The sequence below is a fragment of the Stutzerimonas sp. S1 genome (genome assembly GCF_025966695.1).
Lineage (GTDB): Bacteria > Pseudomonadota > Gammaproteobacteria > Pseudomonadales > Pseudomonadaceae > Stutzerimonas.
This window is the reverse complement of the sequence record NZ_JAOEIY010000002.1, coordinates 173015-229771: the sequence shown is the minus strand read 5'-3', so window position 1 is coordinate 229771 and position 56757 is coordinate 173015. Positions and strand designations below refer to the sequence as shown.

The following is a 56757-nucleotide window of genomic DNA, read 5'->3' as shown; positions in this document are numbered from 1 at the left end:
CCGAGGGTGTCTTCATCGCTGGTGCAATTGATGCGCACACCGTCGTGGGTGAAGCGATACCAGTAGCACATCATCGCCGGGAAGGTAGCCATCAGGCGCTCGGCCACGTCGCGCTGCTGATCGAAGCTGAGCTCCGGCTCCAGGGTGCCGAGTACCGACGAACCGGTACGCATCACGTCCATCGGGTGGGCGCTGGCCGGAATGCGCTCCAGCACTTCCTTGAGCACCTGCGGCAGATCGCGCATGGTCTTCAGGCGAGCCTTGTAGTCTTTCAGTTGCTGGGCGTTCGGCAACTCACCGTAGAACAGCAGGTAGGCAACTTCTTCAAAATCACATTCGGCTGCCAGATCGCGCACGTCGTAACCACGGTAGGTCAGTCCCGCACCGGTCTTGCCAACGGTACACAGGGCCGTCTGCCCGGCAATCTGCCCGCGCAGTCCCGCCCCAGTCAGTACTTTTGCTTCAGCCATTGCTATCTCCTTCTTGGATTTGTTCTGGATACCGCAAATCACGTCGAAAATTGTTCAGGAGAGTTCCGCCAGATACCCGGCGGAACTCGGCTTGCTCAGTTCTTCTTCTGGGCGAACAGCGCATCGAGGTGCTGCTCGAATGCGTGGTAGTTGATGCGATCGTAGAGCTCCATGCGGGTCTGCATGGTATCGATCACGTTCTTCTGCGTACCGTCGCGACGCAGCGCGGTGTAGACATTCTCGGCCGCCTTGTTCATGGCGCGGAAGGCCGACAGCGGATAGAGCACCAGCGAGACGTCGACGCTGGCCAGCTCTTCGGTGGTGTACAGCGGCGTGGCCCCGAACTCGGTGATGTTCGCCAGAATCGGCGCCTTCACCCGATCGGCGAAGGTTTTGTACATCGCAAGCTCGGTGATGGCCTCCGGGAAGATCATGTCGGCGCCGGCCTCGATGCAGGCGGCTGCACGATCCAGCGCAGAGTTCAGACCCTCGACAGCCAGCGCGTCGGTGCGCGCCATGATCACGAAGCTGTCGTCAGTACGCGCATCGACGGCGGCCTTGATGCGGTCGACCATTTCCTGTTGGGAAACGATCTCCTTGTTTGGACGATGGCCACAGCGCTTGGCGCCGACTTGATCCTCGATGTGGATCGCCGCAGCGCCAAATTTGATCATCGACTTGACGGTACGCGCCACGTTGAAGGCCGACGAACCGAAACCGGTGTCGACATCCACCAGCAGCGGCAGGTCGCAGACGTCGGTGATACGACGAACATCGGTCAATACGTCATCCAGACCGGTGATACCGAGGTCCGGCAAACCCAGGGAGCCCGCGGCGACGCCGCCGCCGGAAAGGTAGATGGCCTTGAAACCGGCGCGCTTGGCCAGCAAGGCGTGGTTGGCGTTGATCGCGCCGACTACCTGCAGCGGATGTTCACTGGCCACGGCGTCACGGAAACGCTGACCGGCAGAAGGAAGAGTCATGCCTTACCCCTTTTGTGTGGTGTTTGCTCTTGAGCACCCTTGAAGTGGCGCTCGACGTTGCGCTTGGAAGCAGCGATGTGACGGCGCATCAGCAGCTCCGCCAGCTCGCCATCGCGGTCAGCGATGGCGTCGAGGATTCGGTGATGTTCGGCGAAGGCCTGGTGCGGCCGATTCGGCGTGGTAGAAAACTGAATCCGGTACATGCGCACCAGCTGATAGAGCTCGTCGCAAAGTAATTTGGCCAGCGTGCGATTGCCACTGCCCTGGATGATCCGGTAATGGAAGTCGAAATCGCCTTCCTGCTGGTAATAGCCGACCCCGGCCTGAAAAGCCTCATCACGCTCATGGGTGCCCAGCACGCGGCGCAATTCGTCGATCTCGGCGTCGCTCATGCGTTCGGCAGCCAATCGGCAGGCCATACCCTCCAGCGACTCGCGGATCTCGTACAGTTCGATCAGCTCGGCGTGATCCAGCGAAACCACGCGGGCGCCCACGTGAGGAACGCGCACCAGCAGCTTTTGCCCTTCCAGTCGGTGCATAGCCTCCCGCAGCGGCCCTCGGCTGATGCCGTAGGTGCGCGCCAGTTCAGGTTCGGAGATCTTGCTGCCTGGGGCGATCTCGCCCTTCACGATCGCCGCCTGGATGCGGCGGAAAACGTGCTCCGACAGCGTGCCGCTATCGACCTGAACGGTTGGTGAAGCTTCTAACGAGTCCAGCATATTGTCGACACTTGATGTTTGATTTGTGAAACCTACGCTGCAAAAACCACTCAGTCAACCTGACCAGGAAAGGATTGTCGACAATCGAACTAAAGTCGTAATGGCAGGGACAGCCCAACGCCAATGAGCTGATCGCGTCGCTACCGCCTGTCGCGACCCCTAAACCGCCATGCTAGAATGCCAGCCCTCGCTGCGAGCCGCGGCCACCCTGACCTGCGATCAGGACGCACGGCACGCTCAGCAACTTCGCCTTTCCCAATCTTCTCCTGATTACTTACGCGGATTTATGAGAGCCAAAGCCTACTTCCTCTTGCTCTGCCTGCTTTTTGCTCCCGGCATCGGCCACAGCGCCGAGCAAACCGTCTATGGCCTGAATGAATACGTCGCGATACCGGATTTCGGTCTCGAACTCTCAGCCAAGCTGGATACCGGCGCACAAACGGCCTCACTCAGTGCTCGCGACATCTCCCGTTTCAAGCGCGACGGTGAAACCTGGGTACGCTTCTATCTGGCGGTCGACAGCGAGCATACCCACCCGATCGAACGTCCTCTGGCCCGCATCAGCAAGATCAAGCGCCGCGCTGGCGACTTCGATCCGGAGGAGGACAAAACCTACACCGCACGCCCGGTTATCGAACTCGATCTGTGCATGGGCAAAGCCAAACGCAGCATTGAAGTGAACCTCACCGACCGTAGCGCTTTCCAATATCCACTTTTGATTGGCTCCGACGCGCTTACCCGCTTTGGCGCACTGGTCGATCCAAGCCGTACCTACGTTGCCGGAAAACCCGGCTGCATCAACGAATCCGACGCTGACGAGTAATACCCATGCGCGCTCTGACCCTACATCTGAAAGTCCTGATTTTTGTGCTCGTCGCCCTAGGCATATCCATTACGGCCTACCAGATATTCATCCTCGGCATCCCGGTGACCGAAGACGAAACCGACGACCTCTGGAACATTGATGCCAAGGTCGAGTTCCAGGCCAGCCCGCGCGAGCCGGTCAAGCTGCAGATGTACGTTCCGCCGCTGAACCAGGAATTCGTCAGCCTCAACGAAAGCTTCATTTCCAACAACTACGGCGTCAGCATCAATCGCGCAGAAGGCAACCGCCGCGTCACCTGGTCCGCCCGCCGTGCCAGTGGCAAGCAGACGCTTTATTACCGCCTGGTCCTGACCAAGCGTTACAGCGGCGAGCAGGCCAAGGCTACCGGCCCGATCTTCCGTGACAGCATCCCGGTCGAGGGCGCCGAAAAAATCGCGGCCGAAGCGCTGCTCTCACCGATCCGCCAGCACTCCGCGGATGTCGAAACCTTCATCAGTGAAGCGATCAAGCGCGCCAACAACGTCGAAGACGATAACGTCAAGCTACTCCTCGGCGGTGACGCTTCTACCGCCAATAAGGCCAGCGTCGTCGAACTGCTGCTGTCCATTGCCCACGTACCCATGGAGCGCGTCCATACCGTCCGGCTGGCGGCCGATCAGCCGCAGAGCCCGGAACTCTGGCTGCGCAGTTTCAATGGCGACAAATGGCTGTACTTCAACCCGGAAACCGGCGAGCAGGGCCTGCCCAATGACCGACTGGTCTGGTGGACCGGCGATCAGCCGCTGATCACGCTCGAAGGCGGCCGCAATGCCCAGGTGTCGTTCACGCTGAACAACAGCGAAATGAACGCGATCCGTCTGGCCAAGCTGACCGACGAGAACACCGACGCCGACTTCCTCGAGTATTCGCTCTACGGCCTGCCGCTGCAGACCCAGCAGACCTACCAGGTCATGATCATGATCCCGATCGGCGTGCTGGTGATCCTGATCCTGCGCAATCTCGGCGGTCTGCAGACGCTCGGCACCTTCACTCCAGTGCTGATCGCTCTGGCCTTCCGTGAAACGCAGATTGGTTTTGGCATCATCCTCTTCACCCTGATCACCGCGTTGGGCCTGTCGCTGCGTTCGTATCTGGAACACCTGAAGCTGCAGATGCTGCCGCGCCTGTCGGTGGTGCTGACGTTCGTCGTGGTGCTGATCGCGGTCATCAGCCTACTCAGCCACAAGCTCGGGCTGGAACGCGGCCTCTCGGTATCGCTGTTCCCGATGGTGATTCTGACAATGACCATCGAACGCCTGTCCATCACTTGGGAAGAGCGCGGCGGTGGCCATGCCTTCAAGGTGGCGGTCGGTACCCTGATCGCGGCGAGCCTGGCCTTCATGCTGATGAACATCCAGGCGCTGACCTATTTCATCTTCACCTTCCCGGCGGTGCTGTTGATCATGGTGGGCTTCATGCTGGCGATGGGTCGCTACCGCGGCTACCGCCTGACCGAGCTGTTCCGCTTCAAAGCCTTTCTGAAGGATTGAGCCATGTTCGGTCTGATCAAGACGTGGAAGGCCCTGGAAGCCAAGGGCATCATGGGCATCAACCGCCGCAACGCGGATTACGTGCTCAAGTACAACAAACGCAGCCTGTATCCGATCGTCGATGACAAGATCATCACCAAGCAGCGCGCCATCGAGGCCGGCATTCATGTGCCGGAGATGTACGGCATCATCGAGACCGAGAAGGACATCGACAAACTCAAGGACATCGTCAAGGATCACACCGACTTCGTCGTCAAGCCGGCGCAGGGTGCCGGCGGTGACGGCATCCTCGTGATCGCCGATCGTTTCGAAGGTCGCTACAAGACCGTGTCCGGCAAGATCATGTCCCACGATGAGATCGAGCATCAGATTTCCAACATCCTCACCGGCCTCTACTCCCTCGGCGGTCACCGTGACCGCGCACTGATCGAGTACCGCGTCACGCCCGACCCGATCTTCAAGAGCATCAGCTACGAAGGTGTGCCGGACATCCGCATCATCGTGCTGATGGGCTATCCGGTCATGGCCATGCTGCGCCTGCCGACCCGCCAGTCCGGCGGCAAGGCCAACCTGCACCAGGGCGCCATCGGCGTTGGCGTCGATCTGGCCACCGGTATCACCCTGCGCGGTACCTGGCTGAACAACAAGATCACCAAGCATCCGGACACCGGCAATGCCGTGGACGGCGTGCAGCTACCCAACTGGGACGGTTTCATGAAACTTGCCGCCGGTTGCTACGAGCTGTGCGGGCTTGGCTACATCGGCGTCGACATGGTCCTAGACGTGGACAAGGGACCGTTGATTCTCGAACTGAACGCCCGTCCGGGCCTGAACATTCAGATCGCCAACGACTGCGGCCTTACCCACCGAGCCCAGGCGGTCGAAACGCGAATCGCCGAACTCAAGGAAAAAGGCATTCAGGAAACCCCGGAAGAACGCGTCAGGTTCTCCCAGGAGCTGTTCGGCCACGTCCCGGCTCACAGCTGACTGCCCCGCACCGAGTGGCCGGCCGCAAGGTCGGCCACTCGCCAATGACGACGCCCATGCCGACCTGCACGCTTCAGCCACTCCCCTATCAGCCTGACCCCAGCCTCTGGTTCGAGCGCATCCGCTGCGCGCCCGGTGCGGTCCTGCTGGATTCCGGCCGGCCGGTCGCGCAGCGTGGCCGGTATGACATCCTCAGCGCCTGGCCGTCGACGATGCTGACGACCGAAACAGACGAATCGGCGAGTGCTTTCTTCCAGCGCCTGCGAAAGGCCCTGGCCGCGCTCGGCCCCGCCGAAGCGCCAGAGGGGCACGACCTGCCATTTCTCGGCGGACTGATCGGCATGCTCGCGTATGACTTCGGCAAGCGCCTGGAGAATCTGCCGCACGCCGCAGTGGACGACCTTGCACTGCCTGATGCACGTTTCGGGCTGTACGCCTGGGCATTGATTAGCGATCACCAGCAATGCACCACTCAGCTGGTCTTCCATCCGTCGCTCGCGCGTGCCGAACGCGAACGATTGGTGAACCTGTTCCAGCAAGCGGCTGAACCGGCAAACCAGATGCCGTTCACGCTGCAATCGGCGTTCACTGCTGATCTCGATGCCGAGCGCTATCGCTGCGCGTTCGAACGCATCCAGCATTACATCCAGGCCGGCGATTGCTATCAGGTGAACTTCGCGCAGCGTTTCCGCACCGGTTATCAGGGCGATCCCTGGACTGCCTATCGCGCGCTACGTGCCGCCTGCCCGACGCCCTTCGCCGGCTTCCTTACACTCGACGACGGTGCCATTGCCAGCCTCTCGCCAGAGCGCTTTCTGCGCCTGAGCCAAGGCACAGTGGAAACCCGGCCGATCAAGGGCACGCGACGCCGCCTGCCGGATCCCGCGCAGGACCGAGCACTGGCCGAGGAGCTGCTCGCCAGCGAAAAGGACCGTGCGGAAAATCTGATGATTGTCGACCTGCTGCGCAACGACCTCGGTCGCAGCTGCGAGACCGGCAGCGTGCATGTACCGGAACTGTTCGCGCTGGAAAGCTATCCCAACGTGCATCACCTGGTCAGCTGCGTGCGTGGCACGCTGGCGGCCGGCAAGGACGCATTCGATCTGCTCGCTGGCAGTTTCCCAGGAGGATCGATCACTGGCGCGCCGAAGATCCGCGCAATGCAGATCATCGACGAACTGGAACCAACCTGCCGTGCCATCTACTGTGGCTCGCTGCTGTATGTGGACGTGCGCGGCGAGATGGACAGCTCAATCGCAATCCGCACCCTGCTGCTACGTAACGGACAGGTCAGCTGCTGGGGTGGTGGCGGCATCGTTGCCGACTCGCGCTGGACGGCGGAGTACCAAGAGTCGATCGACAAGGTGAAAGTGCTGCTGGAGACGCTCGAAAGCCTGGGCTAAGAGGCATAGCGCGCCAGCGCACGCTACGCCATCAGGCCAGTTACAGTGCGAGCTTGCGCGAAGAGGCCTTGAGGAATTCCTGCTTCAGATCGTCATAGGTGTGCACCGCCGGGAACTGCGGGAACTCTGCAATCACGTTGTTCGGCGCATGGAACAGGATGCCGGCGTGCGCTTCACTGAGCATGGTGGTGTCGTTGTAGGAGTCACCTGCCGCGATTACACGGTAGTACAGGCTCTTCAGCGCGATGACCGACTGGCGCTTCGGATCCTTCTGCCGCAGCTGATAGTCCACCACACGATCCGTGTCGTCGGTGATCAGGCGATGGCACAGCAGCGTCGGAAAGCCCAGCTGACGCATCAACGGCTGGGAGAACTCGTAGAAGGTGTCCGAGAGGATCACGACCTGGAAGCGTTCGCGCAGCCAGTCGACGAACTCCACCGCGCCCTCCAGCGGCTTGAGCGTAGCGATCACCTGCTGGATATCCGACAGCTTCAGGCCGTGCTCGTCGAGGATGCGCAGACGCTGCTTCATCAGCACGTCGTAGTCGGGAATGTCCCGCGTGGTCGCCCGCAGCGACTCGATTCCAGTGGCCTCGGCAAAGGCGATCCAGATTTCCGGAACCAGTACGCCTTCCAGGTCGAGACAGGCTATTTCCACGGGCCACTCCTCATACAGAAAATGAAAGGCGGCACTCTATCGGCAACGCGGTGGCGAAGCAACGCGGCGCTTATACCTGAAATACTCGATACCTGAGCGCAAAGGTTATTTAGCGACATAAAAAGCGTTTGCTACCATCCGCCGCCACAGAGCGCCCAGCGCCGATCATAAGGAAGCCGCCCGATGAGCCCATCTATCGACGTCGCCGCACTGGCCGCCGCCTACGCCGGTAAATCACCGCAAGACATTCTCAAGCTCGCCTTCGATCTTTTCGGCGATGACCTGTGGATCTCCTTCAGTGGCGCTGAGGACGTAGTGCTGCTGGACATGGCCTGGAAGCTGAACAAGAGCGTCAAGGTATTCACTCTCGACACCGGTCGGTTGCACAGCGAAACCTACCGTTTCATCGAACAGGTACGTGATCACTACGGCATTGCCATCGAAATCATGACACCGGATCCAGCGCTGCTGCAGCCGCTGGTCAAAGAGAAAGGTTTGTTCAGCTTCTATCGCGATGGCCATGGCGAGTGCTGTGGCATCCGCAAGATCGAGCCGCTGCGGCGCAAGCTCGCCGGCGTTCGCGCCTGGGCCACCGGGCAGCGCCGCGACCAGAGCCCTGGCACTCGCAGCCAGGTCGCGGTATTGGAACTCGACAGCGCGTTCTCGACCGCAGAAAACAGCTTGTACAAGTTCAATCCACTCGCACAGATGACCAGCGAGGAAGTCTGGGGCTACATCCGCATGCTCGAGGTGCCCTACAACAGCCTGCATGAGCGCGGCTTCATCAGCATCGGCTGCGAGCCTTGCACCCGACCGGTTCTGCCAAACCAGCATGAGCGCGAGGGCCGCTGGTGGTGGGAAGAAGCAACGCATAAAGAATGCGGGCTACACGCCGGCAATCTGATCGCAAAAAGCTGAAACCAGCCGCCCTATAGGAACCATGGCGAGCCAAAGAGCTCGCCGCGATCTCGGGTTGGGCTTCGGCCTGGCTCCTCAGCACCAGCCCACGCAACCATGTTTAGTAGGTCGGCAACTCGATCTTCTCGAACAGCTCATCCAGTTCCGCCTTGTTGCGACACTGAACGGCCTTGTCGAGCATCGCGCGATCCAGGTGCGGAGCGAACTTCTCAATGAAGTCGCACATGAATCCGCGCAGGAAGGTACCGCGGCGAAAGCCGATCTTGGTGACGCTGGACTCGAACAGTTCGCTGGCATCGAGCACGACCAGATCGGGGTCGAGCTTGGCATCCACCGCCATCCGCGCCACGATCCCTACGCCCAATCCCAGACGCACATACGTCTTGATGACGTCGGCATCCGCTGCGGTGAACACCACCTTGGGCGACAGGCCGCGATGGCTGAAGGCCTCGTCCAGCTTGGAACGCCCGGTAAAGCCGAACACGTAGGTGACAATCGGATGTTCGGCGAGCGCTTCGAGCGTGAGCTTCTCCAGCTTGGCCAATGGGTGCCCCTGGGGAACGATCACGCAGCGGTTCCAGCGATAGCACGGCATCATGATCAGATCACCGAACAGCTCCAGCCCCTCGGTGGCGATAGCGAAATCGACGGTGCCATCGGCGGCCATCTCGGCGATCTGGGTAGGCGAACCCTGATGCATATGTAGCGACACATCGGGGTATTGTTTGATGAAGCTGCTGATCACAGAGGGCAACGCATAACGCGCCTGGGTATGGGTGGTGGCGATGCTCAGGGTGCCCTTCTTCTCGTTGGAGAACTCCTGTGCAATCTGTTTGATGCTTTCGCACTTGCGCAGGATTTCGCCGGCGGTAGTGATGATCCGCTCACCAGCCGGCGTGACACGAGTCAGGTGCTTGCCGCTCCGCGCGAAAACCTCCACGCCGAGCTCGTCTTCGAGTAGGCGAATCTGCTTGCTGATCCCGGGTTGCGAGGTGAACAGGCTTTGCGCTGTTGCCGAGACATTGAGGTCATGGTGCGCCACTTCCCAGATGTAACGCAGTTGTTGAAGCTTCATAAAAAACCCTCAAAAGGCAATGACGCCGCTAAACATGTCGCCATGCTTATAACCTGATGAATGATACAAGCTGCAGCATAGATCGTCTGATCAGGTTTTACTGCGCAACCTTCGTCCCGGATAGACCAGGAAAGAGCACGGCTTCGCTTGAGCTTAGCAGCCACAATCCACGGAGACGGGCCGGCGTAGGCGCCTTTCGCACGCTTACGCACCTGCGACGACAAATGACCTACTGCTCACGACGCGTTACGCGTAAGCGCGGCCCGCCGTAGGCTCAGCGGCTTTGTGTCGCATGGCGAGCGCCGATGAAGCGCAGCGCGCGATACAGAGCCTCTGTTCGCGGCATCCGGCAGCCCGCTTGCTCGGCCGCGGCGAGCGGCGCTGCGTAGATGGCGGCCAGCTCCATCGGCCGCTGATGCGCATGATCGTGATACATGCTCGGCAGATAGTCAGGCAGCTGCGCGGTGCCCTCCAACAGCTTGTCGCCCAGCCCGGCCGGTAGCGCAAACCCGCACGCTGCAGCCGCAGCACACACCTCATCCATAATTGATCGGATTAGCTCTCGAGCATCGGGATCGCCAAGCAGTGCCTCGGTGCCGGCATTCAGCAACACAGAGAGGCCGTTGAAAGGCACATTCCAGACCAGTTTCATCCAGCGCGCCTGCTCCACACTAGGCATGGCGACCGAGTTCACGCCGGCTTCCTTGAGTAGCGCAACACCTTCGTTGAGAACGGCTTGCCGCGCCTCGTCATTCGTCGCCGGGCCGGAGTGATAGCCGAGATTGATGTGGCCCAGGGCCTGATGCTCAACCACACCGGGTGCACTGCGATGTGCGTAGATGGCGCACAGCCCGCCCAGCAGATGTAGCCCTTCTGGCAACAGCGGACGCAATCCATCCTCGATGGCCAGGCCATTCTGCAACAGCACGACTTTCGCCCCCGGGGCCGCTGCTTCCACGATCAACGGCGCCAGATCTTCGTTGTTGGTGCTCTTGGCGGCGACGAACAACCAGTCGCAGGCAGGCATCTCTGCAGCATTGCGATAGGCCTGCACGTTATCAAGCTGCAGCACACCGTGCACAGCACTGTTGACCCGCAGGCCACGCTCGAGCACGGGCGCGTATTCGCTACGCAGCAGAAAGTGCACGTCATGGCCGGAGCGAGCCAGCATCATGCCGTAATAGCCACCAATGGCACCGGTACCGATGATTCCAATACGTATGCGCTGTTCAGACATCGAAGACTCCAGATCGATAAACAGTGGCAGCTCGAAGCAGCCAGTCCCGGCACGATAGCAGCCAGCGCCGCCCCGGCACAGCGAGCTCACCACGTGAACCAGCAGCGCCGGTCTGACGCGCAGCCTCGCTGGCGTCGCGATCAATGAATCTAATTGTCGAGTCTGCTCATTTAGCGATAAGGTTCCGTCTCCCCCGCTGCGCCCCTTGCCCTGCTCCGCCGCACCGGGATGGCTGGCGGGCGGCACCCGAGACCTTACGAGTAACACATGGCTGATTTACCCATCGACGACATTAACGTTGCCTCCAACGTTACCCTGATCACTCCGGAACAACTCAAGCGCGAGCTTCCCCTGACCGACTCGGCATTGCATACCGTCTCGCACGGACGCCAGGTCGTGCGCGACATTCTCGATGGCAAGGACCACCGCCTGTTCCTGGTCATTGGCCCCTGCTCGATCCACGACCTCAAGGCCGCGCACGAGTATGCCGAGCGTCTCAAGGTACTGGCCGAGAAGGTATCCGACAGCCTGTTCCTGATCATGCGGGTGTACTTCGAGAAACCGCGCACAACAGTCGGCTGGAAGGGTCTGATCAACGATCCGTACATGGATGACTCGTTCAAGATTCAGGACGGTCTGCACATCGGCCGCAAGCTACTGCTCGACCTCGCGGAAATGGGCTTGCCGACCGCCACCGAGGCGCTGGATCCGATTTCTCCGCAATATCTGCAGGACCTAATCAGCTGGTCGGCGATCGGAGCGCGTACCACCGAGTCGCAGACTCACCGCGAGATGGCATCCGGCCTGTCGTCCGCAGTTGGCTTCAAGAATGGTACCGACGGCAGCCTGACGGTAGCGATCAACGCGCTGCAGTCCGTATCGAGCCCGCACCGCTTCCTTGGCATCAATCAGGCAGGCGGCGTTTCTATCGTAACCACCAAGGGCAACAATTACGGCCACGTGGTACTGCGTGGCGGTAACGGCAAGCCCAACTACGACTCGGTCAGCGTTGCGGTCTGCGAGCAGGAACTGCGCAAAGCCAACATCCGCCCGAACATCATGATCGATTGCAGCCATGCCAACTCGAACAAAGATCCGGCCTTGCAACCGCTGGTCATGGACAACGTCGCCAACCAGATTCTGGAGGGCAACGATTCGATCGTAGGCCTGATGGTGGAAAGCCACCTAGGCTGGGGCAATCAGTCGATTCCCAAGGACTTGTCGGAACTCAAGTACGGTGTTTCGATCACTGATGCCTGTATCGATTGGGACACTACCGAGAAAGCGGTGCTCAGCATGCACGCCAAGCTACGCGATGTACTGCCGAAACGGCAGCGCAGCTGACGCACCTGCTCGACGAAAAAACGCCGGCCTGCCGGCGTTTTTTATTCCCGACCATCAGGCTGCTCTGCTTGCTGGCTTTTGCGTTCGATGTACCACTCGACATACGAGCATGAGGGGATGACGGCGTAACCCTCCTGCTCGGCGAAATCCAGCGCATGCTGGGCCAGCACTGCCGCAATGCCACGGCCACGCAGCGCATCCGGAACGAAGGTACGGTAAATATCAAGCGTTTGCTTACCCAGGTCCATGTAGGCCAGATAAGCGCAGTGACCGTCTACAGTGACTTCGAATCGGTGCCCGCTGCGATCATGGTGAACAGGAAGTTTGTCGCTCATTTCGACTCCTCAGCAGGATCAACCTGTCTTTTTATTCTTTCACCGGGCCATATGAGTGGCCTTGACCGGATACCCATCTGCGCCGGTAGAAAACCGGATCCCTTTTCTACCCGGTTCCACGGGTTTCGACCAGCCTCCCGGCAAATCTGACAATGAAGCACGGGTGCCAGGGAACTCATCAGGTAGAGAGCAATCTGCAAAATGCAGAAGTGTTTACTACACTTTCGGCAGGTTAACAGACCCGACATTGGATGCTTTTTATCCAACTTACGGGCAGCTGAGTCGATGAGACGATGGATTTCCAAAAAAACATCCATGCAACCCGTCGGCTCAGTTTACTTAACCGAAGTTATAGGTAGTATGTGCGCGCAAACTTTCCATAACGGAAGTTGCTTTATGGATTTCCACCTTAAGGGGAACACGATGAACAACGTTCTGAAATTCTCTGCTCTGGCTCTGGCCGCAGTTCTGGCTACCGGTTGCAGCAACAGCATGACCAAAGAAAGCGAAGCTCGTCTGACTGCTACCGAAGACGCTGCTGCCCGCGCCCAGGCTCGTGCCGACGAAGCCTACAGCAAGGCTGACGAGGCTCTGGCTGCTGCTCAGAAGGCCCAGCAGACTGCTGACGAAGCTAACGAGCGCGCTCTGCGTATGCTGGATCGCGCCAGCCGCAAGTAAGCTTCACACTTCAAAAAAGCCGACCTCAGAGGTCGGCTTTTTTATTGCTGCGATAACCCCATCGACAAAGTCGACGGGGCTGATAGTTCAGAACACTTGCTCTTCATGACTGGCGACCGACACCGACTGTTGGTCAGCGATTTCGATCGGCAGGCCGTCTTCGCCAGCAACGACTTCGCGAATCATCTCCCAGTCGAGATGCAGGGTATCCGCCCCTTCATCACGCTTGAGTAGCGTGTTAATCACCACCGCATGCTTGTCCATCAGCGTCAGCTTCTTGTCCTCGCCCTCCAGCGGGGCATGTGCCTCCAGATAGACCTTGCCATCGCTCACACCGAACTTGTACGGCTCGTCGATGATCCGCACCGGCGTTCCCACCTTGACCATCCGGGACAGTTCGAGAACGTTATTGTTGAGCATGCGGAAGCACCCGTGACTGACACGCATACCGATACCAAACTTCTTGTTCGAACCGTGGATCAGGTAGCCAGGCATCGCAAGACTCAACTTGAACGGCCCCAACGGATTGTCCGGTCCTGGCGGCACCACCGTGGGCAGCGGATCACCGTCCGCCGCATGCTCCTCACGGATCGACTTGGGTGGATACCAGGCCGGGTTGCTGGTCATGGCTGAAATACGGGTGTTGCCAACTGGGGAGCCCCAGCCTTCGCGGCCAATTCCGAGCGGGAAGGTGTGCACGACATTCTTGCCTTCCGGGTAGTAGTACAAGCGGTACTCGGCGATGTTGATGACGATACCCTCGCGCGGCCCCGGAGGCAGGATGAAGCGCGTCGGCAGGATGATGTCCGTCCCCTCGCCAGGCAGCCAAGGGTCAACGCCCGGGTTGGCCGCCACCAGTTCGAGATAGCCAAGGTCGTTGGTCTCGCCGATCGCCGCAAAGGTGTCCTCGTATTTCGCCTTGATAACCTGAATCTGCCCGACGACATCTTCACCCTCGGGAGGCAGAGGCAACTCCAGCGCGGCGCTCTGGCCAGCCGCCAGCAGAGCTGCGATAGACAAACAGGAGGCGACAACAGACGCGCGCGAAAGCATTCGGGGAACCCTTGGGTGGTTGATCAAAATCATCGGAGATTGTACTCGAAGCCAGCGAAACCGGGGCCTACCAGACGCTTGCAGCGGACGGAAGGCCCTTGCGGCGCGACTCTAGCAGCTGCAGGCAGGATGGGCACAGACGCCGGTCCTTCAACGTCGCGCGCTGCAGATCCTGCCAGCGCGGCTGCGCCGGAAGGAGGCCGCCACACAATGTGCGATCTGCATGACCGTTCAATTCCAGCTGACGCAGCGCCAGATGCAGACGATTCTCGCGGCAGGCGAACAGATCGAACTGTTCGTCTGGCACGATGAGTCGATAGGCATAAAGAGTCTTGGCTGAGCGCGGCATCGAGTGCTCCCGTTCGAGGGCGCGACAGTAGCTTCGCGCTCGCCCCAAAGCAAGGGCTGGGACGGCGCGAAACGCATCAAGTGTAACGGCGCAAACGCACCATGCGTCTGCTCAGCGCGAGCTCGTTCGCGCGTCCGGCAGGAGCAACGGTTGCAGTGACGGCCAGACATTGCGCAGCAGCTGCGCCTGAGCTTCGGCGGTCGGATGGATGCCGTCACGCTGCATCATCGAAGCTACGCCACCAATGCCTTCGAGCAGAAAGGGAACCAAGGCGATCTGCTGCTCCTGGGCTACCTCGCTGAACACCTCGGCGAACGCCTCGGTGTAGCGTCGGCCGTAGTTCGGCGGCAGGCGCATTCCCAACAGCAGCACCTTGGCGCCAGCTTCCTGCGACCGTTCAACCATCGCCGCAAGATTCTGTTTCAATTGGATGGAAGGACGTGAGACCCAGCAATTACAAGGGTTTCAGCCGATGGACACTCCAGCAGCGTCGCCAATTGTTAGAACCGTGTTAGAAGTCCCGCTCGCCAAGCCCTGGCACTACAGGCGCTCAGGCGTCTACTACCTCAGGGTCCGCCCCCTGCGCTCTACGGGCTCGTGTACGCTTTCCCTTCGCTCCAGTGACAGATCAACAGCCATGACCACCAGCAAGCAGCTCCTATCGACGCTCAGGGCCTTCCACCTTGAGAATCCAGACGCTACCTGGGGAGAACTCCGCGACCACCTCAGGTCCATCGCAGAGGACGCCCTGGCGACTCCTACCGACTGGGAGCTACTGGACACCCAGGGGCTCGTCTATTCGGATATCCGTGAAGAGCTGCACATGATCGCTTGCACAGCATCGCTCACACCGCCTCAAGCTAAGGCTGTCGAGTTGGGCCGCAGGATCATGGGAGCCGCAGAGAGGCGCCTTCAGGGTCACCCTAAGGGCTTAGCCGATATCATAGATGAAATTGATCGTGACAAGGCATCCGATAGGGAAACGAGCATCTCTCCGTCTCTATCTGTAGGCACACCTCAAGCCTCTATGAGTGCTCTCGTCGGAGAAGCCAAGCCGCTCTCCTGGGAGGACTTGGCAGATAGCTACATGGCGGAGCACTCGGTTAACGTGAAGGTTTCCACCCTGGGAGCCCTTCGGACTGCCCATACGGTCATCGGGCGAGCCTTCGAGGCTGTCGGGGTCTCCGACCTCAGCAAGCACAAGCGGGAGGACCTGATAGCCGTTCGGACAAACCTGCTTGAGACCCGCAAGCCTTCCACCGTGAACAACTTACTCGCCACCCTCTCGACGGTCCTGAAGTGGGCCGAGGCGAATGATCTGATAAAGAAGGCGTACACCGCTAAGCTCAAGCTCACCAAGGCCACCATGAGCGAGCGAGAGGGATTCACCGAGGCCCAGGTAGCGAAGGCCATGAGCCACGCTAACGGACTCCCTGCGACCTCCTGGCAACGCTGGGGCCTGTCCCTTCTGGCGATCACCGGGGCGCGTGTGGGTGAAGTCGCACAGCTCACCAAGGAAGACATCAAGCAGATCGACGGCTGCTGGTGTATCGACATTAATGAGAATGGCCCTGGGAAAAGCCTAAAGAACCGCTATAGCGCTCGTCTGGTCCCGCTGGTGGATGGAGCCTTTGGGTTCGACCTAACGGCCTTCCTTGAGGCTGTCCAAGCGAAAACCCTGCCGTCTGACAACGGGATCAATGCAATGAACGCGAGTCGCGGGCTGGGGGCACTGCTTAAGGAGTCGCTCGGCAAAGACCGAGAGGAGAACCAGACACTCCATTCGTTGCGCCACTCGATGGCCTCGAGGCTCCAGTCCAAGGGGACGCCCCTCCCGTTTACACAGGCGATCCTTGGGCACGCATCCGGGTCCATCTCATACGACACCTACGGCAATAGCATCCCGATCAAAGCGCTCGCTGGGGTTCTGATAGGGGTTTATCAGACTGACCGATAGTCGCTTCGCTCCGTAAAACGGTAGAGTGACTCCGGCCCTGCGTACTACTTACAGCAACGCATCGAGTGACGAAGGGTGCAGCCTTTTTTGCTACGCCACAGCGCTCCGTTCTTCGTCTCGCAAGTCGTTGATCATCGGGGTCAGCGTGCTAAGCGGAGTGCCAAGATGGACCAGTTTCTCGATATTCTCGGATCGGAAAAAGTCGTGCCCGGCTTTCACAATTGCCTGCGCCCTCTCGACGCTCCGAGGCACTTCACCTACCCACTTGGCAGTCCTCGTTAGGTCTCGTGGCTTCATCGTCTCGATATCTACGGTAGTCAGCTTACTGAGCTCCCGCATTGGTGTAATGAGGGAGGTCACCAGCATGTCTTTGAAACGCGCGCTCAAAAACTCCATGCCGTCAATCCTCGCTACGAAAACGGATTTGGTAGGCCACCCTTTTCCGTCAGTTCTCTTACGATTAGATGTCTCGAAGAAGCTTTCCGCCTCCTCGTTCGTCATGGGGACTTCCTTCTCAATGTCGATTTGCCCCCTGTCAGCCCTAAGCTTGAGCACTGAAAAAAGGCCGATGCCAATAGCCCCCATGAGGCGATCTTTCTTTTCTCGGAGGTCTCTATAGTCCCGCTCCAATGCCTCAACGAGTACAAGCTGAGCCGACATATCGTCGAGCATTGACCTCACCTGCTTTATTCTGCGCTGACGCCTAACCTCATCGTCTATCCGGCGCTTTTCCTTCTCGAAGGACGCGCCAAAGTATTTCCGTCCGCAATGGCTGCCTATTGCCGTCTCGCGTCCATCGCTCGTGGTTATCAGGTAGCCCGAAAAGTGAGGGGTGTGGCATGCCTCAATGCCGCAATGAATCTTGTCTAAGAATCGGTATGGGGCTACGACCGATCCAAATCGGCGATCACTTTTAGGGTGAAACGGAAGGGAAGCATGAAAAGAGGGCCGCGCCAGAAGGTCATCGTAGGTCTCGATTACGTCTACAAGCTGATTCATATCCCCTCGCCGTTTCGAAAACCAAAGTGCCATGCTGTATAAAAAAACAGGCCCAGTCAACCGCAGCGCAAAGCAGCGGCACTGCCCAAACGGAGCGAAATAGCGAATCAAGCGAAACCAAGTTCAAAAACCCTCACTAATAGGAGAGTCACACGGTGCCCTCCAGCCGCCAGTCCGCTGGCAACCAGTAGCGATCTTCGCTGCGCCCGATCGACTTCCCCAGAAGGACGCCAGCCAAAAGCTGAGCGCCAGGGGGGTGACCCTTTTGTTTCCACTGGCATGACCCGTTGCTGACTCAGCGCAGGGACCCAGCGGTGGACCCGGTAGTCGAGCCGGGGTGAGCTGCAAGTAAGCCGGGTGTGTCCCGGTCGTCCCTGGGAGGTGGTGGCCCCAGTGATGCTTGCAGACACACGGGTGGCATTAAGAACCTAAAGATTCTAAAGGATCATTTTCTTATATCTTTATCAATCTTTAACTCTAAGTGATCTTTTGGTTATCCCTTGGACATTGAGTGTCCTTAGGTGGGGACAGGTCTTGGCAGACCATGATCCCAACTACCTTCAGGGCAACCCAGAGTCACCCATTTAAAACCCTCACTGATAGGACACCCACCCAGGTTGTCCCCTCGCCCGTCGCTGGGCAGTCATCAATCCAGTCTTTCTGATAGCGCCTTTCATGCCACGCCGGTTCCCTTGTCTGGGGTCTGGATGACCGGCTGTGGGTGCGACCTGAAGGGCGCTACCAAAAGGAAAACAGACAAAATGAATATCGACATCACGCACAAGCACGCTGGCCACCTGATCGTCATTGAGGGCCAAGCCTTCAAGGCGAACAATGCGGGTCAATGGAACCTCACTGAAATCTGGCGGACCTTGAAGCTGCCCCAAGGTAAGGCTCCGGCTCAGTGGCGAACCAAACAAGCCAAGCGGATGGAAGCTATGCAGAATTTGCACAGCTCCAACGGTTCCGGCTCTTGGGCAACCAAGCGAGCAACCCTGGGTTATGCCGGATGGGTTTCCGTGGAGTTCGAGGAAATGGTCTTCGATGCTTTCGAGGCCGTACTGGAACGCCCTGAGGTTGCCCAGGTTGTCGCTGAGGTGATGACCGATCTTGGCCGTAGCCATAGCGCCACGATCCTCAAGCGCATGACCTTCAACGATAAGTGCGACTGGAAGGCCCTTAAGCGAGGCCCTCAGTCCCAGACCCCAGCCGCTAAGGCATACCGTCACCGCAAGGCTCAGGAAGCCAAGCTGGCCGCACTGGGACGCCGTAACACCAATCGGGAGGGCTGCTAATGCGCTACCGCCTTGTTCCTGGCCCTGGGTGCCCCTCGGACCTCTGTGAACGGCTCAATGCTGCCCTGAGTACACCAAGCTCCCGCCGTGTCTTCCATGCCGCCAAGAGCGCCTATCGAGCCGGCAAGGACCACTTCCAAGCGCGCTTCTCGGATTACCTCACAGACAAACAAAAGCTCCCCGCTGGTGAACTTGAAGCCATCCTTGGGCATGCCTCCTTGGACTTCCACCAAGCCATGCTTTTGCCTGTCATGTTCGATATGACTGCCCGCTGCGACCCCGTTAGCGGCTGACATTGGCTCAGCTTTGAGCCGACCTCTGCGACACCCTCAGCTCCGCACGCCAGCTTACTGGCCACCTGAGGCCCCACTGCCCACCGCTGGGCATCTAACCGAAACCAAGAATCCATAGAGCAAACCCTCAGGGTCGGCGTGTCCACGTCTCCTTGTGTCTTGTCGCGCCTACCGTGCGGACTGGGGGCTTGCTCTATGGGATAGGAGACCTACCCAAAATGAACATCAACATCACAGCCGTAACTCCCGAGACCGCCAACGTGAACGGCCAAGAGCTGGCCCGTAGCTACGTTGAGTCGATCCTGCTGCCCCTGATGGTGGCCTCCAAGGGTCAGAACCATGCAGCGATTATCAAGGTAGCTCAGGCATTCGATAACGCTGGGCTGAGCCTTGAGGCGATCCCTGAGGCATCCCGAATCTATCGGGGCCACTTGCTCGAACAGCAGCGGGAAAAGGAGCGCCTCCAAGCTGAGGCCCGCGCTAACGCTGAGCGATGCCGTGAGCCGTCCCGCCAGGAAATCGCTGAGTACCACGCAGAGAAGGAACGCAAGGCCCGCGAGATTCGTGAGCACTTCGCCCGTGTCCGTACCCAGCGCGCCTAACCACTACAAGGACTTACCCAGATTATGAAACCCTTTCAGTACAAGAAGCCCGATAGCGTCTACACCCAGAGCATCACCACGGCGCACGGCCAGACCACCACCCAGGTCACCTTCCACACCTCTGACATCCGAGCGGACCACATGGCGGCTACTGACCCGCTGGTCTATGCCCAAGCCATGTATGAGGCCGCAGACGAGCACCTTAATGGTGAGGAATGGCGGGAGAACATGAATACCGCTTTTCCCTCTGAGGTTCGCCCCTTCGGCTCCCAACCGACTGCCCCCCAAGTCGCCCTAATGGAGGATCGCTCCGTTATGTTCGATCCCCGCCAGACCTACGATGGACGCACCGTGGAAAAGGGCTCCGCTTCGGCTGGCTCGCTGGTCTCCATGGAGGCCCCAGAGGTCGGCATTCTGGTATCGGGTCGTGTGTCGATATTCGACCACACCGTCCAGTTCGGCTTCACTGAGCGCAGCATGGAGCAGACCGGAGAGAAGCTACTGGGAGACCTTGAGCTAACCCTGGCCGGTAAGATCGCTGAGAGCCTCGAAGGGCAACCCTCGGTCACTACGGCTTATGTCGGTTCGCTGAGCGGCTCCCCCGCTGCCCAAGCTGAGGACCTGCTGGACATCCTGGCTACTCACCTCGACACCTATTGGGGTCGTGATGTCTCTGAGTTCGGAGTCCTGATCCCCGTGGCCCTTCGTCCAATGCTCAACCGTGCCGCCCAACGGGCTGGCCTTGAGGACATTGACGAGCTGGTGGGGACCCGTGTTCAGGTTTACAGCGGTGATGACCGTGGAATCTTCTTGGTTCCCAAGGCATTCGCCCTGCTGTCCTTCCGTGAGGACCAGAACGGTGATGTCTGGCGTATTGAGCTGAGCCGCAACGCTTCGACTCAGAGCTGGGACCTTGAGGTCTCCGCTGTGGTGGACGTGATGGCCACTGCGATGGTTGAGGTGAAGCTGGGTGGTGCCGAATGGGATACCACGCCGGTAGCCCTGCCGATCATCAAGCAGCTCTTGCTCAGCGATGCACCGGAAGCACCGTAAGCACTGCTTGCCGTCATAAGGAATGAGCCCTGGGTGATCCCTGGGGCCGTCCTACTAATCAGACCATATGCCGACAACTGGCGGTCAATTGGTTCCTCTTTCTGAGGATCAGTTTTTAAGCTCCTTGACCTTCGGGTCTTGGGGCTTCTTTTTGCAATACTTGAGTTAAACAGTAGGACATACCATGGAAAAGCTACAGGCTGTTTACTGGGTTCTGGTCGCTCTTTCCTTGGTTATCGCACCGGCTCTACGGGTGGCCTTTAAGAATCTGGGGGAAAAATCTGAGACCCCATCTAATAAAGAAAAACGTGGGTAAACCCCCGTGCCCCCAGCGGATTTATGCCCTGGGGAATCTTTAGAAAAAGCCCGACTGGGAAAATAAATGTCACCTCGAAGAACAATTCTGTCCCGCTGGGAATCGAAGGGCCTTTTCCGAGGGAGGCACCTTGAGGGGGGTGTGTGTTAGAACTCTGTTCAATCACTGTTAGACATTCGAGGCGTCGAGCCGCTACGCTTGGCACCTCTCACTGATACCTTACGGTTGAATCAGAGCAGCGGTTCGAGGGCTGGCCAGACGTTCTCAAGGAGGACTGGCTGGGCTTCAGCGGTTGGGTGGACACCATCACCCTGCATCATGGAAGGCACGCCAGCAGCGCCCTCCAGCACGAAAGGCACCAAAGCAGCGCCGGTCTCTTGGGCAACTTTGGGGAACACTTCGGCGAATGCTGTCGTGTAGCGCTGACCGTAATTAGGTGGCAAGCGCATCCCCAAAATGAGCACCTTGGCCCCTGCCTCCTGGGACTTCCGAACCATACCCGCAAGATTCTGTTTCAATTGCGCCGGCGACTGACCGCGCAACCCATCGTTGCCTCCCAGCTCGAGAATTACCACCTCGGGTTGATGTTCCTCGAGCAGTGCGGGCAGCCTGGCGAGCCCGCCAGCACTGGTGTCGCCACTGATCGACGCATTCACCACGACGCGTTTCTGCCCCTGCTCGGCAAGCCGTTGCTGCAGCAGATGCACCCAGCCTTGGCTGGTTTCCAGGCCGAAAGCGGCGCTGATACTATCCCCGACCACCAGCACGGTTCCGGCCAGGGCCCCCTGAGCCCACAGCAACAGCAGCAGAACCCCGCCTCTCAGCCACATTCGCATCGGATTCTCCATGAGCGCCAGCATTCTCAACGCCCGGAACCTTAACAAAGTGGTACCCAGCGCGGAAGGCGAGCTGAGCATCCTCTCCGACCTCTCGCTCGAACTGGACAAAGGCGACAGCCTGGCCATCGTCGGCACCTCCGGTTCAGGCAAATCCACCCTGCTCGGGCTGCTCGCCGGACTCGATCTGCCCAGCTCCGGCGAGGTGCGCCTGGCCGGCCATCTGCTCGGTGAACTGGACGAAGATCAACGCGCACGCGTACGTGCTGAGCACGTCGGGTTCGTCTTCCAGTCCTTTCAGCTGCTCGACAGCCTCAATGCGCTGGAGAACGTCATGCTGCCGCTGGAACTGGAAGGCTATCGCGACGCGGCGCAGCGCGCCCAGCAGCTGCTCGAGCGCGTCGGACTGGGCACACGTCTGCATCACTATCCGCGCCAGCTGTCCGGTGGCGAACAGCAACGTGTGGCACTGGCGCGAGCGTTCGCCGCCGATCCCGACGTGCTGTTCGCCGACGAGCCAACCGGTAATCTCGACAGCCAGACCGGCGCGCACATCAGCGACCTGATGTTCGAGCTCAACCGAGAACGCGGCACCACGCTGGTGCTAGTCACTCACGACGAGCGGCTGGCCCAGCGTTGCCACAACCTGCTGCGACTTGAAGGCGGTCGCCGCGTCGATCACGGGCCAGCCGAATGAAGCACGTACCAGCCAAACGCCTGGCCGCGCTGGCGCTCCGGCAGCTACTGCGCGACGCCCGCGCCGGCGAGCTGCGTGTGCTGTTCTTCGCCCTGCTGATCGCCGTCGCCGCCAGCACCGCGATCGGCTATTTCGGTGCCCGTCTGAACGACTCGATGCAACTGCGCGCCAGCGAGTTTCTGGGGGCCGATATGGTGCTGCAAGGCAGCGCGCCAGCACAGACGGAGCAAATCACGCAGGGCCTGAACCTGGGCCTGAAACACGCACGGGTCGTCGAGTTCTCCAGCGTGGTTGCCACCGATGACGACCTGCAGCTCACCAGCGTCAAGGCAGCCGATAGCGCCTATCCCCTGCGCGGCGAACTGCGCAGCGCCGCCGCGCCCTACCAGCCAGAACAGGCTGGCCCGGGACCGCAACCAGGAGAAGCCTGGGCCGAAGCGCGCCTGTTCGCCGCCCTGGAGCTGGAGATCGGCGACCACATCGAGGTCGGCGACAAGTCATTGCGACTGACCCGCGTACTGACCTACGAGCCCGATCGCGTCGGCGACTTTTATAGCCTTACCCCACGGGTGTTGATGCACCTGGACGACCTGGCCGCCACCGGCGTCGTGCAACCTGGCAGCCGGGTTCGCTATCGCGAGCTGTGGCGTGGCGCAGGCGATGCGCTCGCCGTGTACCGCCAGCAACTCGAACCCACCCTGCTGCCACACCAGCGCATCGAGACCGCCGGCGACAGTAATCGACAGATCGGCGGTGCCCTGGGACGAGCTGAACGCTATCTGAACCTGGCCAGCCTGGCCGCTATCCTGCTCGCAGGCGTTGCCGTGGCGCTGTCGGCCGCACGCTTCGCCGCGCGGCGGTTCGACGCCAGCGCGCTGCTGCGGTGCCTGGGATTGTCGCGCCGTGAAGCATTGCTGCTGTATGCGCTGCAGCTCGGACTGCTCGGCGTGTTGGCCAGCATCGCCGGTGCCCTGCTCGGCTGGGGCGCCCAGCACGGCCTGTTCTTCCTGCTGCGGGATCTGCTGGCACAGGAGATCCCGCCGGCAACGCCATGGCCCGCGCTGGCAGGCATCGCCACGGGGCTGGTCGCCCTCGCCGGCTTCGCCCTGCCGCCGCTAGCCGCGCTCGGTCGCGTACCGCCCTTGCGGGTGTTGCGTCGCGACCTGCTGCCGGTACCGCCGAGCGCCTGGCTGGTCTATGGCACCGCGATTCTCGCGCTGGGCCTGATCATGTGGCGGCTGAGCCTGGATCTGAAGATCACCCTCGCCCTGCTGGGCGGCGGGCTGCTGGCGACGCTGCTGCTTGGCGGACTGCTGTTGGTCGGCCTCAGGGGCTTGCGACGCCTGCTGGCGGGGGCATCGCTATCCTGGCGTCTGGGCCTGGGCCAGCTGTTACGGCATCCGTTGGCAGCGGCCGGACAATCCCTCGCGTTCGGTCTGATACTTCTGGCGATGGCGCTCATTGCCCTGTTGCGCGGCGAACTGCTCGATACCTGGCAGGATCAACTGCCCGAGGACGCTCCCAACCACTTCGTGCTTAATGTGCTGCCCGCCGAGAAGGACGTCTTCGCCGCACGCATCGCCAGCCTGTCGACGGCCGCCGCACCGCTGTATCCGGTCGTTCCCGGCCGACTGATAGCGATCAACGACGAGCCAGTGCGTCAACTGGTCAGCAAGGACTCCCAGGGCGAGCGTGCCGTGCGTCGCGACCTCAGCCTGACCTGGTCAGCCGATTTGCCAGCTGACAACCACCTGACCGCCGGGCGCTGGTGGGCACCACGAGCCGAGCAGCAACTGCCGGGCGTTTCGGTGGAATCCGAACTGGCCGCGAGTCTCGGGCTACAGCTAGGCGATCGCCTGACGTTCAGCGTTGGCGGGATCAACCGTGACGCCGAAGTGAGCAGCTTGCGCGAGGTCAACTGGGACAGTTTTCAGCCCAATTTCTACATGATCTTCGAACCTGGCACTTTGCAGGACATGCCGGTCACCTACATGACCAGCTTCTATCTGCCCGCGGGCAAGGAGCGCGAACTGGTCGAACTGGCACGCAGCTTCCCGTCCGCCACCTTGCTGCAAGTCGAGGCGCTGCTTTCGCAGCTGCGCAGCATCCTCGCTCAGGTATCGCTGGCCGTGGAGTATGTTCTGCTGTTCGTGCTCGCCGCTGGTCTCGCCGTCCTGTTCGCAGGCCTGCAGGCCACGCTGGACGAGCGCATTCGCCAGGGCGCGCTGCTGCGTGCGCTGGGTGCCGAACGCCGGCTGCTGCTCAGGGCCCGGCGCACAGAGTTCGGCATGTTGGGCGCGAGCAGCGGCGTACTGGCCGCATTGGGATGCGAACTGGTCAGCGCCCTGCTCTATCAATTCGCCTTCGAATTGCCCTGGCAGCCGCATCCCTGGCTGTTGCTGTTGCCGGTGATCGGCGCACTGCTGGTCGGCGGCGCCGGCATCCTCGGCACCCGGCGCGCGCTCAATGCCAGCCCACTCAGCGTGCTGCGCGAAGGCTGAGTGCCAATGGGCGGCGGGCGACTCGCCCTGTCGCCTGACACGCCCTACACTCTGCAGCTTTTTCACCACACGGATCGACCATGAGCCGCTATCGCCCGCCGCGTCCCGCCGGAACCCCGTTGATCACACCGGAAGGCGAAGCGCGCCTGCGCGCCGAGCTGCATGAGCTGTGGCATGTCAAACGCCCGCAGGTGACCCAGTCGGTGAGCGAAGCGGCTGCCCAGGGCGATCGCTCGGAGAACGCCGAGTACACCTACGGCAAGAAGATGCTGCGCGAGATCGACAGCCGCGTACGCTTTCTCACCAAGCGCCTGGAAAAACTCAAGGTGGTCAGCGAGCGCCCCAGCGATCCGAACAAGGTGTATTTCGGCGCGTGGGTAACCCTTGAGGACGAAGACGGCAACGAAGCCCGTTATCGAATCGTCGGCCCCGACGAGCTGGATCTCAAGCAGGGTCATATCAGCATCGACTCGCCGCTGGCCCGCGCCCTGGTTGGCAAAGCCCTGGATGCCGAGGTACAGGTGCAAACGCCGACGGGACCCAAGCTGTGGTACGTCGTAGCCATCGACTATCCGTGACCATCCGGTTAATTCTCGACCAGATGGTCGCAAAATAACGCGATCAGGCCGCCAAGTTCCATCATTGTGTAGGCAGACCCTCTGCTACCGTGCGACACCGTTTCGCTCCGTAACAGCGTATCGGCCAAGCCATAGCGGCCGATCGCCATTATCTGGCGCCACGCGCGGCTCTAAACCGTCGTTCTCTGACAGAAAGTCCAAGCTGGCACGGATGCTGCCATCGAATCCGTGCAGTACGCGCCAGGCGCGGTGAACGGCAAGGGACTGCCCGATTGCCCATCACCTTTCTTGAGAGTGCGTCAATGAACAATAAAAAGACACTGCTTGCCCTCTGTCTGGGAGCTAGCCTAGCCCTCGCCGGCCAGGCCCAGGCATCCCCCGGCTACACCCAAACTCGCTATCCGATCGTCCTCGGCCACGGCATGCTTGGTTTCGACAGCATTCTGGGTATTGACTACTGGTATGGCATTCCCGCTGCCCTGCGCCGTGACGGCGCGCAGGTCTACGTCACCGAAGTCAGCCAGCTCAACACCTCCGAGTTGCGCGGCGAGGAGCTGCTCGCTCAGGTCGAGGAAATCGTCGCGCTGAGCGGCCAGCCCAAGGTCAATCTGATCGGTCACAGCCATGGCGGCCCGACCGTACGCTACGTGGCGGCAGTGCGCCCGGATCTGGTCGCATCCGTCACCAGTGTTGGCGCGCCGCACAAGGGCTCGGATGTGGCCGACCTGATTCGCAACATTCCCGAAGGCTCCGCCGGGGAAAGCATCGTCGCCGGACTGGTCAATGCCATGGGCAGCCTGATCCACTTCCTCTCCGGCAGCCCGAGCAGCGCCCCGCAGAATTCGCTCGGCTCGCTGGAATCGCTGAATAGCGAGGGTGCAGCGCGCTTCAACGCCAAGTTCCCGCAAGGCATCCCGACCAGCGCCTGCGGCGAAGGCGACTATCAGGTCAATGGTGTGCGCTATTACTCCTGGAGCGGTACCAGCCCGCTGACCAACCCACTGGACATCAGCGACGCCATGATGGGGGCCGGAGCCCTTGCCTTCGACGAACCGAACGACGGCCTGGTGGGCCGCTGCAGTTCGCACCTCGGCATGGTGATCCGCGATGACTACCGGATGAATCACCTCGACGAAGTGAACCAGGTGTTCGGGCTGACCAGCCTGTTCGAGACCGATCCGATCACCGTGTACCGCCAGCACGCCAACCGGCTTAAGAACGCCGGTCTCTGAGGCCACGGCCGGGATCACCTGATCCCGGCTCTCCTGCAAGGCAGAACGATGACAAAACTTCTCGCGCTCCTCTTGGTATCGGTCACGCTCAGCCTGGCCGTGCTGCTGCGTCTGCCCGCCGTCACCGACGCGCCACAGGCCGAACAATGGGGACCGGCCACGCCTACCGACAGCACTGATCAGCCCGATGAATCGCCCGTCCGGGTAGCAACAGCGCGGCCTGCACGCACAGCTTCGGCCGTCGTCAACTTGCCGCGTTCCTTCGGTGGCACTCAGATCGACGGTCGCCTCCAACGGGATACGGCTGGCAACTTGCTCATCGATGGCGACGTTCGGCGACTGTTCGATTACTTCCTCAGCGCTATCGGCGCAGAACCGCTGGCGCGCAGCGTGCAGCGCCTGCGACGCTACATCGATGAGCAGCTGCCGGAACCGGCACGCACGCAGGCCCAGGACCTGCTCAGTCAATACTTGGACTACAAGCGTCAGCTACTGGCGCTCGAAGCGAACACGCCTCGCACGCAGGATCTGCCGGCTCTGCGACAACGTCTCGCGGCGGTCCAGGCCATGCGTGCAAGGCTCTTCAGTCCATCCATGCATCAAGCTTTCTTCGCAACCGAAGAGGCTTACGACCGCTTCACTCTGGAGCGCCTGGCGATCCAGCTGACGCCGGGCCTGGGTGCAGATGCCAAAGGCGCGGCGCTCGATCAGCTACGCGCCGGGTTGTCGCCGGAGCTGCAGGATGCCTTGCTGCCGGCATTGCAGAGCGAACTGCGCCAACAGACGGCCGCGCTGCAGGCCCGCGGCGGCGATCCGGAGCAGTTGCTCCAGCTACGTCAGCAGTTGGTCGGCACCGCGGCTACCCGTCGCCTGGAGGCGCTGGATCGACAACGTCTGGAATGGGAACGGCGGCTTGCCGAATTTCAACGCGAGAAGAGCCGCATCGAACTCAGCCGCGGCCTCGGTGAAGCCGACAAGCAGACAGCCATCGAGCGACTGGTCCAGGAACGCTTCGACGCCAATGAACGCCTGCGGCTGGATGCCAGCGTCCGCCTGGCCAACGGACCTGGCCGCTAGCAACTCAGCGGGCCGCGCTGCGCGGTGCTTGCGCCTCCAGCAGATAGCGCTCGCGGCTGAAGGCGAGGTAGTACTTGTTCACGCTGTTGACGTAGCTGACCACGCCCATGCCCATGGTTTCCATGGCGATCCGCTCGACCTGAAAGAACCACTGGTCCGGGTTCAGGCCGCGACGTCGCGCCTCGGCGCGCATGCTCTGCACCCGCTGCGGCCCCAGGTTGTAGGCGGCGAGGATGAAAGCCATGCGTTCACGCTCGTTGAGTCGCGGGCTGGCGAAAAACTGCCGGCGGATGCTGGCCAGATACTTGGCACTGGCGTGGACGTTGTTGTCCAGCTGTTGGATGTTGCCGACTCCCATGCTGCGAGCGGTCGCCGGGGTGATCTGCATCAGCCCGGTGGCTCCGCCAGCACCGCGCGCCGCCGGGTTGAGTGTCGACTCCTTGAAGGCCAGCGCCGCCAGGTTCAGCCAGTCGAGCTCGATCTGTTCAGCGTAGCGTTGCAGTACCGGACGAACTTTTTCCAACCGCTGCCGGCCCGTGCGATCGAGGGGGTAATGCACCTTGTACAGGCGTCGATAGACGCGCTGGAAAGCCGCATCCTGGTTCTCGGGAGCGCGGTAACTCTTGAGAAAGCCATCGGCGCTGGCGCGCAGCATGTTGGCGTCCTTGCGTACGAACCAGTGCATGTTGGCCTTGTTCCCGAGCTGCACCTGATGCTCGATACGGAGCTTGGGCATCACCTTGCCCCAGCGCTCGGCAATGGTCTGCTCCACCGCGGTGACCGGGTAGATCCCGGCTTGGACCATTTCCAGTACATCCTCCACCGCCAACGTCGGATCGACCCATTCGACCACCACCGGAGCCAGCTTGCGCTGCATCAGCTGCTTGTTCAGCTCGGCGATCGCCGCCCCCGCGGCACTTCCCGCCGCCAGCGCCAGGCTGCGCCCTGACAGTTGCTCCAGGCGCGAGTAGCGCGGACCACCCTGGCGCCCCACCAGCACCAGAGCCACATCACTGACCACCGGTCGGCTGCGACTGACACCGCGCATCCCTTGCGGATCCAGCAACTCGCCGGGCGCGACCAGATCGCCCTCACCGCGCTGCAACGCGCCCAGCAACTGATCCTTGGCTTTGGGAATGATCTTCAGGCTGACGGGGCGTCCGGCTTGCCGGTTCAGATAGCGCTCGAAGGCCCGCAGGCGTGCATACTCGACGCCTATGGCTTCGCCCTTGACCTCTCCGGAACTGTTGCGGCTCTGATTGACCAACACCCGCAGCACCCCGTTACGGCGTATCTCGGCCAGGTCGCGCACGCTCGTTGACGTCTTCCACGCATCGGGGCCCATCACGCGCGCAGCCGCCGGCCCGGGCGCAAGCACCAGCAGGCAGACAATCAGCAGCAGGCGGGACATGGCTCCGGACATACCAGGCTTCAACCAGGGTATCGGTTGTTCAAGGGGAGCGAAGCCTCTCACAGCGGCGTCCACTCTGCCAATTTGGACGTGATAAACGGTTTGGATAACCTGCGCATCACATTGATATTCAAGCAAATACACCTTAGTAGGAGTCTCGATGCAGCTTGTCGATATCGGCGTCAACCTGACCCATCCGAGCCTGGCCAGGCACGCCCGCGAGGTACTCGAGCGCGCCCGTACCGCCGGCGTCACACAATGCGTACTGACCGGCACCAGCCTCGCCGAAAGCGAGGCTGCACTGGCGCTGTGTCGCGAACTCGACGACAGCCAGCAGCGGTTGCGCTGCACAGCCGGGGTTCACCCGCACGACGCCAGCCAGTGGAACGCCGCCAGCGCGACGCAGCTGCGCGACCTGCTGCGCGAATCCGAGGTGTGCGCGGTCGGTGAATGCGGGCTGGACTTCAACCGCGATTTCTCGCCGCGCCCACAGCAGGAGCGCGTACTCGAAGAGCAGCTCGAACTGGCGGTACAGACGCAACTGCCGGTATTTCTCCATGAGCGGGAGGCGGATCAACGGCTGGTGGAGATCCTGCGGCCGTTCCGCGATCGGCTCACCGCCGCTGTGGTGCACTGTTTCACCGGCGAGAAACGCGCGCTGTATGCCTACCTCGATCTCGACCTGCACATCGGCATCACCGGCTGGATCTGCGACGAACGCCGAGGTACGCACCTGCACCCACTGGTACGCGAGATACCCCGTGGCCGGCTGATGCTGGAAAGCGACGCACCCTATCTGCTACCTCGGACGCTACGGCCCAAGCCGAAATCCGGCCACAACGAGCCGGCCTTTCTGCGCGAGGTGCTGCGCGAGGTGGCGCGCCATCGCGGTGAAAGCGAAGCGGACCTCGCCGAGCACAGCACGCTCTGCGCGCGGCGCTTCTTCGGCCTACCGGCGCTGGAGTGAAACTGCGAAAAATGTGCTCAAGCTCACCAATTCGCTGCCGCTAAGCCGACATCGAATCGGAAGAGAGCCGTCATGTTTGTCTGGGTCCGCGATCTGTCGCTGAAATACAAGTTCTGGGCGCTCAACATGGTCACCTTTGTGATCACCCTGTTGCTGGTGCTCTACGCCGTTCAGGTGGAACAGCAGGCGCGCAGCGCCGATGCGCAACGCGGCGCACAAGCCCAGGCGGAGCTGCTGAGCGCCTGGCCAAACGCCGCCGCGCTGCCACGCAGCCCCCAGCTGCTGAGCTTTCAGCCCGGTGACAACCTGGCAATTGAGGGGCATTCGCTGCGAGGCGGCGACGGCTGGGCACCACTGCCCCACGATCGCTTCTTCGCCAGCAACCCGCTGATCGGCGTGCATATCGTTTCACGTGCCGACGGCCATAAGTTCGCTGTACTGGCGCACACGCCCAGCGCCCTGCAGGTACTCAGCGAGCACTTCTTCAGCTATGCCGCCGCCGTTGCCGTGCTCATGCTCGGCCTGCTCGGCGCCTCGCAGCTGCTGATCCGTTTCCTGCTCAGCCATCTCAACACGCTCAAGGACATCATGTTGCACGTCGAACGCTCCGGCGACTTGAGTGTGCGGGTGCCGCTCGACAGCCGCGATGAGGTCGGCCAGATGGCCAGCGCCTTCAACGCGATGCAGACCGGCTACCAGCGCATCGTCGGCACCGTGGCGCAGGCGGCGGCACGCCTGGACGATGGCGCCAGCCGCCTGGCCGCTAGCATGAGTGACGTGCGCCAGGGCATGCTCGGCCAGCAGAGCGAAACCGATCAGGCCGCCACCGCGATCAATGAGATGAGCGCCACCGTGTTCCACATTGCCGAGCATGCCAGCGACACCCGCGATCAGTCGCAGAACGCCGACCAACTGGCCAGCGAAGGGCATCGCGTGGTGGCGCGGGTGGAGAAATCCATTTCCAGCCTTTCGCTTGGCGTGCAGCAGACCGCAGAGACCATCGGCCAGCTGGCCGCGGACAGCCAGAAGATCAACGGTGTGGTCGGCGTGATCCACGGAATCGCCGAACAGACCAATCTCCTGGCGCTCAACGCCGCCATCGAGGCGGCACGTGCCGGCGAGATGGGCCGCGGCTTTGCCGTGGTCGCCGATGAAGTGCGCAGCCTGGCCAAGCGGGTGCAGGACTCCACCGACGAGATCACCGGCATGATCGGCAATCTGCAGGCGATGACCCGGGACGCTGTGGAGTTCATGCAGGACAGCTCGTTCAAGGCCGACGACTGCGTGCGCGAGGCGCGCGAGGCGGCGCAGGCGCTGGAGTCGATCACCGCCGCAGTGGCGCAGATGCGTGAAAGTAATACGCAGATCGCCGTGGCTGCAGCGCAGCAGAGCGAGGTTGCCGAAGAACTCAATCGCTCGGTGACCGGCATTCGCGACGTCACCGAGCAAACCGTGCAGCAGACCGTCGATTCCGCCAGCACCAGCGCGCAGCTGGCCGCCCTCTCCGGCGAGCTGAGCCGCGCGATCGGCCAGCTCAAGTTGTGAACGCCACCGCCGCGGCGTTACGGCGCCGCTGCATACCGTAACGCCGCCGCGTCGAGCCGCTTAGCCGAACACCGTCACCGTCTGCCGGCTCAGCGCCACCAGCTCGCCCGCCGGCGTCCACAGCGCCGCCGCGCAGTGTCCATAGCCGTCGCGGGCATGTTCGATCACTGCGCGGTACATACACCAGTCATGGGTATCCAGGCGGGGTAGCGGCTGGATGAACTCGATGGTCCAAGTCAGCGAACTGCCCGGCGCAAAGCTCTTCAGATGCGGCAGAACAGCCGGCGGCCAGGCGTCGACCAGCGCCAGCAGGTGCGCTTCGGTCATCGGCTCACGAGGCACATCGCCGCGCTGCCGCACCCATCCGCCCATCTCGCGGGAGGTATTGCCGGTAAAGGGCAATCCGCCAATTCCCCAGCGCATCGCCAGATAGCGGGTGAACTCCGGCGTCACCCCCGGCACATGGGGCAGCTCCTGACAGGCATCCACCGGCGGCATGCTGGGCGCCGGTTCGGCCGGTACATCGACCGCTGAGTTGCGGGCGGCGCCGAAACTGCCCTGGACGATGGTCACTACCTGCCCGTCCTGCACCGCGCGACCAAGCATCTGACTCACCGCCTTGCCCTCGCGCAGCACCTCGGCCTCGAAGCTGGCCGGCTTGTCGAGCGCCAGCGGCCCGACGAAGGTGATCGCCAGCGAACGCAATGCCCGGCCCTCGGGCACCTTGGCCCGCATCGCCTCATACACCAGCGCCGCCACCAGACCGCCGAACCCCGCTCGACCCTGTCCCCAGGTGGCGGGAATGACCAGCTGTTGCGGATGTTCACGTACCGCGCAAAGCAATTCGGAAAGGGTCATGTCCACCTCTTGTCGTTATCTTGTGCCGGCGATGGTAAAGCTGCGCCAGCCGGCATGCGAGGTCGGAACCGCCATCGCTGCACGCGGAATGTTGCCCCATCCAGCGCGACAATCGACGAGCGGGCGCCTCAGCGTCTCTCGCTTTCCGTCACGCGACGCCAGGGAAGCTGGCGACGAAGGGAATTCAGCGCCCTGCGCAGCTCAGCTGGCGCCGCAGCACGAGCGGCGTAACGCTGCTGCTCATACAGACGCAGGAATGTCTGGATCGCCTCGGCCTGCGCCGGCAGACGGTGCACCGCACGCTCGGCAAAGGTCCTCGCGCCCTCGCCCGGCTGGCGCCGCAGCCCCTGGCGTGCCAGCGCACGCTCGAAGGCCAGAAACAGGCGTTGCTGCGGGTCGCGCTCGCGTCGCCAAGGCTTGAACAACAGCAGTGCCAGCACGCCGAGCAGTAGCGCCCCCGCGGCCACGACCCCGATACCGAGCGCGGTGCCATCGAGCTTGCCGAACCAGCGGCGAAGCAGTTGCAGCTGCTGCTCGCCCTGATAGCCGAGCACCCAGCGCTGCCAGCCGTAATTGAGCTGGTCCCAGCGTAGCCGCAGCTGATTCAGCCAGCCGATGTCGCGATAGCGCAGCAGCGACATCGGGGAGTCTTCGAGAAAGCCTTCCTGCTCGGCCAGGGCCTCTTCGAGCCCGCGCTCGACGCGCTCCGGCGCGACCTGGAAAGTCGGATCGACGCTGACCCAGCCGCGCTCGGCGGTCCAGTATTCCACCCAGGCGTGGGCATCGAGCTGGCGCACCGAGAGGTAGTTGCCCGCCGGGTTGACCTCGCCGCCCTGATAGCCCGCCACCACCCGTGCCGGGATGCCGGCGGCGCGCAGCACGAAGGTCATCGCCCCGGCATAGTGCGCACAGAAGCCACTGCGCGTGTTGAACAGGAAATCGTCAACGATGTCCGCCCCTACCGGCGGCGGCTTTAGCGTGTAATGGTACGGCTCGCGATTGAAATGCCGCAGCAACGCCTGCACCACGGCCTCCGGTTCCTGCAGGCTACGGCGCAGCTGCCCCGCCCAGGCGTGGCTGCGTGGATTGCCCTGTGGCGGTAGCTGCAGCGTGCGACCGAGGCTCTCCGGTGCGCGGCTGGCCTCGCGCCGCGCCGCCGGCCAGGAGGTCACCCGATAGAGCAGCGGTTGATTGACCGGCTGGTGCCGCTGCAGGTGGAAATCGGCCATCAGCCGCGTATCACTCGCTTCGACCTGTGGCACGTCGAGGGCGAACAGCCAGGACTGGCCGCTGGGCTGCATGATGATGCTGTAGCTGAGCGGCTCACCTAGCGCTTGCCATTCCGGCGCCTGCGGCACCTGCGAGGCAAAGGACTGCGACCAGCGCCTGCCATCGAAACGTTCGAAGGTCACGGCGCGCCAGTACAGCTGATCGCGCGGTGGAATCTCGCCGTCGAAGCTCGCCCTGAATGCCAGCGCAGCGGACTGCCCGAGCCGAGCGATGTCACCCGGCGCCATATGATCGGCCAAGCCCGTCACGCCGCGGTCACTTGGTTGCGGCAACGACCACAGCGGCGCCAGCCGCGGGAAGAACAGAAACAGCAGCAGCATCAGCGGAACCGCTTGCAACAACAGGCTGCCGGCCAGGCGCAGAGTCGGCCAGGGCTGCGTCACCAGCGCGCCCTGCTGCAGGCCGATCAACGCCGCCAGCAGGAACAGAACCGGAAACAGACTGTACACACCAGCCAGCAGCCCATCCTCGAACAGATAGCTGGTCACCACGGCGAAAAAGCCGAGGAAGATCAGCACCAATGCATCGCGCTGGCTGCGCATCTCCACCAGTTTGAGAATGAACGCCGCGATCAGCAGCACCACGCCAGCTTCCAGACCAACCAGACTGCCGCGCGAGAAGTACACGCCGAATCCGGCTCCGATCATCAGCGCCGCCTTGGCCCAGCTGTTGGGAAAACGCAGGCGCATGCGGAATATCTGCACACGCCAGACCGCACACCCCAGCCAGAGTCCGATGATCCACAACGGCAGATGGGTCAGGTGCGGCAGGATCACCAGCACCTGTGCGACAAGCAGCCAGATCAGACTGTTGCGGGGGATGCCCGGTTTTGCGCTCATCTGGACGGCTCCACATGCTCGCCATGCAACGCCAGCGCGCGCAGGCACGCGTCGCGATGCGCCTGACCGCTGTCTGGACCGATCGTCTCGGCCGGCAAGCGCAGCGCGAAGGGCTGCTGATCGGTGCTCAGTTGCACGACCCAATGGCACAGCTGCGACAGGCGCTCTTCGGTGTCGCCTTGCAGGGCATCGAAATCCAGCAGCGGCTCGTTACCGAGCAGACTGGCGAAGTCTTTCACCAGCAGTCCGTGTCCGCGGGAGTAGGCCTTCCAGTGCAAGCGCCGGCGCGAATCACCGGGTTGCCAGGGCCTGAGTCCCTGGTAGTCGTCGACGCCGGCGGTACGCGCCAGCAGCCCTTCATCCTCGGTTTGCGGCGCGCCGCCCTGCTGCGGGCGATCGCCCGCCAGCGGGCGCGGATAGACCAGCGCCGCCAGTTCCAGATCGATCCAACTCCAAGCCACCAGCAGCCCCAGCGGGAAACGGCTCTCCACCCGCACCCGCCCGGGACGCAGCCAGCCGCGGCGCTGGGTCGGCAGACTCAGTTCGACTTCCCGCGTGCCGCCTGCCGGCACATCCAGCAGGTGCAGACCGCTGGCCGGCCAGCCGATCGCCACCGCCTGATAGGCCCGCCCCTGGCTCTCCAGGCGCACGCGCAGGCTGGCCTGCTCACCGACGAAGGCGGCGGTGGTACCGCCGGCATGCAACAGGAGCCCGGCCAGATTGCGCCAGGTGTGCAGGATGGTGACCAGAAACAGCGCGCCGAGCAGGAACGTCAGGCCGTAGGCCAGGCTGTTCTGGTAGTTGATCGCGGTCAGCAGCATCAGCAATAGCGCCGCGGCGAAGGCAAGCCCGACGCGCGTCGGCATGATGAAGATGCGCCGCTGATCCAGCCGAACGCTGGACGCCGGCGGAATCCGCCGTAGCAACCAGCGATCACGAAAACGCGGCAGCAGCCTCACGCGTGACGCTCGCGTTTGGATAGAAACGCCGCCATCAGAGCGCTGGCACTTCGCGCAACAGCCATTGCACCAAGGCCCCGCCACCGTGGCCGGTGGCGTCGGCACGCTCGCGCAGACGGTGACCGACCACGGTGGGCAACACCGCTTGAACGTCCTCGGGAATGACGTAGTCGCGCCCATCGAGAAACGCCCAGGCACGCGCCGCGGCCAGCAGCGCCAGGCTGCCACGCGGTGACAAGCCCCAGGCGAACTGCGGCTGCGTCCGCGTAGCTTCCACCAGGCGCAGCACGTAGTCGACCAGCGCGTCGCTGACCCGCACCGTCGCCACCGTGTCCTGCAGGGCGAGCAACTCGGTCCGTTCGAGCAGCGGTTGCAGGCGCGTCAGCAGGTCACGCCGTGCCTCACCCAGCAACAGCGCCTTTTCCGCAGCCTTCGCCGGATAGCCCAGCGAGACACGCATGAGGAAGCGATCCAGCTGCGATTCCGGCAGGGCGAAGGTGCCGCCGGAACTTACCGGGTTCTGTGTGGCGATGACGAAAAACGGTTCCGGCAGCGGCCGGGTTGCACCTTCTATGGTGACCTGCCCCTCCTCCATGGCTTCCAGCAACGCGCTCTGGCTCTTGGGCGTGGCGCGGTTGATCTCGTCGGCCAGCACCAGCTCGGCGAAGATCGGTCCCGGATGGAACACGAACTGCCCGCTGTCCTTGTCGAACACCGAAGTCCCAAGAATGTCGCCGGGCAGCAGGTCGGAGGTGAACTGAATGCGCTGGAACTCCAGGCCCAGCACCTTCGCCAACGCATGGCTGAGGGTGGTCTTGCCCATCCCGGGCATGTCCTCGACCAGCAAATGGCCGCGTGCCAGCAGACAGGCCAGGGCCAGCCGTACCTGAGCCTCCTTGCCGAGCAGTACTTCATTGACCGCGCGCAGACAGGCGTCCAATCGGGTGCGCATGCAACTCTCCTCTGTTAGTCCGGCCGATGCTACTGAGCATCCGTGGCCAGGCAAAGCGACGGAAACGCCTGGTGACGAGTTTGTGACCCGCCGCTTGATCCAGAACCATGCATCGGCACGCCTGACAGCCTAGGCTTGGGGCTTCTTTGCTGTCAGGAGCCGCTATGCCTACTCCCAAGCCAGACGCTTGGCATGCGCAACCCGCCGACCAGACGCTGCAGCATCTGGAGGCCTCCACCAGCGGCCTGAGCGCCGAGGAAGCGCACAAGCGCCTGCAGGCAATCGGCCCCAACCGGTTGCCCCGCCGCCGCCACAACGGACCGGTGAAACGCTTTCTGTTGCAGTTCCACAACCTTCTGATCTACGTGCTGCTGCTCTCGGCTCTGGTCACCCTGGCCCTGGGCGAATGGCTGGACAGCGCGGTGATCTTCGCCGTAGTGGTGATCAATGCGATCGTCGGTTTCATACAGGAAGGCAAGGCGGAACAGGCCATGCGCGCCATCCAGAAGATGCTGACCCTGGACAGCAAGGTGCGTCGCGCCGGGCGGACCGTCAACATACCGGCCGAGCAACTGGTGCCCGGCGACATGGTGCTGCTGGAAGCTGGCGACCGCGTACCGGCCGACCTGCGCCTGGTCGAATGCCGCGACCTGCGCATCGAAGAGGCGGCGTTGACCGGTGAATCACTGCCCAGTGACAAGCAGGTCGAGCCAGTGGCCAACGACGCCAGCATCGGCGATCGCCACAGCATGGCCTACTCCGGCACCCTGGTCAGCGCCGGTAGCGGCTACGGCGTCGTGGTGGCCACCGCCGGCAAGACCGAGCTGGGACAGATCAGCCACATGCTCGGCGAGGTCGTCAGCCTGCAGACGCCCCTGCTGAGCGACATGACGCGCTTCGCCAAGCTGCTTACCTTCATCATCCTTGCGCTGGCCATCGGCACCTACGCCTTCGGCATCACCCTGCGCGGCTACTCGTCCGACGAGATGCTGCTGGCGGCGGTCGGCCTGGCCGTGGCGGCAATTCCCGAAGGACTGCCCGCCATCCTGACCATCACCCTCGCCCTGGGTGTCCAGCGCATGGCACGACGCCGGGCGATCATTCGCCGGCTGCCGGCCGTGGAGAGTCTCGGCGCGGTAACGGTGATCTGTTCGGACAAGACCGGCACCCTGACCCGCAACGAGATGACCGTGCAACAGGTGTACACCGCCGCGCACCGCTACCTGATCGACGGCGTCGGCTATGCTCCGGAAGGCCAGATCCGCTGCGACGACGGCCGTCTCTGTGAGCTCGAAGAGGCGAGTGATCTGCAGGAGCTGGCACGCGCCGGCCTGCTCTGCAACACCGCGAGCCTGCTGCGCAAAGACGAGCAGTGGCACATCACCGGCGATCCGACCGAGGCCGCCCTGCTGACTCTCGCCGGCAAGCTCGGCCTGCACGCGGCTCACGAGCAGGCCCACGTGCCCAGGGTCGATGGCATCCCATTCAGCTCCGAACGCCGCTGCATGGCCAGCCTGCATCACGATCACTCCGGCCACGGACTGATCTACCTGGTCGGCGCCCCGGAGCGGCTGCTCGAGGTGTGTAACCAGCAACTGGTCGCAGGTAGCGCCGAACCGCTGGACCCGAGCTACTGGCATGCGGTGCTCGATGATGGCGCCAGCCAGGGGCTGCGCATGCTCGGGCTAGCAATGCGCGCGCTGGACGCGCCGCAACACGAACTGAACTACGAGGACCTCGAAGGTGACTTCGTCCTGCTGGGCCTGGTCGGCATGCTCGATCCGCCGCGCGAGGAAGCCATAGCTGCCATCGGCGAATGTCTCGGTGCCGGGATTGCAGTGAAGATGATCACCGGCGACCACGCTGCGACAGCCGCGGCCATCGCACAGCGCCTCGGGCTCGGCACCCAACCGCCACTCACCGGAGCCGAGCTCGATCGCCTCAGCGATGCGCAGCTCGATGATCGTCTGAGTGTCACCACGGTATTCGCGCGTACCAGCCCGGCCCACAAGCTGCGTTTGGTGGAGCGTCTGCAGGCATGCGGCGCACGGGTGGCGATGACCGGGGACGGCGTCAACGATGCGCCCGCCCTCAAACGTGCCGACATCGGCGTGGCGATGGGGATCAAGGGCACCGAAGTGGCCAAGGAAGCGGCGCAGATGGTACTCGCCGACGACAACTTCGCCACCATCGCCCATGCCGTGGAGGAAGGTCGCACGGTCTACGACAATCTGAAGAAATCCATTCTCTTCATCCTGCCCACCAGCGGCGGTGAAGCACTGGTATTGCTGGCGGCCATCGCCCTGGGGCTGACGCTGCCGATCACGCCGCTGCAGATTCTCTGGGTCAACATGATCACCGCGGTGACCTTGGCCTTTGCGCTCGCCTTCGAGCCGGGCGAGGCCGACCTGATGCGGCGACCACCGCGCGACCCGCGCGCACCGCTGCTCAGCACGCAAGTGCTATGGCGGGTCGTGCTGGTCGCCGTGACAATGACCGTCGCCTGCATGGGCCTGTTCGTTTATGCGCAGCAGCTGAGCTGGAGCCTGGACACCAGCCGCACGCTGGCCGTTAACGGGCTGGTGGCGTGCGAGATCGCCTACCTGTTCAGCAGTCGGCAGACCACCGCACCGGCGCGCTTCGGACTGCGCGACAACCCGATGGTTTGGGGCATGATCGCGCTGCTCGTGGTATTGCAGCTGGCGTTCACCCACTGGGCGCCGCTGCAGCGGCTCTTCGCCACGCAGTCGCTGGATCTGCGCGGCTGGGCTCTCTGTCTGCTGGCCGGCGCCGCGTTGCTGACGGTCGTGGAGATGGAGAAGTGGGTGCGGCGACGTGCCGGTTGGCCTCTCTAGGGGCGACGCGAACCCACAAAAAAGCCCGCGGATGGCTGGCATCCGCGGGCTTGGTGTAACTGGCTCAGCGTCCTGCGCGTGATTCGCGCAAGTAGAAGCGAGCCTTCTGCGCCTTCTCGGTGCAGCCGCGGAACGCCTCGAACTGCTGCTGGGTCTTGGCGCCGGTCAGCAAGGCCATCGCCTTCGAATAGCTGACGGTGCCGGCGAAGCCTTCGGCTTCCGCCAGGCTCTGCTCTCGCCACGCCGCGTCCAGTTCCGCGGCACAGCTGTCACGGTAGGCCGTCTTGCCGGCGCAACCGACCAGCAACAGCGCCAGCAAGGGCACAGATATCCACGTCTTCATCGCATCATCCCTCGGTTTGCTGTCATGTGATTAAAGCTTGCCAGTGCTGGCGCGCTGTAGCAGATACTCGACCACTGCCCGCTGCTCGCCGGCGAACTCGATGCGTTCGGCCTTGCTCTCGCGCTGATAGGCATACATCGGATCGTAGTACTCGCCCAGCAACCCTTCGATCCAGCCACGATGCAGATCCACCGCGCCACTGCGCGCCTGCTCGGCCAGCGCCTGATCCATCAGCAGCGCCAGCCGCTGGTAGCGTTCGCCCCCCAGGCGCTTGCTGATATTGACCAGACTTTGCTGCAGACGCTCCGCAAACGCCGCGAAACCTGTCTCTCCCTGCTCGGCGATGAATTCGGCGCAGAGATCGATCACGTAATCCTTGAGAATCCGTTCGATGCGGCCCTCGAGGCTGTCTTCCAGCCACACCAGCGGAAACTGCTGCATGCCTTGAAAGAGTGGCAACGGAATCGAGCAACGGCCCACCAGACGAGCCTCATCCTCTACGACGAACTGCTCGATGCCGGCAGCGCGCATCTTCAGCAGGCGAATCGCCAGGGCGTTCTCGAAATCGATCTGTGAGGGCTGCGGCGTGGCACGCTTGCCGAAACTGGAACCACGATGATTGGCCAGACCTTCCAGATCCAGACCATTGCTCAGCTGCGCCAGTACCTCGGTCTTGCCGGTGCCGGTCATGCCGCCGACCAGCACGAACGCGCACTGCTCCACGGCCTGCTCGGTGGTTTCCAGCAGAAAGTGGCGCATCGCCTTGTAGCCGCCGACCACCCGCGGGTAGTCGATGCCGGCCTCATGCAGCCATTGCTGGACGATCTGCGAGCGCAAACCGCCACGGAAGCAGTAGAGGTAGCCATTCGGATGCGCACGGACGAAGTCGCTCCACGCCTGTAGGCGTGCAGCCTTGATCTCGCCCGATACCAGCTGGTGACCGAGGGCGATGGCGGCTTGCTGGCCATGCTGCTTGAAGCAGGTACCGACTTTCTGCCGCTCGATGTCGTTCATCAGCGGTAGATTGACCACGCCGGGAAAGGCGCCCTTGGCGAACTCCACCGGCGCGCGAGCATCCATCATCGGGACATCGTTGAGGAATAGCTCGCGATAGTTATCGGTATCGCCACGCATCAGCGTACCTCGACTGCATAGTCGCGCGCTGCAACCAGCTGCCCGATCGGCTCGAGTGCCAGGCCGAGCGCCGCGGCAACCGCGAGGAACTCCTCCTCACCTTCAGGCGCTACAGCCACCAGCAAACCGCCACTGGTCTGCGGGTCGCAGAGCAGCTGCTTGTGCGCCTCGTCAAGCGCACCAATGCGTTCTCCATAGCTGTCGAAGTTGCGCTGGGTGCCACCCGGTACGCAGCCCTGCTCAAGGTAGTACTCGACGCCCGGCAGACGCGGCACGCGCGCGTAGTCGATCTCAGCGGTCAGGCCGCTGCCGTCGGCCATCTCCACCAGGTGGCCGAGCAGACCGAAGCCGGTGACATCGGTCATGGCGCGCACGGCCTCGAGCTTGCCGAAGCGGCTGCCGGGCGTGTTCAGCGTGCACATCCAGTCGCGCGCCAGGCCTACATCTTCCGGGCGCAGCTTGGCCTTCTTCTCGGCGGTGGTGAGGATGCCGATGCCCAGCGGCTTGGTCAGATACAGTCGACAGCCGGCAGTTGCGGTGTCGTTACGCTTCATCTGGCTCTTGCTCACCAGGCCGGTGACGGCGAGGCCGAAGATCGGTTCCGGTGCATCGATCGAATGCCCGCCGGCCAGAGGGATGCCTGCGGCATCGCATACGGCACGGCCACCAGCCACCACTTCGCGGGCGACTTCCGGCGGCAACACGTTGACTGGCCAGCCGAGAATGGCGATGGCCATCAGCGGATCACCGCCCATGGCATAGATATCGCTGATCGCGTTGGTCGCGGCGATGCGGCCGAAATCGTAAGGATCGTCGACGATGGGCATGAAGAAGTCGGTGGTCGACACTACACCGCGCTCCTCGTCGATGCCGTACACCGCCGCGTCGTCGCGCGAGGCGTTGCCGACCCACAGGCGCGGGTCGAGATTCTGCGCACCACTGCCGGCAAGAATCACGTCCAGCACCTTGGGCGAGATCTTGCAGCCGCAGCCGGCGCCGTGACTGTATTGGGTGAGGCGGATCGGTTCGCTCATCGGGCTCTCTCGTGACGCATGCAAAACGGGCGGCGATTGTAGCAAAGCGCGTGGCTCAAGGCGGCAGCGCTGCATGCCGACCAATATCGGCAGCCCCTCTGCTTTGGTATGGCGCCCCTTGCGACTCACCTGCCGAAGGCGTGAAGCTACAAGCCTTGAACAGGGGGATTCACATGAGCAAGAAAGTAGCGCTGGTATTGGGCTCGGGGGGCGCACGAGGTTATGCGCATATCGGGGTCATCGAGGAGATACTCGCCCGGGGCTATACCATCGACTGCATCGCCGGCTGCTCCATGGGCGCCGTCGTCGGGGGCATCTATGCCGCCGGCAAGCTCAAGGAGTACCGTGCGTGGATCGAGAGTCTGGATTACCTGGACCTGCTGCGCCTGGTCGACCCGAGCTTCAGCCTGGGCGCGATCCGTGGCGAGAAGGTCTTCGGTCGAGTTCGCGAAATCCTCGGCGAAGTGAACATCGAAGACCTGCCGATCCCCTATACCGCGGTCGCCACCGACCTGACCAATCAGCAGGAAATCTGGTTCCAGGAAGGCAGTCTTGAGCTGGCGATGCGCGCATCGGCGGCGATCCCCAGCCTGTTCACTCCGGTCGTACAGGACAATCGCGTGCTAGTCGATGGCGGGCTGCTTAACCCGCTGCCCATCGTGCCGGTGGTATCCAGCCATTGCGACCTCATCGTCGCGGTCAACCTCAACGCCAATAACCACAAGCAATATCCGCTACCGGAAATCGAACGTCCGGGGCGCTTCGACTCGATGCTGACCTCGATCAGCTCGCACCTTCCGTTCTGGCGCAAAGACGCCGAACTCTCGACACAGCATATCGCCGACATTCGTGCGAGCGAGCTGTTGCGTGGCGACCAGCCACCCACCGCACCAACCAGTCAGAACGCGCCGAAGTCGGCCGAAGGCGCCACCGTCGTAGATGTCACCGGACCGGCCTCGCTGCTGGACCTGATCAACCAGAGCTTCGACGTCATGCAGTCGTCACTGGCGCAGTACAAGATCGCCGGCTACCCGCCCAACGTGCTGGTGAACATCCCCAAGCGCGCCTGCCGCTTCTACGAGTTCTACAAGGCGCCGGAGCTGATCGAGCTGGGGCGCATCGTGGCGCACGATGCTCTAGTGCGCTACGAGCAGGAGCTGTAGCGCGCTAGCACTGCGGCCGGCTGTCGGTTGAGTCGATGGCATGGGCCGGGTGGCCGACCGCGTCCGGCACCTCTTTGACCAACCAGTCGCCGAGCAGGCTGTAGGCCACGGCCAGCAGGGTCGGACCGAGGAACAGGCCCATGAAGCCAAACGCCAACACCCCGCCGAACACCCCTAGCAACACGACCACCAACGGCAGGTTGCCGCCGCGGCTGATCAGATAGGGTTTGAGGATATTGTCCACGCCGCTGATGATGAACATGCCCCAGACACCCAGGAACACGGCCATGCCGTAATCGCCTCGCCAGGCGAGCCAGGCTACCGCCGGGCCCCATACCAGCGGCGGCACCATGACGAAGCTGAAGGCAAAGGTGAGCACTGCGAGCACCAGCGCCGCCGGCACTCCGGCGATGCTGAAACCGATGTACGCAAGTATCGCCTGTGCCGCGGCCGTGCCGATGACGCCGTTGACCACACGCTGCACGGTGCCAGCCACCAGCTCCAGATAGTGCTCAGCGCGCTCGCCGATCAGACGATCCAGCAGGCTATGCACGAACGCTGCCAGACGCGGTCCGTCGCGATAGAAGAAGAACACCAGCACCAGACTCAGCGCCAGCTCGAGCATCCCGCCACCGACCCGCGCGCTGCGCACCAGCAACCAGTTGCCGACCTGGCCGATGTACGGCCGAACGCTGGCCAATAGCGCCGTACCCTGCTCGTCAATGGTGCCCCAAAGCGTTACCAGCCTCTCACCAACCAACGGCAATTCCCCCAGCCAGGTTGGCGGCGGCGGCAGGCCATCGACCTGCAGGTTATGCAACAGCGCATTGGCCTCGCGAATCTGATCGGCGATGTTGAAGCCGAGCCAGACCAGTGGCACCGCGACCAGTACCATCCAGCAGAAGGTCAGTACACCCGCCGCCAGGGTCGCATTGCCCTTCAGCCAGCGCGTCAGCAGCCGCATCAGCGGCCAGCTGGCGAATGCCAGCACCGCTGCCCAGAACAGCGCCGAAACGAACGGAGCCAGCACCCACAGACAGGCGCCGAGCAGGGCCAGGAGCAGTATCTGCACCAGCAGACGGTCATTGTTGAGCATGCGAGGCACTCTACGAGAAAACTCTGGTGTCCCCGGACGGGACATCAGGCAAGGCGGCTATTGCAGCCTGACAAACGAGCTCAGCGCAAGAGCCTCATGACCAGACCGGCCTCTTGCGACTCATCCACCTCCAGCCGTCCGGCACGCACGCGTTCGGCAATCAGCGCGTCCCGCCAGGAGACGGCCGCGCGACCGTCCAGGCTGACACGAATGGTGCTGTCGAGACGCATGACATTGGCGAGCAGGCCCGCCCAGTCAGCCGCTGGCTCGTCCGGCAATCGCGGCAAGCGTAACTCACCGCTGTCACGCAGCTGGCGTAACAGCGTCGCCGCAGTCGGCAGCAGCTCGCCCAGCGGCGCCTCCGGCACCAGCTGTTCGACCTGCAGATAGGGACGGCCATTGCCGCGAGTCATTCCGTACAGCGCCACCAGTCTGTCGTCTGCGTCTGGCAAGCGCGCCAGCAGATAGGCCTGCTGCCCTTCCGGACCATAGAGCATCGATTTCCCGAAGATGGCATTGGCCCACAGACTGCTCGAGCCGCATTCGCGGCCTTCGCACCAGAACAGCAGCTCGCCGCCATCGGCCAGCAGGTCGCGGCGGGCCTGAGTGAACGCCTCGATGCCGCTGTGGGTGTCGGGCAGCAGGTAGGTCAGCGCCGTCAGTTGCCCCGCCGCAACCACCTGGTCAGTCATGCGCAGCTTGCCACTGATGCGTCGGATCGAATCCAGTGGATAGATTCGCTCGCGCACCTGCTCCTGCTGGTAGGCAACGATCTGCGCCTGCGGGTAGCGCGCCAGCACCGCTAGATCGGCACTCCCCGGAATATCGCCGGCCATCAGCGAGCCGCTTGCTGCCAGCAAGCCAATCATCCATGTCCATCGCATAGGTTTTTTCAACGAATCACCATCGAGTGCAGGGTTTTCACCTGGCGGTCGTTTTCGTCACGACCAAGGAGTGTCCTGTAGAACTGCAGGGAGCAGCCTCTGGTCGTCCCACGATACCCACCGAGAGCCACCGAGAGCCACCACGGTGTCGACGAGGACGACGGAGCGCTCTGTTCGTTGAGGGGTGAGCTGTAGGAATCGATCATCTGGGGCTCCCGGCTGAAACAGGGGTTCAGCCTCGCCAGTTGCCAAAAGCAAGTCAAGCAAGGGATTGCCACAGAGTCTTGCAGCCGCGTGCGTGTTCGCTCGGCTAGCGGAGGAAGGCGTTGAAAAGCGTCGCGACAGCGTCCGCGCCCGTCTCGTCATCCAGATGCAGATGGTGGCCGCCGGCAAGGTGATGTACCTCGAAAGGCAGCTTCGCGGCCAATTCACGCATCTTCGGCTCGGTCATCAGTCCTTGGTCCGCCAGCACCAGACTGGTCGGGCAGGCAACCCGGGCGACAAATGCCAAGGCATGCGCGCGGCTCAGTCGCAGCGGTGACGGCAGCATGAGCCGTGCGTCGGTGCGCCAGGTATAGCCTCCTGGAACAGGCATCAATCCTCGCTGCGCCAGGCGCTCGGCCGCCTCACGACTGACCGCGCCAACGCCTTTCATTCGCGCAGCGACCGCCTGCTCGAATGTCGCATAGACCGGCTTGCGCTTGTCGTCGACGGCCAACAGAGCGTTCAGCGCCGCACCAAGCCGTTGCGGCGCGTCATCCGCCTCACCGGTATAGGGAATCACGCCATCGATCAGTGCCAAACGCTCGACCCGCTCCGGCAAGGCACCCGCCAGCAGCACGGAAACGATCGCGCCCATCGAGTGGCCCAGCAAAGAGAAACGCTGCCAGCCGAACTGTTCAGCCACCTGCAGCACGTCGAGCACATAGTCCCAGATGTTGTAACCCGCCCCCGCTGGACGATGTGCGGAATGACCATGCCCCGGCAAATCCAGCGCTACGATGCGCAGACCCTCCAGACGCGGCGCCAGCCGACTGAAGCTCGCGGCGTTGTCCAGCCATCCATGCAGCGCAATAACCGGACTGCCCTCTTCGGGGCCGTACAGATGAGCCGCGACCTCGATGTGTGGCAGATTCAGCCTAACTTCCTCGAACGCGAGACTCATGCGATCCCCTGCGCGGCTTCGGCAAGGCTCCAGCGACCGAACAGCTGCCTGAGCAGTTCGGCGGTGTCCTGCGGACGCTCGAGCGGAAACATGTGGCCACCCGGCAGGCTGTGCGCCTCGCCACGTGACATCAGCCGCAACAGGTAACCGTGGTGCGGCAACACCACGCGACTTTCACGGCCACGGACCATGGCTAGAGGAATCTTCAACGAAGGCGGCCAGCCAGGCGTGACGTGCGGCACGCTGCGATAGATCTGGATCTCGGTCTGCGGATCGAAACGCAGACGCATACCCTGCCCGGCCGGCTCGAGCCCATGTTCGATGTAAGCCTCGAGACAGTCGGGATCGAAGCCGCGAAACAGTGCTTTGCCAGCGAAGTACGCGCGCGCCTCCTCGGCACAGCCAAACTGCTCGCGGCGGCCCAGCGTACGCCCGGCCGGCGTGAGCTGATCGATGAAGCCCAGCCGCTTGGCGGCCCAGATGATGGTCTGATCGAACCAGGTCGGCAGCGGCGAGTCGAGCATCACCACGCCGTGGTACAACTCAGGTCGCAGCAGCGCGGCGCGGTAATGCAGCATGCCACCGAAGGAATGCCCTACTCCCCAGACCGGCTCATCCAGCCGCTCGAGCTGCTCGAACAGCTCCTGCAGCAGGTTGTGCCAGTTGTCATCCACCGGGAAGCGTGGGTCGTGGCCGTGCCGATCCATGTGTACCACGCTGTACTCCGGTGCCAGCGCGGCAAACAGCTTGCGATAGGTGGCCGACGGAAAGCCATTGGCATGGGCGAAGAAGATGGGTTGCGACATGGGTTCCGGCACAGCGATGGAGGTCGGGCCCATTGTCTGGTAGCCGCAAGTGTCGGGCAATTGCCATAGCACGACTGAATGAGCGGCATTCATGCCAAACAACAGACCCTTTCGCTGCGGCGCGCCGCAAGGCTCAACCGGGCAGCGGCACCACCGCTACGGTGAGTCGGGAGATGCAGCTGGGTTTGCCGTCTTCGCCGCTCAGGCGAATATCCCAGACGTGCGTCGAGCGCCCCAGGTGCACTGCGCGGCAAACGCCGGTCACCCGACCGCTGCGCAGTGCGCGAAGATGATTGGCGTTCACCTCGAGGCCGACGCAATAAAACTTCGAGGTATCGATGCAATGGTAGCTAGCCATTGAGCCGAGGGTCTCGGCCAGTACCACCGAGGCACCGCCGTGCAACAAGCCATACGGCTGATGAGTGCGCGAATCGACGGGCATGCTAGCGGTGATGGATTCCTCGTCGAACGACTCGAAGCGGATATCCAGCAGTTCGCTGATGGTGTTCTTACGACTGCTGTGCAGGCTGTCCAGATCGGGTTGGCGCTTCCAGATACTCAAAGGCACGCTCTCCATTTACATGATTGTTCTTGTTGGAATGCTGGATTGCTCGGGCACATCTGACTCTTGGCACAGTCAGCGGACGTGGCGCAGAGAAGCCAGATGCATCAAACCTCCTGCCAGTGCCTCGCCTTCCAGCTCAGCAAGACTGGACGTCGCCATCGGCAGCGACTCGCTGAGCTGGCCATGGACCAGCCAGCCACCGAGCGCACCGACAAAGGGCTGATGAGTAACCAGCAACAGATGCTCTTCGGTACGCCGATCCAGATACAGCAGCGCATCGCGCAGATCGGAATCAGGCGTCAACCACGGCACCGTTTCGCAGCTACCGCTGAACCCCAGTGTCTGCCGCACGATTTCCGCGGTCTGCTGCGCCCGCTGATAAGGACTCACCAGGATCGTCTGCAACGGCCGATTGCGCAGATGGCCAGCAATTTCACGGACGTCGCGCCTGCCCTGCTCGGTCAGATTGCGCTCGGCATCGGTACGGGCGCGGGGCTCGGCCTCGCCATGACGTAACAGCCACAGTTTCATGCCGTCGGTTCTTCCGTCTTGGGTGGTGTCTGCGGTGGCGTCTGCGCGCATAGCTCGCTATCGGCGGCACGAGGTGCAGGCCAGTCCGACAGTGGCCAGGGTTTGTGCTCGGTATTGAAGGTGGCGTAGCGGCCGATCTGCGCAACGTACTGGCTCAGACTGTCACCGAAGCCCTGCAAGCCCGCATCTGGCTGCCCCTTGGTGACCCGCAGCACGAACTGCAGGAGCACGACCACCAGCAGTACGAGTTCAGCCAACTGCCAGGCCAGAAAAAACAGCAGCATCCACACGGCGCGCAGGATGAGCGACTCTCGATCTGCCTTGCGACTGGAATGGTTCATGGTTATCTCCGGTAGTCCTTACTTCAGAAGCCATCGGTGGAAATGAAGTCCACGTCAGTCTTCGGCTCGCCGCTCATCAGTGCACCAATGACCTGATCGAGCGTACGCCCCTCGAAAAGAATCGCATGCAGCCCCGCGACCAGCGGCATGTAGACCTGCAGCTCCTCGGCTTTGCACTTGAGCACCTTGATCGTATTGACGCCCTCGGCCACCTCACCCAGACGAGAAACCGCCTCCTCCAGACTGAGGCCTTCGCCCAGCGCGTATCCCACCTGGAAATTGCGGCTCTTCGGCGAGGTGCAGGTCACGATCAGGTCGCCTACTCCGGCCAGGCCAAGAAAGGTCATGGGATTGGCACCGAGCTTGACGGCAAAGCGCGTCATCTCGGCGAGCGCACGGGTGATCAGCATGCTGCGGGTGTTCTCGCCCATTCCCAGCGCTGCCGCCATTCCCGCCATGATCGCGTAGACATTCTTCAACGCCCCGCCAAGCTCGACGCCGAAACGATCGGCACTGGCGTACACGCGAAAGGTACGACCGTGCAGGACGTCCTGTACGTTGCGGCAAAGTGTCTCATCGTGACTGGCTACCACGGTCGCGGTCAGCGCGTGCTCGGCCACTTCGCGCGCCAGGTTGGGACCGGACAACACGCCGATCCGCGCCTGCGGTGCAACCTCCTCGAGAATCTGACTCATCAACTTGAAACCGTCCGCCTCGATGCCCTTTGTAGTGCTGACCAGCTGCTTACCGGCGAGCCGAGCTGAATGAGGCTGCAGTGCCTGGCGTAGCGCGCTCGAGGGCAGCGCGACGAAGATCAGCTCGCAGGCATCGAGCGTCTGTGCGAGATCGGTGGTCGGCTGCACCTGCTGCAGAATGTTTACCCCCTTGAGGTATCGGGGGTTCTGCCGCTGGGTGCGAATGCTTTCGGCCTGTTCGGCGTCGCGCATCCAAAGCAGGACGGCATGCCCGTTCTCCGCTAGCAGATTGGCGATTGCGGTGCCGAAACTGCCGCCGCCGAGCACAGCGATAGGTTGCTTAGCTGTCATGTGGTTACCGTAGTGGGCCATTTCGGATGGCGGTGCGGGGCATTATACGTAGCGCGCCGCACGCGGCCAGCACCAGCCCCGGAGCGCGGTCATCAACGTCTTGCGAACCGCGCAGGATGACGACACGAAGCCATTTGCAGCGGTGACGGCATTACTGCGTTGAACATTGGTCTATGACAAGAACCCGTCGCAAAGTCTTCGTTGCCGGGCAAGGAGTGTTAAAGTAGCCGGCCGATTCCGCCCTTTCGTTGTCGAACGGTGGATGACCGGGCGAATGACCGACTGACCACGCTGTGACTTTAGCCACAACGCGACAGTCTATGACTAGTCTTTATAACCAGGCTCCGCTTGCCGGCGCCGGTCAGTGAGCAGCGATAAGCCCTGCATAGAAGGGCCCATTGAGGAATACGCATGACCAAACAACACGCCTTTACTCGGGAAGACCTGCTTCGTTGCAGCCGCGGCGAGCTCTTCGGTCCCGGTAATGCGCAACTGCCCGCGCCGAACATGCTGATGGTCGATCGTATCGTTCACATCAGCGAAGTGGGCGGCAAGTATGGCAAGGGCGAGCTAGTCGCCGAGCTGGATATCAACCCTGATCTCTGGTTCTTCGCTTGCCATTTCGAAGGCGATCCGGTCATGCCCGGCTGCCTGGGCCTGGACGCCATGTGGCAGCTGGTCGGCTTCTATCTCGGCTGGCAGGGCAACCCCGGCCGCGGCCGTGCCCTCGGCTCGGGCGAAGTGAAATTCTTTGGCCAGGTCCTGCCGACCGCCAAGAAGGTCACCTATAACATCCATATCAAGCGCACCATCAACCGCTCGCTGATCCTCGGCATCGCCGATGGTACGGTCAGCGTCGATGGCCGCGAGATCTACAGTGCCGAAGGTTTGCGCGTCGGCCTGTTCACCTCTACCGACAGCTTTTGAAGGACATCCGCATGCGTCGCGTCGTGATCACCGGCCTGGGTATCGTTTCCTGCCTGGGCAATGACAAAGAGACCGTCTCCGGCAACCTGCGCGCCGGCCGCCCCGGCATTCGCTTCAATCAGGCTTATGCGGACATGGGTCTGCGCAGCCAGGTTTCCGGCTCCGTCAACCTGAATCTCGAAGAGCTGATCGACCGCAAGGTCCTGCGCTTCATGGGTGACGCCGCGGCCTATGCCTACCTGGCCATGGAACAAGCGGTAAAGGATGCCGGCTTCAGCGCCGACGACATCTCCAACCCGCGCATCGGCCTGGTAGCTGGCTCCGGTGGTGCTTCGACCATCAACCAGATGGAAGCCATCGACATCCTGCGCGACAAGGGCGTCAAGCGCATCGGCCCATACCGCGTGCCGCGCACCATGAGCAGCACCGTGTCGGCCTGCCTGGCGACCCCGTTCCGCATCAAGGGCATCAACTACTCCATCGCTTCGGCTTGCGCGACCAGCGCGCATTGCATCGGCCATGCCATGGAGCAGATCCAGATGGGCAAGCAGGACGTGGTCTTTGCCGGAGGCGGCGAGGAAGAACATTGGAGCCAGAGCTGCCTGTTCGACGCCATGGGCGCGCTGTCCAGCCAGTACAACGACACGCCGGAGAAGGCCTCCCGCGCCTATGACGCCAAGCGTGACGGCTTCGTCATTGCCGGCGGTGGCGGCATGGTCGTAGTCGAAGAGCTGGAGCATGCACTCAAGCGCGGCGCCAAGATCTACGCGGAAATCGTCGGTTACGGCGCCACTTCCGATGGCTACGACATGGTTGCCCCGAGCGGTGAAGGCGCGCTGCGCTGCATGCAGCAGGCGATGTCCACCGTTGAAGGCCCGATCGACTACCTCAACACTCACGGCACCTCCACTCCGGTCGGTGATGTGGCCGAGATCAAGGCTGTGCGCAACATGTTCGGCGACAAGGTCCCGACCATCAGCTCCACCAAGAGCCTGTCCGGTCACTCGCTGGGCGCCGCCGGCGTGCACGAGGCGATCTACTGCATGCTGATGATGGAAGGCAATTTCATCGCCGGTTCGGCCAACATCGATGAGCTGGATCCGGAAGTCGCCGACATGCCGATCCTGCGTCAATCGCGTGAGAACGCTCAGCTCGACACCGTCATGAGCAACAGCTTCGGCTTCGGCGGCACCAACGCCACGCTGGTGCTCAAGCGCTGGAAAGGCTGATCGCGTCCATCGCAGAAAAACACAACGGCGCCTTCGGGCGCCGTTGTCGTTTCTGTAGCGGGTTTATTCGCAGGCTGCGCCAGCAGCGCTTTCCGTTTCAGCCATCCGCCTCGACCGTATCGCCATGAGCAAGGCACGAAGCAGCGGTGAACAGCACGTCGGTCGATGAGTTGAGCGCGGTTTCGGCGGAATCCTGCACTACGCCGATAATGAAGCCAACTGCCACCACCTGCATCGCCAAGTCGTTGGAGATACCGAACAGGCTGCACGCCAGCGGGATCAGCAGCAACGATCCACCCGCCACCCCCGATGCACCGCAGGCGCACACAGAGGCAAGCAGGCTCAGCAGCAACGCCGTCGGTAGATCCACGGCCACGCCCAAGGTATGGACCGCTGCCAACGTCAGCACACTGATGGTGATCGCGGCGCCACCCATGTTGATAGTCGCCCCCAGAGGAATCGACACCGAATAGGTATCCTTGTGCAAGCCCAAACGCTGGCAAAGCTGCAGATTGACCGGGATGTTCGCCGCCGAACTACGGGTGAAGAACGCCGTGATCCCGCTTTCACGCAGGCACATGAACACCAGCGGATAGGGATTGCGGCGAATCTGCCAATACACGATCAGCGGATTGATCACCAACGCCATGAACAGCATGCTGCCTACCAGCACCAACAACAGCTGCAGATAGCCCAACAGGGTTTCGAAGCCCGATTCAGCCAGCGTGCTGGCAACCAGGCCGAACACACCCAGCGGCGCCAACCGGATGACAACCTTGACGATCAGCGTCACGCCATCGGACAGATCACTGACAAGTTGCCGCGTGCTCTCCCCAGCATGGCGAAACGCGAAGCCCAGTCCGATGGCCCACGCCAGAATGCCAATGAAGTTGCCACTGATCAGCGCCCGCACCGGATTATCCACGACGTTGAACAGCAACGTCTGCAGAACGCCGGTGACACCGGACGGCGGGGTCACGTCGGTGGTCTGGCTGACCAGCGTCAGCTCGGTGGGAAACAGGAAGCTTGCGGTCACCCCCACCACCGCGGCGCTAATAGTTCCCAGCGCATAAAGCAGGATGATCGGTCGGACATGAGTCGGCTGGCCGCGCTTGTGGTTGGCCAGCGAAGCGGTGACCAGTACGAACACCAGCACCGGTGCGACGGCCTTCAGCGCCGCCACGAACAGATCGCCGAGCAAGCCCGCCGATTGCGCCGCGGACGGCACCAGCAACGCCAGCACGCCACCGGCAACGAGGCCGACGATGATCTGGGCGACCAGGCTGGTGCGGCTGAGAAATCGGAAGGTACGGCTTGGCAGATCGGACATGGGCTGCTTCTCGAGACTATCTGGCTGTAGACATGGCGGCCCGTCCGCCGCACGACTTGCTGGCCGACGAGCCCGCCACTCGTAAAAAACGCCGGATACTACGCGGCTCGCACGCATTAGCCCAGCCTTGCCGGCCGTTGCACGCCAGAAGGCAAACGGTCATACCCGCGCAGCTGCCAGCCGACTCAGCGGAAACATGCCCCGGCGCTGACCAGGGCATCGACCGGGCGACGGGCGTTCGGTTGTGCCGCTCAGATACTGAAGCGGGCCACCAGAGCGTTCAGATCGACAGCCAGTCGCGCCAGTTCCTGGCTAGCCGCGCTGGTCTGGTTGGCACCGGCCGAGGTCTGCAGTGACAGATCGCGGATGTTCACCAGATTGCGGTCGACCTCGCGAGCGACCTGCGCCTGCTCTTCCGATGCGCTGGCGATCACCAGGTTGCGTTCACTGATCTGACCGATCGCGTCTGCAATGGCATCCAGCGCTGTACCCGCTGCCTGCGCCATCTCGAGCGTGGTGCGGGCGCGCTCGTTGCTGGATTGCATTGCCTGCACAGCCTGATCGGTGCCCCGATGAACATCGCCGATCATCTGCTCGATCTCCTGGGTCGACTGCTGGGTGCGATGCGCCAGCGCCCGCACTTCATCTGCCACCACGGCGAAACCACGACCGGCGTCACCCGCCCGTGCCGCTTCGATCGCCGCGTTCAGCGCCAGTAGGTTGGTCTGTTCGGCGATCGCACGGATAACATCCAGCACCTTGCTAATGTCACGCACCTGCCCTGCCAGCTGCTCGACGACTGCGGCGGTGTTCGTCACATCGCCAGCCAGCAGACCGATGGAGTCGACCGTACGGATGACCTGCTGGCGTCCGTGCTGCGCGGTTGCATCGGATTCGCGCGACGCTTCCGAGGTTGCCACCGCATTGCGAGCGACCTCGTCGACTGCTGTGGTCATTTCGTTCACTGCCGTGGCGGCCTGCTCGATCTCGGTGTTCTGTTGATGCAACCCGCGGGTGGAGTCTTCGGTGACCACGTTCAACTCTTCGGCAGCGGAAGCGAGCTGATTGGAGGAGTCGGAAATCCGCTGGATGGTATCGCGCAGGCTGGTCTGCATGGTTTTGAGAGACATCAGCAAGCGCGCCGGTTCATCATTGCCCTCGATTTCGATCGGCCGGGCAAGATCCCCCCCAGCCACGCTTTCCGCGACAGCGACGGCTTGCCCCAGCGGCTTCACGATGCTGCGGGTGAAAACCCATGCCAGCAGCCAGGTCAACAGCCCCGCACCGACCAACATTGCGACCATCCAGGCTCGCGCGGAAACGAAGTACGTCTGTGCGCTTTCGGTCGATAGCTCAGCCTGCGTCCGGTTGAACTCAACCAAAGCACGTACTTCACTGCTCATGGCGCTGGCGACCTGATTGAACTGAGAACCAACGAGCTCGACCGCAGCCTCTAGCTGCCCACTGCCTTCCAATCGCTGAACTTCGCTCAGAACCTCCTCGAAGCGCTGCCGCTCCGCCAGATAGCGGCCGAAGATAGCCCTTTCCTCAGCCATGAAAATGGTCCGCGCGTAAGCCTCTTCGAGCGGACGCAAGTCATTGCGAAAGCGCTCCAAGACCGCCCGGTTCTCCTCTACCCTCGTGCGATCGAGCAACAAACGCAGGGTATGGATGCGGATTCGCAAGGTGTGTTGGTTCACTTCACCCAACGCCGTGATGCTCGGCAGCCATTGACTGCTGACCTCGCTTCCCTCCTCGCGAATCAAGTTCATCTGCCGTAGAGCAAACAGGCCAAGCAGCAGCACGAGCAGCCCGATCAGGCCGAAGCCCAACGCCGAGCGTTTGGAAATATTCAAATTGCGGATGAACATGGGACAACCTCGCTCCATGACAGAATTTTGCGGCAGTCAGAATGCCGATTCGGTCACATTATCGGAGCGAGCTTTCTAACACTTGAATCTTTGACGCCAATAAATCGGCAACTTCGAGGCTTTGCCGATGAATGGCAGCACAACAACCTCGGCCAGGACTCACCGAATATTGAAGCGCTGCTCGGCGAGCTTGCGGTCACCCTGAAACACGAAGAAATGCCATTCACCGCGCACCAGCTCGTGTGGTTCGGTGAACTCGAACGCCATGACGTCTTGGGCGGCAGCCGGCGCCAGCGCCTGAACCACCTCGAACTTGTCGTGACGAACGCCATCGGCCGTCACGACACCTGGTGTGAGATAAAGCAGGGTCAGTGGCGTGTCCCCTTCACGCTTTCCCACCAGGCTATAGCGCAGACCAAACTTGGTCCCCAGCCTGGCTGGGATATCAGTGGTGTGCTTGATTGACTGCGCGCCGGTACGCAGCAACCGCTGCCCCGCTTCAAGTTCAACCTCCGGGCTTTCGAATACTCCGTACTCCACGTCGCCGTCGAGACGCACCTGCGCCATGGCGCTTTCAGCGAACAGCGCCGCCGAGAGCCAAAAAACCATTGATTTGAATCGCATGTCCAGCCTCGCCTTCATTTCGAAAGGCTGGAGAATATGACTCGCTCATTTCAGGGGCGTGACAATCCTTCATTGCGGGTCTTGTCGCGCGGCAACAACGCAAGAAAATTCTCCCGCGCGACCTGGCGCGCGACATCCTCCGGCAGCGCATCGAGGAACGGTGCGAAAGCCGCCATCCCCTCACCCAGCTTGTCGAAACGTCCAACCACGTCGGAACCCAGCACGAAGCGGGTCGGATGGAGCTCGACCAGTGCAAGCCACTGCGCATCCGGCTTACCGTGTTCGTCGAGCAGGTAGGGATTGAGCATGGTCCACGATAGATCGATATAGAGATTGGGGTAGTCATCGAGCAACCGCTTCACCGTCGGCAGGAGAAACTCGAGCTTCTCCTGATGGCGATGCAGCTCCATGCTGGTGCCGGCATGCGCCCAGATGAATCGAGTATGTGGATGGTTGCGCAGCGGTTCCTCCAGCTCCGTCAGATACAGAGGATTGCGTTCGCGCTTGGAGGTGATATTGGTGTGCAGCAGCACCGGCAGGTCGAACTCTGCAGCCAGGTGGTAGACGCGCGCCAGCGCCTCGTTGTTGGCCCTCGGCGTATCGCCTTCGGTCAGGGCGGTCACGTCATCGTGACGGGTAAACACTTCGCCAATGCCCTGCCAAAGACCGGGATGAAGCTCCAGCATCCGGCGGATGTGTGCATCGGCGTTCTTATCGTTGGGATTGAAGCCGGAGAGAAATGGATGGAAACGCTGGCGTTGCGTCTCATCAAGTTCCTCCAGAGCGGCAGCCACCAGCACATCGGTCGCGCTGTACCAGTACACCGGTGCATCGTCGCCGGCGTAGTACCGTGGCCGCTTCGGCTCGTTCTCGTGCCATTTCTTGGCCACTGGAATACCGCTGATCATCACGTGATCAATCTTCCCGGCATCCATTGCCGCCAGCAGCTTGGGCATGCCGTCGCTTTCCTGAAAGAAGTCCACGTAATGCAA

General features: G+C 62.2%; 53 protein-coding genes and 1 pseudogene (2 of these 54 only partly in view). 22 read left to right on the top strand and 32 right to left on the bottom strand.

Annotated elements, in window-relative coordinates; genetic code table 11:
* From prpC to N8H22_RS05030, 3 genes are all read right to left on the bottom strand, one after another.
* Nucleotides 1–470, bottom strand: the 5' portion of a protein-coding gene (gene prpC / locus N8H22_RS05040) for a 2-methylcitrate synthase (protein ID WP_264589527.1). The gene continues 658 nt to the left of window position 1, outside the view; the window shows 470 of its 1128 coding nt (coding positions 1–470); its start codon is at nt 468–470; its stop codon lies beyond the left edge, outside the window.
* A 95-nt stretch (nt 471–565) separates the two neighbouring features.
* Nucleotides 566–1453, bottom strand: a complete 888-nt coding sequence (prpB, locus tag N8H22_RS05035) for a methylisocitrate lyase (protein WP_106154957.1) — start codon at nt 1451–1453, stop codon at nt 566–568.
* Nucleotides 1450–2172, bottom strand: coding sequence for a GntR family transcriptional regulator (locus N8H22_RS05030; protein WP_264589526.1), 723 nt, complete (start codon nt 2170–2172; stop codon nt 1450–1452). Before N8H22_RS05030 ends, prpB begins: the two co-directional genes overlap by 4 nt.
* Before the next feature lie 286 nt (nt 2173–2458).
* Here N8H22_RS05030 and N8H22_RS05025 point away from each other — a divergent pair, with 286 nt between their 5' ends.
* The 4 genes from N8H22_RS05025 to pabB are packed head-to-tail and all read left to right on the top strand — an operon-like array spanning nt 2459 to nt 6917.
* Nucleotides 2459–2995 (top strand): ATP-dependent zinc protease, encoded by a 537-nt coding sequence (locus N8H22_RS05025; RefSeq protein WP_264589830.1) that lies wholly within the window; start codon nt 2459–2461, stop codon nt 2993–2995.
* 5 nt (nt 2996–3000) lie between these two features.
* Nucleotides 3001–4527, top strand: coding sequence for an inactive transglutaminase family protein (locus N8H22_RS05020; protein WP_264589525.1), 1527 nt, complete (start codon nt 3001–3003; stop codon nt 4525–4527).
* 3 nt (nt 4528–4530) lie between these two features.
* A complete protein-coding gene (locus tag N8H22_RS05015; RefSeq protein ID WP_264589524.1) occupies nt 4531–5514 on the top strand; it encodes an alpha-L-glutamate ligase-like protein in 984 nt (327 codons plus the stop codon).
* Between the two features lie 56 nt (nt 5515–5570).
* Nucleotides 5571–6917: an aminodeoxychorismate synthase component I gene (pabB, locus tag N8H22_RS05010; protein WP_264589523.1), complete on the top strand. Its 1347-nt coding sequence runs from the start codon at nt 5571–5573 to the stop codon at nt 6915–6917.
* A 40-nt stretch (nt 6918–6957) separates the two neighbouring features.
* Here pabB and thrH read toward each other — a convergent pair whose 3' ends face one another.
* Nucleotides 6958–7575, bottom strand: coding sequence for a bifunctional phosphoserine phosphatase/homoserine phosphotransferase ThrH (thrH, locus tag N8H22_RS05005; RefSeq protein WP_264589522.1), 618 nt, complete (start codon nt 7573–7575; stop codon nt 6958–6960).
* A gap of 183 nt (nt 7576–7758) precedes the next feature.
* Between thrH and N8H22_RS05000 the strand changes: the two genes are divergently transcribed.
* On the top strand, nt 7759–8493 hold the full coding sequence (locus N8H22_RS05000; protein ID WP_264589521.1) for a phosphoadenylyl-sulfate reductase: 735 nt from the start codon (nt 7759–7761) through the stop codon (nt 8491–8493).
* A gap of 100 nt (nt 8494–8593) precedes the next feature.
* On the opposite strand, the gene cysB is transcribed toward N8H22_RS05000, so the two are convergent.
* Together cysB and N8H22_RS04990 are read right to left on the bottom strand one after the other, a co-directional pair.
* Nucleotides 8594–9568: an HTH-type transcriptional regulator CysB gene (gene cysB / locus N8H22_RS04995; RefSeq protein ID WP_264589520.1), complete on the bottom strand. Its 975-nt coding sequence runs from the start codon at nt 9566–9568 to the stop codon at nt 8594–8596.
* A 274-nt stretch (nt 9569–9842) separates the two neighbouring features.
* Nucleotides 9843–10805 carry a putative 2-dehydropantoate 2-reductase gene (locus tag N8H22_RS04990; RefSeq protein ID WP_264589829.1) on the bottom strand — a complete coding sequence of 321 codons (963 nt, stop codon included), beginning with the start codon at nt 10803–10805 and terminating at the stop codon, nt 9843–9845.
* 267 nt (nt 10806–11072) lie between these two features.
* Here N8H22_RS04990 and N8H22_RS04985 point away from each other — a divergent pair, with 267 nt between their 5' ends.
* A complete protein-coding gene (locus tag N8H22_RS04985) occupies nt 11073–12149 on the top strand; it encodes a 3-deoxy-7-phosphoheptulonate synthase (protein ID WP_264589519.1) in 1077 nt (358 codons plus the stop codon).
* Between the two features lie 41 nt (nt 12150–12190).
* Here N8H22_RS04985 and N8H22_RS04980 read toward each other — a convergent pair whose 3' ends face one another.
* On the bottom strand, nt 12191–12484 hold the full coding sequence (locus tag N8H22_RS04980; RefSeq protein ID WP_264589518.1) for a GNAT family N-acetyltransferase: 294 nt from the start codon (nt 12482–12484) through the stop codon (nt 12191–12193).
* 423 nt (nt 12485–12907) lie between these two features.
* Here N8H22_RS04980 and N8H22_RS04975 point away from each other — a divergent pair, with 423 nt between their 5' ends.
* Complete coding sequence (locus N8H22_RS04975) at nt 12908–13162, top strand: Lpp/OprI family alanine-zipper lipoprotein (RefSeq protein WP_008570211.1); 255 nt, start codon at nt 12908–12910, stop codon at nt 13160–13162.
* Nucleotides 13163–13249: 87 nt separating this feature from the next.
* On the opposite strand, the gene N8H22_RS04970 is transcribed toward N8H22_RS04975, so the two are convergent.
* The 3 genes and pseudogenes from N8H22_RS04970 to N8H22_RS04960 form a co-directional block, all read right to left on the bottom strand.
* Nucleotides 13250–14215, bottom strand: coding sequence for a L,D-transpeptidase family protein (locus tag N8H22_RS04970; protein ID WP_264589828.1), 966 nt, complete (start codon nt 14213–14215; stop codon nt 13250–13252).
* Between the two features lie 67 nt (nt 14216–14282).
* A complete protein-coding gene (locus N8H22_RS04965) occupies nt 14283–14564 on the bottom strand; it encodes a hypothetical protein (RefSeq protein WP_264589517.1) in 282 nt (93 codons plus the stop codon).
* Nucleotides 14565–14675: 111 nt separating this feature from the next.
* Nucleotides 14676–14999, bottom strand: a pseudogene (locus tag N8H22_RS04960) (GDSL-type esterase/lipase family protein); the annotation flags it as partial.
* A gap of 202 nt (nt 15000–15201) precedes the next feature.
* On the opposite strand from N8H22_RS04960, the gene N8H22_RS04955 reads away from it, so the two are divergent.
* Nucleotides 15202–16521: a tyrosine-type recombinase/integrase gene (locus N8H22_RS04955; protein ID WP_264589516.1), complete on the top strand. Its 1320-nt coding sequence runs from the start codon at nt 15202–15204 to the stop codon at nt 16519–16521.
* A gap of 90 nt (nt 16522–16611) precedes the next feature.
* On the opposite strand, the gene N8H22_RS04950 is transcribed toward N8H22_RS04955, so the two are convergent.
* Nucleotides 16612–17520: a hypothetical protein gene (locus N8H22_RS04950; RefSeq protein ID WP_264589515.1), complete on the bottom strand. Its 909-nt coding sequence runs from the start codon at nt 17518–17520 to the stop codon at nt 16612–16614.
* Between the two features lie 761 nt (nt 17521–18281).
* Here N8H22_RS04950 and N8H22_RS04945 point away from each other — a divergent pair.
* The 3 genes from N8H22_RS04945 to N8H22_RS04935 all read left to right on the top strand — a co-directional run bounded on the left by N8H22_RS04945 (nt 18282) and on the right by N8H22_RS04935 (nt 20763).
* Nucleotides 18282–18815 (top strand): hypothetical protein, encoded by a 534-nt coding sequence (locus N8H22_RS04945; RefSeq protein WP_264589514.1) that lies wholly within the window; start codon nt 18282–18284, stop codon nt 18813–18815.
* Between the two features lie 511 nt (nt 18816–19326).
* On the top strand, nt 19327–19710 hold the full coding sequence (locus tag N8H22_RS04940; protein WP_264589513.1) for a hypothetical protein: 384 nt from the start codon (nt 19327–19329) through the stop codon (nt 19708–19710).
* A gap of 24 nt (nt 19711–19734) precedes the next feature.
* Complete coding sequence (locus N8H22_RS04935) at nt 19735–20763, top strand: hypothetical protein (protein WP_264589512.1); 1029 nt, start codon at nt 19735–19737, stop codon at nt 20761–20763.
* Between the two features lie 546 nt (nt 20764–21309).
* On the opposite strand, the gene N8H22_RS04930 is transcribed toward N8H22_RS04935, so the two are convergent.
* Nucleotides 21310–21915 carry an arylesterase gene (locus tag N8H22_RS04930; RefSeq protein ID WP_264589827.1) on the bottom strand — a complete coding sequence of 202 codons (606 nt, stop codon included), beginning with the start codon at nt 21913–21915 and terminating at the stop codon, nt 21310–21312.
* Nucleotides 21916–21925: 10 nt separating this feature from the next.
* Between N8H22_RS04930 and N8H22_RS04925 the strand changes: the two genes are divergently transcribed.
* The 5 genes from N8H22_RS04925 (at nt 21926) to N8H22_RS04905 (ending at nt 28000) form a co-directional block, all read left to right on the top strand.
* A complete protein-coding gene (locus tag N8H22_RS04925; RefSeq protein ID WP_264589511.1) occupies nt 21926–22612 on the top strand; it encodes an ABC transporter ATP-binding protein in 687 nt (228 codons plus the stop codon).
* Nucleotides 22609–25113 (top strand): FtsX-like permease family protein, encoded by a 2505-nt coding sequence (locus N8H22_RS04920; RefSeq protein WP_264589510.1) that lies wholly within the window; start codon nt 22609–22611, stop codon nt 25111–25113. The genes N8H22_RS04925 and N8H22_RS04920 overlap by 4 nt, the downstream gene beginning before the upstream one ends.
* A gap of 80 nt (nt 25114–25193) precedes the next feature.
* Complete coding sequence (greB, locus tag N8H22_RS04915; protein ID WP_264589509.1) at nt 25194–25691, top strand: transcription elongation factor GreB; 498 nt, start codon at nt 25194–25196, stop codon at nt 25689–25691.
* 302 nt (nt 25692–25993) lie between these two features.
* Nucleotides 25994–26923, top strand: a complete 930-nt coding sequence (locus N8H22_RS04910) for a triacylglycerol lipase (protein WP_264589508.1) — start codon at nt 25994–25996, stop codon at nt 26921–26923.
* Between the two features lie 48 nt (nt 26924–26971).
* Complete coding sequence (locus tag N8H22_RS04905; RefSeq protein WP_264589507.1) at nt 26972–28000, top strand: lipase secretion chaperone; 1029 nt, start codon at nt 26972–26974, stop codon at nt 27998–28000.
* 4 nt (nt 28001–28004) lie between these two features.
* Here N8H22_RS04905 and N8H22_RS04900 read toward each other — a convergent pair whose 3' ends face one another.
* Nucleotides 28005–29411, bottom strand: a complete 1407-nt coding sequence (locus N8H22_RS04900; protein ID WP_264589506.1) for a transglycosylase SLT domain-containing protein — start codon at nt 29409–29411, stop codon at nt 28005–28007.
* Nucleotides 29412–29571: 160 nt separating this feature from the next.
* Here N8H22_RS04900 and N8H22_RS04895 point away from each other — a divergent pair, with 160 nt between their 5' ends.
* Both N8H22_RS04895 and N8H22_RS04890 read left to right on the top strand, forming a co-directional pair.
* The gene (locus N8H22_RS04895; RefSeq protein ID WP_264589505.1) at nt 29572–30378 is read left to right on the top strand and encodes a TatD family hydrolase; all 807 of its coding nucleotides are present in this window, start codon (nt 29572–29574) and stop codon (nt 30376–30378) included.
* Between the two features lie 72 nt (nt 30379–30450).
* Entirely contained in the window at nt 30451–31923 is a 1473-nt protein-coding gene (locus N8H22_RS04890; RefSeq protein WP_264589504.1) for a methyl-accepting chemotaxis protein, read from the top strand.
* A 60-nt stretch (nt 31924–31983) separates the two neighbouring features.
* Here the strand turns inward: N8H22_RS04890 and N8H22_RS04885 are convergent, their stop codons facing one another.
* The 4 genes from N8H22_RS04885 to N8H22_RS04870 all read right to left on the bottom strand — a co-directional run bounded on the left by N8H22_RS04885 (nt 31984) and on the right by N8H22_RS04870 (nt 36821).
* Nucleotides 31984–32781, bottom strand: coding sequence for a thioesterase family protein (locus N8H22_RS04885; protein ID WP_264589503.1), 798 nt, complete (start codon nt 32779–32781; stop codon nt 31984–31986).
* 128 nt (nt 32782–32909) lie between these two features.
* Entirely contained in the window at nt 32910–34910 is a 2001-nt protein-coding gene (locus N8H22_RS04880) for a DUF3488 and transglutaminase-like domain-containing protein (RefSeq protein WP_264589502.1), read from the bottom strand.
* Nucleotides 34907–35869, bottom strand: coding sequence for a DUF58 domain-containing protein (locus N8H22_RS04875; RefSeq protein WP_264589501.1), 963 nt, complete (start codon nt 35867–35869; stop codon nt 34907–34909). Before N8H22_RS04875 ends, N8H22_RS04880 begins: the two co-directional genes overlap by 4 nt.
* A gap of 34 nt (nt 35870–35903) precedes the next feature.
* Complete coding sequence (locus N8H22_RS04870) at nt 35904–36821, bottom strand: AAA family ATPase (RefSeq protein WP_264589500.1); 918 nt, start codon at nt 36819–36821, stop codon at nt 35904–35906.
* A gap of 164 nt (nt 36822–36985) precedes the next feature.
* On the opposite strand from N8H22_RS04870, the gene N8H22_RS04865 reads away from it, so the two are divergent.
* Nucleotides 36986–39676 (top strand): HAD-IC family P-type ATPase, encoded by a 2691-nt coding sequence (locus N8H22_RS04865; protein WP_264589499.1) that lies wholly within the window; start codon nt 36986–36988, stop codon nt 39674–39676.
* A gap of 64 nt (nt 39677–39740) precedes the next feature.
* Here N8H22_RS04865 and N8H22_RS04860 read toward each other — a convergent pair whose 3' ends face one another.
* From N8H22_RS04860 to selD, 3 genes are read right to left on the bottom strand one after another with little or no spacing between them, the layout of a single operon-like run.
* The gene (locus N8H22_RS04860) at nt 39741–40019 is read right to left on the bottom strand and encodes a hypothetical protein (RefSeq protein ID WP_264589498.1); all 279 of its coding nucleotides are present in this window, start codon (nt 40017–40019) and stop codon (nt 39741–39743) included.
* A 30-nt stretch (nt 40020–40049) separates the two neighbouring features.
* Complete coding sequence (mnmH, locus tag N8H22_RS04855) at nt 40050–41153, bottom strand: tRNA 2-selenouridine(34) synthase MnmH (protein WP_264589497.1); 1104 nt, start codon at nt 41151–41153, stop codon at nt 40050–40052.
* Nucleotides 41153–42187: a selenide, water dikinase SelD gene (selD, locus tag N8H22_RS04850; protein ID WP_264589496.1), complete on the bottom strand. Its 1035-nt coding sequence runs from the start codon at nt 42185–42187 to the stop codon at nt 41153–41155. The genes mnmH and selD overlap by 1 nt, the downstream gene beginning before the upstream one ends.
* A 173-nt stretch (nt 42188–42360) precedes the next feature.
* Here selD and N8H22_RS04845 point away from each other — a divergent pair, with 173 nt between their 5' ends.
* Nucleotides 42361–43350 carry a patatin-like phospholipase family protein gene (locus N8H22_RS04845; RefSeq protein WP_264589495.1) on the top strand — a complete coding sequence of 330 codons (990 nt, stop codon included), beginning with the start codon at nt 42361–42363 and terminating at the stop codon, nt 43348–43350.
* Between the two features lie 4 nt (nt 43351–43354).
* On the opposite strand, the gene N8H22_RS04840 is transcribed toward N8H22_RS04845, so the two are convergent.
* The 8 genes from N8H22_RS04840 to N8H22_RS04805 form a co-directional block, all read right to left on the bottom strand.
* Nucleotides 43355–44446, bottom strand: a complete 1092-nt coding sequence (locus tag N8H22_RS04840; protein WP_264589494.1) for an AI-2E family transporter — start codon at nt 44444–44446, stop codon at nt 43355–43357.
* A gap of 80 nt (nt 44447–44526) precedes the next feature.
* Nucleotides 44527–45315 carry a DUF4892 domain-containing protein gene (locus N8H22_RS04835; RefSeq protein ID WP_264589826.1) on the bottom strand — a complete coding sequence of 263 codons (789 nt, stop codon included), beginning with the start codon at nt 45313–45315 and terminating at the stop codon, nt 44527–44529.
* A 325-nt stretch (nt 45316–45640) separates the two neighbouring features.
* A complete protein-coding gene (locus N8H22_RS04830) occupies nt 45641–46495 on the bottom strand; it encodes an alpha/beta hydrolase (protein WP_264589493.1) in 855 nt (284 codons plus the stop codon).
* On the bottom strand, nt 46492–47301 hold the full coding sequence (locus N8H22_RS04825) for an alpha/beta hydrolase (RefSeq protein ID WP_264589492.1): 810 nt from the start codon (nt 47299–47301) through the stop codon (nt 46492–46494). Before N8H22_RS04825 ends, N8H22_RS04830 begins: the two co-directional genes overlap by 4 nt.
* 133 nt (nt 47302–47434) lie before the next feature.
* Nucleotides 47435–47863: a hotdog fold thioesterase gene (locus N8H22_RS04820; RefSeq protein WP_264589491.1), complete on the bottom strand. Its 429-nt coding sequence runs from the start codon at nt 47861–47863 to the stop codon at nt 47435–47437.
* Nucleotides 47864–47938: 75 nt separating this feature from the next.
* Complete coding sequence (gene sixA, locus N8H22_RS04815; RefSeq protein WP_264589490.1) at nt 47939–48397, bottom strand: phosphohistidine phosphatase SixA; 459 nt, start codon at nt 48395–48397, stop codon at nt 47939–47941.
* On the bottom strand, nt 48394–48738 hold the full coding sequence (locus N8H22_RS04810; RefSeq protein WP_264589489.1) for a DUF4389 domain-containing protein: 345 nt from the start codon (nt 48736–48738) through the stop codon (nt 48394–48396). The genes sixA and N8H22_RS04810 overlap by 4 nt, the downstream gene beginning before the upstream one ends.
* 23 nt (nt 48739–48761) lie before the next feature.
* Nucleotides 48762–49784 (bottom strand): NAD(P)H-dependent glycerol-3-phosphate dehydrogenase, encoded by a 1023-nt coding sequence (locus N8H22_RS04805; RefSeq protein ID WP_264589488.1) that lies wholly within the window; start codon nt 49782–49784, stop codon nt 48762–48764.
* 411 nt (nt 49785–50195) lie between these two features.
* Between N8H22_RS04805 and fabA the strand changes: the two genes are divergently transcribed.
* Complete coding sequence (gene fabA / locus N8H22_RS04800; protein WP_003285418.1) at nt 50196–50711, top strand: 3-hydroxyacyl-[acyl-carrier-protein] dehydratase FabA; 516 nt, start codon at nt 50196–50198, stop codon at nt 50709–50711.
* An 11-nt stretch (nt 50712–50722) separates the two neighbouring features.
* Nucleotides 50723–51940 carry a beta-ketoacyl-ACP synthase I gene (gene fabB / locus N8H22_RS04795; protein ID WP_264589487.1) on the top strand — a complete coding sequence of 406 codons (1218 nt, stop codon included), beginning with the start codon at nt 50723–50725 and terminating at the stop codon, nt 51938–51940.
* A 97-nt stretch (nt 51941–52037) separates the two neighbouring features.
* Here fabB and sstT read toward each other — a convergent pair whose 3' ends face one another.
* The 4 genes from sstT to N8H22_RS04775 form a co-directional block, all read right to left on the bottom strand.
* Nucleotides 52038–53270: a serine/threonine transporter SstT gene (gene sstT / locus N8H22_RS04790; protein ID WP_264589486.1), complete on the bottom strand. Its 1233-nt coding sequence runs from the start codon at nt 53268–53270 to the stop codon at nt 52038–52040.
* 251 nt (nt 53271–53521) lie between these two features.
* Nucleotides 53522–55141, bottom strand: a complete 1620-nt coding sequence (locus N8H22_RS04785) for a methyl-accepting chemotaxis protein (RefSeq protein WP_264589485.1) — start codon at nt 55139–55141, stop codon at nt 53522–53524.
* Between the two features lie 159 nt (nt 55142–55300).
* Nucleotides 55301–55765 (bottom strand): DUF3859 domain-containing protein, encoded by a 465-nt coding sequence (locus tag N8H22_RS04780; RefSeq protein WP_264589484.1) that lies wholly within the window; start codon nt 55763–55765, stop codon nt 55301–55303.
* Between the two features lie 50 nt (nt 55766–55815).
* Nucleotides 55816–56757: the 3' portion of an amidohydrolase gene (locus N8H22_RS04775; RefSeq protein ID WP_264589483.1), read on the bottom strand. It continues 93 nt past the right edge of the window; 942 of the gene's 1035 nt are visible here — the last part of the coding sequence; its start codon lies off the right edge, out of view; the stop codon is at nt 55816–55818.

Coding starts and splice junctions, on each gene's coding strand:
- N8H22_RS04965 (WP_264589517.1), bottom strand. CDS start 14,564: ATGCCGCGCTCAGCCAAGACTCTTTATGCCTATCGACTCATCGTGCCA.
- N8H22_RS04845 (WP_264589495.1), top strand. CDS start 42,361: ATGAGCAAGAAAGTAGCGCTGGTATTGGGCTCGGGGGGCGCACGAGGT.
- N8H22_RS05025 (WP_264589830.1), top strand. CDS start 2,459: ATGAGAGCCAAAGCCTACTTCCTCTTGCTCTGCCTGCTTTTTGCTCCC.
- fabB (WP_264589487.1), top strand. CDS start 50,723: ATGCGTCGCGTCGTGATCACCGGCCTGGGTATCGTTTCCTGCCTGGGC.
- greB (WP_264589509.1), top strand. CDS start 25,194: ATGAGCCGCTATCGCCCGCCGCGTCCCGCCGGAACCCCGTTGATCACA.
- N8H22_RS04925 (WP_264589511.1), top strand. CDS start 21,926: ATGAGCGCCAGCATTCTCAACGCCCGGAACCTTAACAAAGTGGTACCC.
- N8H22_RS04935 (WP_264589512.1), top strand. CDS start 19,735: ATGAAACCCTTTCAGTACAAGAAGCCCGATAGCGTCTACACCCAGAGC.
- N8H22_RS04910 (WP_264589508.1), top strand. CDS start 25,994: ATGAACAATAAAAAGACACTGCTTGCCCTCTGTCTGGGAGCTAGCCTA.
- N8H22_RS04970 (WP_264589828.1), bottom strand. CDS start 14,215: ATGCTTTCGCGCGCGTCTGTTGTCGCCTCCTGTTTGTCTATCGCAGCT.
- N8H22_RS04860 (WP_264589498.1), bottom strand. CDS start 40,019: ATGAAGACGTGGATATCTGTGCCCTTGCTGGCGCTGTTGCTGGTCGGT.
- N8H22_RS05015 (WP_264589524.1), top strand. CDS start 4,531: ATGTTCGGTCTGATCAAGACGTGGAAGGCCCTGGAAGCCAAGGGCATC.
- N8H22_RS04945 (WP_264589514.1), top strand. CDS start 18,282: ATGAATATCGACATCACGCACAAGCACGCTGGCCACCTGATCGTCATT.
- N8H22_RS04895 (WP_264589505.1), top strand. CDS start 29,572: ATGCAGCTTGTCGATATCGGCGTCAACCTGACCCATCCGAGCCTGGCC.
- pabB (WP_264589523.1), top strand. CDS start 5,571: ATGCCGACCTGCACGCTTCAGCCACTCCCCTATCAGCCTGACCCCAGC.
- N8H22_RS04930 (WP_264589827.1), bottom strand. CDS start 21,915: ATGCGAATGTGGCTGAGAGGCGGGGTTCTGCTGCTGTTGCTGTGGGCT.
- N8H22_RS04780 (WP_264589484.1), bottom strand. CDS start 55,765: ATGCGATTCAAATCAATGGTTTTTTGGCTCTCGGCGGCGCTGTTCGCT.
- N8H22_RS04975 (WP_008570211.1), top strand. CDS start 12,908: ATGAACAACGTTCTGAAATTCTCTGCTCTGGCTCTGGCCGCAGTTCTG.
- sixA (WP_264589490.1), bottom strand. CDS start 48,397: ATGAAACTGTGGCTGTTACGTCATGGCGAGGCCGAGCCCCGCGCCCGT.
- N8H22_RS05000 (WP_264589521.1), top strand. CDS start 7,759: ATGAGCCCATCTATCGACGTCGCCGCACTGGCCGCCGCCTACGCCGGT.
- N8H22_RS04955 (WP_264589516.1), top strand. CDS start 15,202: ATGACCACCAGCAAGCAGCTCCTATCGACGCTCAGGGCCTTCCACCTT.
- N8H22_RS05030 (WP_264589526.1), bottom strand. CDS start 2,172: ATGCTGGACTCGTTAGAAGCTTCACCAACCGTTCAGGTCGATAGCGGC.
- N8H22_RS04810 (WP_264589489.1), bottom strand. CDS start 48,738: ATGAACCATTCCAGTCGCAAGGCAGATCGAGAGTCGCTCATCCTGCGC.
- N8H22_RS04990 (WP_264589829.1), bottom strand. CDS start 10,805: ATGTCTGAACAGCGCATACGTATTGGAATCATCGGTACCGGTGCCATT.
- N8H22_RS04835 (WP_264589826.1), bottom strand. CDS start 45,315: ATGATTGGCTTGCTGGCAGCAAGCGGCTCGCTGATGGCCGGCGATATT.
- sstT (WP_264589486.1), bottom strand. CDS start 53,270: ATGTCCGATCTGCCAAGCCGTACCTTCCGATTTCTCAGCCGCACCAGC.
- N8H22_RS04805 (WP_264589488.1), bottom strand. CDS start 49,784: ATGACAGCTAAGCAACCTATCGCTGTGCTCGGCGGCGGCAGTTTCGGC.
- N8H22_RS04870 (WP_264589500.1), bottom strand. CDS start 36,821: ATGCGCACCCGATTGGACGCCTGTCTGCGCGCGGTCAATGAAGTACTG.
- N8H22_RS04890 (WP_264589504.1), top strand. CDS start 30,451: ATGTTTGTCTGGGTCCGCGATCTGTCGCTGAAATACAAGTTCTGGGCG.
- cysB (WP_264589520.1), bottom strand. CDS start 9,568: ATGAAGCTTCAACAACTGCGTTACATCTGGGAAGTGGCGCACCATGAC.
- N8H22_RS04900 (WP_264589506.1), bottom strand. CDS start 29,411: ATGTCCCGCCTGCTGCTGATTGTCTGCCTGCTGGTGCTTGCGCCCGGG.
- fabA (WP_003285418.1), top strand. CDS start 50,196: ATGACCAAACAACACGCCTTTACTCGGGAAGACCTGCTTCGTTGCAGC.
- N8H22_RS04830 (WP_264589493.1), bottom strand. CDS start 46,495: ATGAGTCTCGCGTTCGAGGAAGTTAGGCTGAATCTGCCACACATCGAG.
- N8H22_RS04825 (WP_264589492.1), bottom strand. CDS start 47,301: ATGTCGCAACCCATCTTCTTCGCCCATGCCAATGGCTTTCCGTCGGCC.
- N8H22_RS04880 (WP_264589502.1), bottom strand. CDS start 34,910: ATGAGCGCAAAACCGGGCATCCCCCGCAACAGTCTGATCTGGCTGCTT.
- N8H22_RS04980 (WP_264589518.1), bottom strand. CDS start 12,484: ATGAGCGACAAACTTCCTGTTCACCATGATCGCAGCGGGCACCGATTC.
- prpB (WP_106154957.1), bottom strand. CDS start 1,453: ATGACTCTTCCTTCTGCCGGTCAGCGTTTCCGTGACGCCGTGGCCAGT.
- N8H22_RS04840 (WP_264589494.1), bottom strand. CDS start 44,446: ATGCTCAACAATGACCGTCTGCTGGTGCAGATACTGCTCCTGGCCCTG.
- N8H22_RS04785 (WP_264589485.1), bottom strand. CDS start 55,141: ATGTTCATCCGCAATTTGAATATTTCCAAACGCTCGGCGTTGGGCTTC.
- N8H22_RS05020 (WP_264589525.1), top strand. CDS start 3,001: ATGCGCGCTCTGACCCTACATCTGAAAGTCCTGATTTTTGTGCTCGTC.
- N8H22_RS04905 (WP_264589507.1), top strand. CDS start 26,972: ATGACAAAACTTCTCGCGCTCCTCTTGGTATCGGTCACGCTCAGCCTG.
- N8H22_RS04885 (WP_264589503.1), bottom strand. CDS start 32,781: ATGACCCTTTCCGAATTGCTTTGCGCGGTACGTGAACATCCGCAACAG.
- N8H22_RS04865 (WP_264589499.1), top strand. CDS start 36,986: ATGCCTACTCCCAAGCCAGACGCTTGGCATGCGCAACCCGCCGACCAG.
- N8H22_RS04920 (WP_264589510.1), top strand. CDS start 22,609: ATGAAGCACGTACCAGCCAAACGCCTGGCCGCGCTGGCGCTCCGGCAG.
- N8H22_RS04985 (WP_264589519.1), top strand. CDS start 11,073: ATGGCTGATTTACCCATCGACGACATTAACGTTGCCTCCAACGTTACC.
- mnmH (WP_264589497.1), bottom strand. CDS start 41,153: ATGCGTGGCGATACCGATAACTATCGCGAGCTATTCCTCAACGATGTC.
- N8H22_RS04950 (WP_264589515.1), bottom strand. CDS start 17,520: ATGAATCAGCTTGTAGACGTAATCGAGACCTACGATGACCTTCTGGCG.
- N8H22_RS04940 (WP_264589513.1), top strand. CDS start 19,327: ATGAACATCAACATCACAGCCGTAACTCCCGAGACCGCCAACGTGAAC.
- selD (WP_264589496.1), bottom strand. CDS start 42,187: ATGAGCGAACCGATCCGCCTCACCCAATACAGTCACGGCGCCGGCTGC.